Source organism: Gordonia aichiensis NBRC 108223 (assembly GCF_000332975.1).
GTDB lineage: Bacteria > Actinomycetota > Actinomycetes > Mycobacteriales > Mycobacteriaceae > Gordonia > Gordonia aichiensis.
Genome location: NZ_BANR01000006.1, coordinates 115,343 through 172,218, shown reverse-complemented (window position 1 = coordinate 172,218; position 56,876 = coordinate 115,343). Strand labels below are relative to the sequence as shown.

The 56,876-nt window shown below is 66.4% G+C and carries 51 protein-coding genes and 2 riboswitches (1 of these 53 cut by a window edge); of the genes, 22 read left to right on the top strand and 29 right to left on the bottom strand.

The features are described 5' to 3' along the window. On the top strand, positions 1 to 190 hold the end of the coding sequence (locus GOACH_RS09860; RefSeq protein ID WP_245551862.1) for an acetate and sugar kinases/Hsc70/actin family protein. The gene continues 1,292 nt to the left of window position 1, outside the view; only the last 190 of its 1,482 coding nucleotides appear in the window; its start codon lies beyond the left edge, outside the window; the stop codon is at positions 188 to 190. A 73-nt stretch (positions 191 to 263) separates the two neighbouring features. Here the strand turns inward: GOACH_RS09860 and metX are convergent, their stop codons facing one another. Next, complete coding sequence (gene metX / locus GOACH_RS09855) at positions 264 to 1,412, bottom strand: homoserine O-acetyltransferase MetX (protein ID WP_005174065.1); 1,149 nt, start codon at positions 1,410 to 1,412, stop codon at positions 264 to 266. 28 nt (positions 1,413 to 1,440) lie between these two features. Beyond that, entirely contained in the window at positions 1,441 to 2,763 is a 1,323-nt protein-coding gene (locus tag GOACH_RS09850; protein WP_005174063.1) for a bifunctional o-acetylhomoserine/o-acetylserine sulfhydrylase, read from the bottom strand. A 63-nt stretch (positions 2,764 to 2,826) separates the two neighbouring features. Further along, positions 2,827 to 2,948: riboswitch (SAM riboswitch) on the bottom strand. Positions 2,949 to 3,255: 307 nt separating this feature from the next. Between GOACH_RS09850 and GOACH_RS09845 the strand changes: the two genes are divergently transcribed. Together GOACH_RS09845 and GOACH_RS09840 are read left to right on the top strand one after the other, a co-directional pair. Then, positions 3,256 to 5,067 (top strand): cutinase family protein, encoded by a 1,812-nt coding sequence (locus GOACH_RS09845; RefSeq protein WP_040518309.1) that lies wholly within the window; start codon positions 3,256 to 3,258, stop codon positions 5,065 to 5,067. 103 nt (positions 5,068 to 5,170) lie between these two features. Beyond that, entirely contained in the window at positions 5,171 to 6,394 is a 1,224-nt protein-coding gene (locus tag GOACH_RS09840) for an MFS transporter (protein ID WP_052003963.1), read from the top strand. Between the two features lie 11 nt (positions 6,395 to 6,405). Here GOACH_RS09840 and bfr read toward each other — a convergent pair whose 3' ends face one another. Together bfr and GOACH_RS23315 are read right to left on the bottom strand one after the other, a co-directional pair. Further along, positions 6,406 to 6,891 (bottom strand): bacterioferritin, encoded by a 486-nt coding sequence (gene bfr / locus GOACH_RS09835; RefSeq protein ID WP_005174057.1) that lies wholly within the window; start codon positions 6,889 to 6,891, stop codon positions 6,406 to 6,408. A 95-nt stretch (positions 6,892 to 6,986) separates the two neighbouring features. Beyond that, the gene (locus tag GOACH_RS23315; protein WP_083835901.1) at positions 6,987 to 7,178 is read right to left on the bottom strand and encodes a (2Fe-2S)-binding protein; all 192 of its coding nucleotides are present in this window, start codon (positions 7,176 to 7,178) and stop codon (positions 6,987 to 6,989) included. Between the two features lie 234 nt (positions 7,179 to 7,412). On the opposite strand from GOACH_RS23315, the gene GOACH_RS09830 reads away from it, so the two are divergent. From GOACH_RS09830 to GOACH_RS09820, 3 genes are all read left to right on the top strand, one after another. Then, complete coding sequence (locus tag GOACH_RS09830) at positions 7,413 to 8,258, top strand: exodeoxyribonuclease III (RefSeq protein ID WP_040518218.1); 846 nt, start codon at positions 7,413 to 7,415, stop codon at positions 8,256 to 8,258. Between the two features lie 44 nt (positions 8,259 to 8,302). Further along, positions 8,303 to 9,355 carry a tryptophan--tRNA ligase gene (gene trpS / locus GOACH_RS09825; RefSeq protein WP_040518306.1) on the top strand — a complete coding sequence of 351 codons (1,053 nt, stop codon included), beginning with the start codon at positions 8,303 to 8,305 and terminating at the stop codon, positions 9,353 to 9,355. Positions 9,356 to 9,425: 70 nt separating this feature from the next. After that, a complete protein-coding gene (locus GOACH_RS09820; RefSeq protein WP_005174052.1) occupies positions 9,426 to 10,484 on the top strand; it encodes a YhjD/YihY/BrkB family envelope integrity protein in 1,059 nt (352 codons plus the stop codon). 39 nt (positions 10,485 to 10,523) lie between these two features. Here the strand turns inward: GOACH_RS09820 and GOACH_RS09815 are convergent, their stop codons facing one another. The 3 genes from GOACH_RS09815 to GOACH_RS09805 all read right to left on the bottom strand — a co-directional run bounded on the left by GOACH_RS09815 (position 10,524) and on the right by GOACH_RS09805 (position 13,757). Continuing rightward, positions 10,524 to 11,858, bottom strand: coding sequence for a D-alanyl-D-alanine carboxypeptidase family protein (locus GOACH_RS09815; RefSeq protein ID WP_005174051.1), 1,335 nt, complete (start codon positions 11,856 to 11,858; stop codon positions 10,524 to 10,526). 76 nt (positions 11,859 to 11,934) lie between these two features. Continuing rightward, positions 11,935 to 13,308, bottom strand: a complete 1,374-nt coding sequence (locus GOACH_RS09810; protein ID WP_005174050.1) for an aspartate aminotransferase family protein — start codon at positions 13,306 to 13,308, stop codon at positions 11,935 to 11,937. Further along, positions 13,305 to 13,757 carry an Lrp/AsnC family transcriptional regulator gene (locus GOACH_RS09805; RefSeq protein ID WP_005174049.1) on the bottom strand — a complete coding sequence of 151 codons (453 nt, stop codon included), beginning with the start codon at positions 13,755 to 13,757 and terminating at the stop codon, positions 13,305 to 13,307. The genes GOACH_RS09810 and GOACH_RS09805 overlap by 4 nt, the downstream gene beginning before the upstream one ends. 116 nt (positions 13,758 to 13,873) lie before the next feature. Here GOACH_RS09805 and GOACH_RS09800 point away from each other — a divergent pair, with 116 nt between their 5' ends. Both GOACH_RS09800 and GOACH_RS09795 read left to right on the top strand, forming a co-directional pair. Next, positions 13,874 to 15,382 carry a gamma-aminobutyraldehyde dehydrogenase gene (locus tag GOACH_RS09800; protein ID WP_005174048.1) on the top strand — a complete coding sequence of 503 codons (1,509 nt, stop codon included), beginning with the start codon at positions 13,874 to 13,876 and terminating at the stop codon, positions 15,380 to 15,382. Then, positions 15,379 to 16,800, top strand: a complete 1,422-nt coding sequence (locus GOACH_RS09795) for an NAD(P)/FAD-dependent oxidoreductase (protein WP_005174046.1) — start codon at positions 15,379 to 15,381, stop codon at positions 16,798 to 16,800. The genes GOACH_RS09800 and GOACH_RS09795 overlap by 4 nt, the downstream gene beginning before the upstream one ends. 91 nt (positions 16,801 to 16,891) lie before the next feature. On the opposite strand, the gene GOACH_RS09790 is transcribed toward GOACH_RS09795, so the two are convergent. The 8 genes from GOACH_RS09790 to sdhC form a co-directional block, all read right to left on the bottom strand. Then, positions 16,892 to 17,692: a type 1 glutamine amidotransferase gene (locus tag GOACH_RS09790; protein ID WP_005174044.1), complete on the bottom strand. Its 801-nt coding sequence runs from the start codon at positions 17,690 to 17,692 to the stop codon at positions 16,892 to 16,894. After that, on the bottom strand, positions 17,689 to 18,570 hold the full coding sequence (locus GOACH_RS09785) for a universal stress protein (RefSeq protein ID WP_005174043.1): 882 nt from the start codon (positions 18,568 to 18,570) through the stop codon (positions 17,689 to 17,691). Before GOACH_RS09785 ends, GOACH_RS09790 begins: the two co-directional genes overlap by 4 nt. Further along, positions 18,560 to 20,065, bottom strand: a complete 1,506-nt coding sequence (locus GOACH_RS09780; protein ID WP_040518297.1) for an APC family permease — start codon at positions 20,063 to 20,065, stop codon at positions 18,560 to 18,562. The genes GOACH_RS09785 and GOACH_RS09780 overlap by 11 nt, the downstream gene beginning before the upstream one ends. Positions 20,066 to 20,452: 387 nt before the next feature. Beyond that, positions 20,453 to 20,890, bottom strand: a complete 438-nt coding sequence (locus tag GOACH_RS09775; protein ID WP_005174041.1) for a hypothetical protein — start codon at positions 20,888 to 20,890, stop codon at positions 20,453 to 20,455. 176 nt (positions 20,891 to 21,066) lie between these two features. Then, entirely contained in the window at positions 21,067 to 21,849 is a 783-nt protein-coding gene (locus GOACH_RS09770) for a succinate dehydrogenase iron-sulfur subunit (protein WP_005174040.1), read from the bottom strand. Then, entirely contained in the window at positions 21,849 to 23,609 is a 1,761-nt protein-coding gene (gene sdhA, locus GOACH_RS09765) for a succinate dehydrogenase flavoprotein subunit (RefSeq protein WP_005174038.1), read from the bottom strand. Before sdhA ends, GOACH_RS09770 begins: the two co-directional genes overlap by 1 nt. A gap of 14 nt (positions 23,610 to 23,623) precedes the next feature. Further along, positions 23,624 to 24,082 carry a succinate dehydrogenase hydrophobic membrane anchor subunit gene (locus GOACH_RS09760; protein WP_005174037.1) on the bottom strand — a complete coding sequence of 153 codons (459 nt, stop codon included), beginning with the start codon at positions 24,080 to 24,082 and terminating at the stop codon, positions 23,624 to 23,626. Between the two features lie 12 nt (positions 24,083 to 24,094). Next, positions 24,095 to 24,502 (bottom strand): succinate dehydrogenase, cytochrome b556 subunit, encoded by a 408-nt coding sequence (gene sdhC, locus GOACH_RS09755; RefSeq protein WP_005174036.1) that lies wholly within the window; start codon positions 24,500 to 24,502, stop codon positions 24,095 to 24,097. A gap of 220 nt (positions 24,503 to 24,722) precedes the next feature. On the opposite strand from sdhC, the gene GOACH_RS09750 reads away from it, so the two are divergent. Genes GOACH_RS09750 through GOACH_RS09740 form a run of 3 tightly spaced genes read left to right on the top strand, consistent with a single transcriptional unit; the run spans position 24,723 to position 27,663 of the window. Then, positions 24,723 to 25,124, top strand: coding sequence for a cytidine deaminase (locus GOACH_RS09750; RefSeq protein ID WP_040518293.1), 402 nt, complete (start codon positions 24,723 to 24,725; stop codon positions 25,122 to 25,124). Beyond that, entirely contained in the window at positions 25,121 to 26,428 is a 1,308-nt protein-coding gene (locus tag GOACH_RS09745) for a thymidine phosphorylase (RefSeq protein ID WP_005174034.1), read from the top strand. The genes GOACH_RS09750 and GOACH_RS09745 overlap by 4 nt, the downstream gene beginning before the upstream one ends. Continuing rightward, entirely contained in the window at positions 26,428 to 27,663 is a 1,236-nt protein-coding gene (locus GOACH_RS09740; RefSeq protein WP_245551861.1) for an adenosine deaminase, read from the top strand. The genes GOACH_RS09745 and GOACH_RS09740 overlap by 1 nt, the downstream gene beginning before the upstream one ends. A 36-nt stretch (positions 27,664 to 27,699) precedes the next feature. Here the strand turns inward: GOACH_RS09740 and GOACH_RS09735 are convergent, their stop codons facing one another. The 3 genes from GOACH_RS09735 to GOACH_RS09725 are packed head-to-tail and all read right to left on the bottom strand — an operon-like array spanning position 27,700 to position 30,335. Then, on the bottom strand, positions 27,700 to 28,989 hold the full coding sequence (locus GOACH_RS09735; protein ID WP_005174030.1) for a SatS C-terminal domain-containing protein: 1,290 nt from the start codon (positions 28,987 to 28,989) through the stop codon (positions 27,700 to 27,702). A gap of 57 nt (positions 28,990 to 29,046) precedes the next feature. Continuing rightward, positions 29,047 to 30,000, bottom strand: a complete 954-nt coding sequence (locus GOACH_RS09730; protein WP_005174029.1) for a C40 family peptidase — start codon at positions 29,998 to 30,000, stop codon at positions 29,047 to 29,049. Then, on the bottom strand, positions 29,997 to 30,335 hold the full coding sequence (locus GOACH_RS09725; protein WP_005174028.1) for a type VII secretion target: 339 nt from the start codon (positions 30,333 to 30,335) through the stop codon (positions 29,997 to 29,999). Before GOACH_RS09725 ends, GOACH_RS09730 begins: the two co-directional genes overlap by 4 nt. 103 nt (positions 30,336 to 30,438) lie before the next feature. On the opposite strand from GOACH_RS09725, the gene upp reads away from it, so the two are divergent. Next, complete coding sequence (upp, locus tag GOACH_RS09720; protein ID WP_040518288.1) at positions 30,439 to 31,062, top strand: uracil phosphoribosyltransferase; 624 nt, start codon at positions 30,439 to 30,441, stop codon at positions 31,060 to 31,062. Between the two features lie 76 nt (positions 31,063 to 31,138). On the opposite strand, the gene GOACH_RS09715 is transcribed toward upp, so the two are convergent. From GOACH_RS09715 to GOACH_RS09700, 4 genes are read right to left on the bottom strand one after another with little or no spacing between them, the layout of a single operon-like run. Then, positions 31,139 to 31,936: an ABC transporter ATP-binding protein gene (locus GOACH_RS09715; protein ID WP_005174026.1), complete on the bottom strand. Its 798-nt coding sequence runs from the start codon at positions 31,934 to 31,936 to the stop codon at positions 31,139 to 31,141. Between the two features lie 47 nt (positions 31,937 to 31,983). Continuing rightward, positions 31,984 to 32,649, bottom strand: coding sequence for a hypothetical protein (locus GOACH_RS09710; protein ID WP_005174025.1), 666 nt, complete (start codon positions 32,647 to 32,649; stop codon positions 31,984 to 31,986). Positions 32,650 to 32,677: 28 nt separating this feature from the next. After that, the gene (locus GOACH_RS09705; protein WP_005174024.1) at positions 32,678 to 34,465 is read right to left on the bottom strand and encodes a phospho-sugar mutase; all 1,788 of its coding nucleotides are present in this window, start codon (positions 34,463 to 34,465) and stop codon (positions 32,678 to 32,680) included. After that, positions 34,462 to 35,286: a purine-nucleoside phosphorylase gene (locus GOACH_RS09700; protein ID WP_005174022.1), complete on the bottom strand. Its 825-nt coding sequence runs from the start codon at positions 35,284 to 35,286 to the stop codon at positions 34,462 to 34,464. The genes GOACH_RS09705 and GOACH_RS09700 overlap by 4 nt, the downstream gene beginning before the upstream one ends. An 82-nt stretch (positions 35,287 to 35,368) precedes the next feature. Here GOACH_RS09700 and GOACH_RS09695 point away from each other — a divergent pair, with 82 nt between their 5' ends. After that, positions 35,369 to 36,097: an enoyl-CoA hydratase/isomerase family protein gene (locus GOACH_RS09695; protein WP_005174019.1), complete on the top strand. Its 729-nt coding sequence runs from the start codon at positions 35,369 to 35,371 to the stop codon at positions 36,095 to 36,097. Further along, positions 36,094 to 37,260: an amidohydrolase gene (locus GOACH_RS09690; RefSeq protein WP_005174017.1), complete on the top strand. Its 1,167-nt coding sequence runs from the start codon at positions 36,094 to 36,096 to the stop codon at positions 37,258 to 37,260. The genes GOACH_RS09695 and GOACH_RS09690 overlap by 4 nt, the downstream gene beginning before the upstream one ends. 32 nt (positions 37,261 to 37,292) lie before the next feature. Here the strand turns inward: GOACH_RS09690 and GOACH_RS09685 are convergent, their stop codons facing one another. Continuing rightward, positions 37,293 to 37,775 (bottom strand): gamma-glutamylcyclotransferase family protein, encoded by a 483-nt coding sequence (locus GOACH_RS09685; protein WP_040518212.1) that lies wholly within the window; start codon positions 37,773 to 37,775, stop codon positions 37,293 to 37,295. A gap of 165 nt (positions 37,776 to 37,940) precedes the next feature. Between GOACH_RS09685 and GOACH_RS09680 the strand changes: the two genes are divergently transcribed. The 5 genes from GOACH_RS09680 to GOACH_RS09660 all read left to right on the top strand — a co-directional run bounded on the left by GOACH_RS09680 (position 37,941) and on the right by GOACH_RS09660 (position 43,645). Beyond that, the gene (locus GOACH_RS09680; RefSeq protein ID WP_005174013.1) at positions 37,941 to 39,344 is read left to right on the top strand and encodes an NAD(P)H-quinone dehydrogenase; all 1,404 of its coding nucleotides are present in this window, start codon (positions 37,941 to 37,943) and stop codon (positions 39,342 to 39,344) included. 128 nt (positions 39,345 to 39,472) lie between these two features. After that, positions 39,473 to 40,879, top strand: coding sequence for a hypothetical protein (locus tag GOACH_RS09675; RefSeq protein ID WP_005174011.1), 1,407 nt, complete (start codon positions 39,473 to 39,475; stop codon positions 40,877 to 40,879). Then, positions 40,876 to 41,322, top strand: coding sequence for a hypothetical protein (locus GOACH_RS09670; RefSeq protein ID WP_005174006.1), 447 nt, complete (start codon positions 40,876 to 40,878; stop codon positions 41,320 to 41,322). Before GOACH_RS09675 ends, GOACH_RS09670 begins: the two co-directional genes overlap by 4 nt. A gap of 75 nt (positions 41,323 to 41,397) precedes the next feature. After that, positions 41,398 to 43,140 (top strand): glycerol-3-phosphate dehydrogenase, encoded by a 1,743-nt coding sequence (gene glpD / locus GOACH_RS09665; RefSeq protein ID WP_005174004.1) that lies wholly within the window; start codon positions 41,398 to 41,400, stop codon positions 43,138 to 43,140. 82 nt (positions 43,141 to 43,222) lie between these two features. Further along, positions 43,223 to 43,645 carry a pyridoxamine 5'-phosphate oxidase family protein gene (locus tag GOACH_RS09660; RefSeq protein WP_005174003.1) on the top strand — a complete coding sequence of 141 codons (423 nt, stop codon included), beginning with the start codon at positions 43,223 to 43,225 and terminating at the stop codon, positions 43,643 to 43,645. An 86-nt stretch (positions 43,646 to 43,731) separates the two neighbouring features. Here GOACH_RS09660 and GOACH_RS09655 read toward each other — a convergent pair whose 3' ends face one another. Next, positions 43,732 to 44,544, bottom strand: a complete 813-nt coding sequence (locus GOACH_RS09655; RefSeq protein WP_040518284.1) for a DNA-formamidopyrimidine glycosylase family protein — start codon at positions 44,542 to 44,544, stop codon at positions 43,732 to 43,734. Continuing rightward, positions 44,537 to 49,201 (bottom strand): ATP-dependent helicase, encoded by a 4,665-nt coding sequence (locus GOACH_RS09650; RefSeq protein ID WP_005174001.1) that lies wholly within the window; start codon positions 49,199 to 49,201, stop codon positions 44,537 to 44,539. The genes GOACH_RS09655 and GOACH_RS09650 overlap by 8 nt, the downstream gene beginning before the upstream one ends. Positions 49,202 to 49,256: 55 nt before the next feature. Further along, positions 49,257 to 49,384: riboswitch (cobalamin riboswitch) on the top strand. Positions 49,385 to 49,420: 36 nt separating this feature from the next. Between GOACH_RS09650 and GOACH_RS09645 the strand changes: the two genes are divergently transcribed. Both GOACH_RS09645 and GOACH_RS09640 read left to right on the top strand, forming a co-directional pair. Continuing rightward, complete coding sequence (locus tag GOACH_RS09645; protein ID WP_005174000.1) at positions 49,421 to 49,645, top strand: CbtB domain-containing protein; 225 nt, start codon at positions 49,421 to 49,423, stop codon at positions 49,643 to 49,645. Positions 49,646 to 49,669: 24 nt separating this feature from the next. Continuing rightward, positions 49,670 to 50,485 carry a CbtA family protein gene (locus GOACH_RS09640; RefSeq protein ID WP_005173999.1) on the top strand — a complete coding sequence of 272 codons (816 nt, stop codon included), beginning with the start codon at positions 49,670 to 49,672 and terminating at the stop codon, positions 50,483 to 50,485. An 87-nt stretch (positions 50,486 to 50,572) separates the two neighbouring features. Here the strand turns inward: GOACH_RS09640 and GOACH_RS09635 are convergent, their stop codons facing one another. Next, entirely contained in the window at positions 50,573 to 51,250 is a 678-nt protein-coding gene (locus GOACH_RS09635) for a (2Fe-2S)-binding protein (protein ID WP_040518282.1), read from the bottom strand. A gap of 213 nt (positions 51,251 to 51,463) precedes the next feature. Between GOACH_RS09635 and GOACH_RS09630 the strand changes: the two genes are divergently transcribed. Next, on the top strand, positions 51,464 to 52,687 hold the full coding sequence (locus GOACH_RS09630; protein ID WP_040518209.1) for an acyl-CoA dehydrogenase family protein: 1,224 nt from the start codon (positions 51,464 to 51,466) through the stop codon (positions 52,685 to 52,687). Between the two features lie 6 nt (positions 52,688 to 52,693). Here GOACH_RS09630 and madC read toward each other — a convergent pair whose 3' ends face one another. From madC to mdo, 3 genes are all read right to left on the bottom strand, one after another. Further along, complete coding sequence (gene madC / locus GOACH_RS09625; protein ID WP_052003973.1) at positions 52,694 to 54,232, bottom strand: MadC family VWA domain-containing protein; 1,539 nt, start codon at positions 54,230 to 54,232, stop codon at positions 52,694 to 52,696. A gap of 4 nt (positions 54,233 to 54,236) precedes the next feature. Further along, on the bottom strand, positions 54,237 to 55,364 hold the full coding sequence (locus GOACH_RS09620; protein ID WP_005173994.1) for a MadB family AAA-type ATPase: 1,128 nt from the start codon (positions 55,362 to 55,364) through the stop codon (positions 54,237 to 54,239). Positions 55,365 to 55,540: 176 nt separating this feature from the next. Further along, complete coding sequence (gene mdo / locus GOACH_RS09615) at positions 55,541 to 56,812, bottom strand: NDMA-dependent methanol dehydrogenase (protein WP_005173993.1); 1,272 nt, start codon at positions 56,810 to 56,812, stop codon at positions 55,541 to 55,543. Between the last annotated feature and the right edge of the window lie 64 nt (positions 56,813 to 56,876).

Sequence of the window (56,876 nt, the reverse complement as noted above, 5' to 3'; positions counted from 1 at the left end):
GCCGCCGGAGTTCCTCGCTCCGTCGGGAACGCCGGGCACGCGTACCCCGACCCCCGAGCAGCCGGGACCGAGTGAGTCGAATGGCGGTGCGTCCCAGCCGAATGACCAGGGTGCGGCGTCGAGCCAACCGGCTGCGCCCACGACAACCACCACGACGACTGTCCCAGGCGGGCTGCTCCCGCCGCCCTGAGTCGCACTAGAATCACTCGCGACCTACGGTCGCCAGGCGTGTCATGACACGTGGGTGAGAGGCGCCTCGAAGCTCAGCGGCGTGCCAGGTCGACGGTGCGCTTGAGCAGGTCGCCGATGGCGTCGAATTCGGTGAGGAATCCGTCGTGGCCGGTATCGGATCGGACCACTTGCAGACCCCCGACGCAGTTGCCGAGCTCCTCGGCGAGTTCGACCTGTAACCGCAACGGGTAGAGACGATCCGAGTCGATACCACCGACGATGACCGGTACCTCACAGGCGTTGAGTGCGGCCTGTACGCCGCCCCGATTGCGGCCGACGTCGTGGTGGTTGAGCACCTCGCTCAGGACGACATAGCTACCGGGGTCGAAGCGCTCGACCAACTTGCCCGCCTGGTGGTCGAGGTAGCTCTGAACGGCATAGCGTCCGCCGGTGAGCGGATTCTCCTCGCCCTGAGGATGATTCGCGAAGCGCTCGTCGAGTTCCGGTTCGCTCCGATAAGTCAGATGCGCGATCCGACGCGCGATTCCCAATCCCGCGGTCGGCGAGTGACCGGTGTCGTGATAGTCGCCGCCATGCCATGCAGGATCGGACGTGATGGCCGCGATCTGCGTTGTCTGCGTACCGATCTGGTCTGCCGTCGCACGGGCGCCGACAGCGAGTACGAGCGCGCTCCTCACTCGCTCGGGATACTCGATGATCCACTCGAGAGCCCGGGCCCCGCCCATCGACCCGCCGACGACCGCACCGATGCTCTCGATGCCGAGATGGTCCATCAGCGCGACTTCTGCCCGGACCTGATCGAGCACGGTGATCTGCGGGAAACGTGAACCCCACGGCCGCCCCGACGGATCCAGCGATGCAGGCCCTGTAGAACCGCGGCATCCGCCCAGCACATTGGCGGAGATGACACACCATTCATCGGTGTCGACGGCAGCACCGGGACCGATCAGCCCGTCCCACCAGCCGGGGGAGGGGTGCTCCTCGTCGGCGGCGCCGGTGACGTGCGAATCGCCGGTCAGCGCGTGCAACGTGAGAATGACGTTGTCGCGCGTGGGCGACAACCGCCCCCACCGTTGAAACGCGAGGGTCACGTCGTCGAGTTGCGCACCGTTGTCGAGCGAGATCGACCCGAGACGGGCGCTGAGCATCTGGCCGTCCGGGGCATTCTCCCAGTCGGGCCGCTGCTCTGTTTCCGTCTGCGGGTCGATACTCACCGACACAGGTGTCCTCGCTCCTTGCTATGAGTTGCTACTTGGCTGCTTCGAAACCCCGGTCGAGATCGGCGAGGATGTCGTCGATTCCTTCGATGCCGACCGCGAGTCGGACGAGGCCGGGTGTGACACCCGCGGCCAGTTGCTCCTCAGGGGTCAACTGGCTGTGGGTGGTCGATGCCGGGTGGATCACCAGCGAGCGCACATCACCGATGTTGGCGACGTGGCTGTGCAGGGTGAGCGCCTCGACGAACCGCTTGCCCGCGTCGACACCGCCGGTGATCTCGAAACCGATGACAGCGCCCTGTCCCTTCGGTGCGAGCTCCTGGCCGCGCTTATACCAGGGCGACGACGACAGGCCTGCGTAGGAGACCGTTTCGACCTGCGAGTGATCGTTGAGGTACTCGGCAACCCGCTGGGCATTCGCGACGTGCCGCTCGACACGCAGGCTCAGCGTCTCGAGGCCCTGCGCGAGCAGAAACGCATTGAACGGTGAGATCGCGGCACCCGTGTCGCGGAGCAACTGCACGCGCGCCTTGAGCGCGTACGCAGGAGCGCCGAGGTCGGCGAACACCGCGCCGTGGTAGCTCGGATCGGGCGTCGTGAAGCCGGGGTAGAGGTCTGTGCCGTCGCGCTGGACACGCCAGTCGAAGGTGCCACCGTCGACGATGACGCCGCCGATCGCGGTTCCGTGTCCGCCGATGTACTTGGTGGCCGAGTGCACCACGATGTCGGCTCCGTGCGCGAGCGGGTTGAGCAGGTACGGGGTGGCGACGGTGTTGTCGACGATGAGCGGTACGCCGTTGCGATGGGCGACCTCCGAGATACCCGCGATGTCGAGGATCTCGTTGTTCGGGTTGGAGATCGACTCCCCGTAGAACGCACGGGTGTTCTCGCGCGTTGCCGCCTGCCACGAGTCGAGATCCTCCGGATCCTCGACGAATGTCACCTCGATACCGAGCTTGGGCAGCGTGTAGTGGAAGAGGTTGTACGTCCCGCCGTACAGGCGAGGACTCGACACGACGTGTCCGCCGTTCTCGACGATGTTCAGGATCGCGTAGGTCTCGGCAGCCTGGCCGGACGCGACGAGCAGTGCCGCCACGCCGCCCTCGAGCGCGGCCAGCCGCTGCTCGACGACATCCTGCGTCGGATTCATCAGGCGGGTGTAGATGTTGCCGGGTTCGGCCAGGCCGAACAGGTTGGCGGCGTGTGCGGTGTCGTTGAACGTGTACGACGTGGTCTGGTAGATCGGCAGCGCTCGAGCATTGGTGGCCGCATCGGCCGCCTGGCCGGCGTGGATCTGCTTGGTCTCGAAACTCCAGTTGTCGGCTGGGTTCTGGTCGACGTCGACGTCAGACATGAGAATAGGTATCACTTTCTACGGTCGGCAGGGCTCAACGACCCTGTTGGGGTCCGACCTTCGGACCCGCGCTTGCCGGGGACTGGCGCTCGCTGTCCCACAACCCGGTCATCACCCGGAGCACCCCACCGCGGTTGGAGGGTTGCCGATCAGCAAGCCGGGGCTGTGCGCTGATACTCATGACCTGGCGTCAAGGATATAACACGGCCGAAACCCTGTGAGAACCCTCCGGCGCAGCCTGGTTCTTGGGGTGGACAACCGGCTCGGAATGCGTGCTCGCGCGCTGATGCACCGAGGGTTCGGCCGCGCTCTCGTGTAGTCCGATCGGTTGAATTCGTCGTCGTACCGCCCGGCTCGGCCATTCGGTTGGCGATTTCGACAGCTGTCCGTGTCGTCGCACTTCTACGATTCGAGCAGTCGTAGGGACACCCGGCCGGTTTCCGACGCCGCGCAGCGGTCGGCAACGAGCCGGGCGGAGTGATGGAGACGGTGATGAGTACTCGTGCTGGTATCCGTCGATCGATCGCGGCGGCGAGCAGCCTGGGCATCGCGGCAATCGCAGCGGTGCTGCTTGCCATCGGGCAGACCTCCGGCGCCGGTGTGGCGCGGGCCGAGACCGAGACCGACTGCGGTGATGGGGCGCTCGTCCTCGTCGGGGGCACCTGGGACCCCGACGCTCATCTTCTCGACGGCGTGACGCGCCAGACTCAATACGCGGGCTACACGGTCAAGCGCGTCGAGTACCCCGCGTCGATCTGGCCGCTGGGTTCCTTCGGATTCGACAACAGTCAGGCGCAGGGCGTCGCAGCGACACTGTCGACCGTCCAGAGTTACCAGGCCTCATGCGAAGGCAAGCCCGTCGTGATCGCCGGATACTCGCAGGGCGCGGGGATCGCCGGCGATGTACTCACCGACATCGGTACCCACACGACACCCGGCTATGACATCTCCTCGGAGGGGGTGTCGGGTCTGCTGTATTCCGATCCGCGACAGGCCGGGAATCTGTACGGGCAAGGCATCGAACTCGTGATGATCGGAGTGATCCCCGGTCTGACCATGGCAGGCGGGCGCAGCGTCGACGACTTCGGTGGCGTTCCGGTGACCACCGTGTGCTTCAGCGGTGACCCCATCTGCGATCTGCCCGACCCGCTGCACGACCCGATCGGCGCGCTCGACGGCCTCGCCGGCTACTGGGTCAAGCACGGCTTGTATCCGCTGTACATGTACTTGCCGACGACGAACGGGGCGTCGTGGGATGCGTGGGGTGTCAAGCCCCTCGAGTGCGTGGGCGACGGGCAGGTCAACACCTGCATGCTGGTCGTTCCGTCATCGGCCTGGGTACTCACCCAGCAGTTCGTGGATGACCTCGGTCTCGACTGGACCGTGCCCGACCTCGTGAGCAAGCGGTGGAGGCTGCCGGACATCCTCGGCATCACGCTCGGCGATTTCCAGCCGCCGATCAGGTGGGCCATGGGGTGGTTGCCGCAGCTGCCCGAACTGGGGTACGGAGGAGTCCTGACCGACGTCGACACCTTCGGGGACATGGCACGCGGGTTGTTCACCTGGAATCCCGCGCTGTGGGGACAGGGTGTTGACGCGCTGACGGTCAGTGCCAGGAGCATCGCGCTGATGCCCGTGAACTTCGCCAAGTACTGGGCGTACACACTCGTCGGCCGGGACACCGCGGCGATCCCCGGCCCTGCCTTTCGGCCGTCGTTGGTCGCTTTCGAGGAGTGGCTCGCATCGTTGCGCTCACCAGCGCTTCACCAGAGCGGAACCGTCGCCGCGTTGTCGGCTTCGGATCAGCTGGTCGGCGCCGGGAACGGGCTCGGCGCGGCGCAGTCGGTCGACGGTGAGCCTCGACGCGTCTCCGATGGCGAGCAGTCGTCCGAGTCCCCCCACGCAGCCGGCATGACGGAGTCCGCCGACGGGCAGAAGGTCGGTGATGCGACGGAATCCGGTGGGGGCGGGAGCCGTGCAGATGCCGCCGGCGGTAGCGACGGAGGCACCAGCGACGGCACGAACAGTGCAGTGACGCAGGCCCCGTCGTCGGACGCGGCCACCGGCCAGGGTTCATCGGGGACGCCGTCTGTCGAGGGCCCCGGGGCCGGCGCGACGGAGCCAGATTCGTCGACTCAGGCGCCGACGACCGAGACGTCAGCACCGGAGTCGTCGGTCTCGGGGTCGTCGGTCTCAGGGTCATCGGAATCGGAGTCGCCGACATCGCAGACGGTCTCATCGGGTGCGCCGACGACCGAGCGAGTGAAGGCGGAACCGGCATCCAAGGAGACGCCCGCCGCGTGACGCGTGCTCCGCGACTCGACAGAGTCCGGTCTCGAAGACGCGTGTGAACGATCTCACCGTCGGTAACGGAATCCCGCTGACCGGCGCGCTCGTTGGTTCGTGAATGTCTTCATCCACCCGCCACTCGGGCACCACACGTAGGTTCGCCATGCTGGCGATGGCCCTCGGCGGCTTCGGGATCGGCACCACGGAGTTCGTCGCGATGGGCTTGTTGCCGAACATCGCGTCGTCGGTGCACGTGTCCGAGCCGACGGCCGGCTATGTGGTGTCGGCGTACGCGCTCGGTGTGGTGGTCGGTGCGCCGCTCATTGCCGCACTGACCGCACGGATGTCCCGCCGCACGCTGCTGATCGGATTGATGGTCGCGTTCACTGTCGGCAACGCGGCCACGGTGTTGGCCCCGAACTTCGGGACGCTCATCGTCGCGCGATTCGTGGCGGGACTTCCACATGGCGCCTACTTCGGGGTCGCGGCCCTTGTCGCGGCGCATCTGGCCGGGCCACGACAACGTGCGAAGGCGGTGGGCCTCGTGCTCCTCGGACTGTCGGTCGCGAACGTGCTCGGTGTTCCGATGGCCACCTGGCTCGGCGAAAGTCTGGGCTGGAGAGCGGCTTTCGTGGTCGTGGTGATCATCGGCGTCATCACCATCGGCGCGCTGTTCCTCACGCTGCCCGCACTCGACGACATGACCGTCACCAATCCGATGACCGAACTCGGCGCACTCACACGCGTCCAGGTGTGGTTGACGTTGGCCATCGGCGTCGTCGGCTTCGGCGGCATGTTCGCGTTCTACACCTACCTCAACACCGCATTGACCAGCATGTCGGGCATCTCGGTCGGCTGGGTCCCGGTGGTGCTCATGGTCTTCGGGGTCGGCATGGTGGTGGGCAATCTCGTCGGTGGTGCGGCGGCGGACTCGAGCGTGCCGCGGGCGATCCTCGTCGGTCTCGTCGCGACCGCCATTGTGCTCGGGTTGTTCGCAGCGCTGGTCACCTCGCCGTGGGCCGCCGTGCCGCTGACGTTTCTCGTCGGGGTCGGTGCGACAGCGATGGTGCCCGCACTGCAGACGCGGCTCATGGACGTGGCCGACGATGCTCAGACACTTGCGGCGGCGCTGAACCATTCCGCTCTTAACATCGCGAACGCACTGGGCGCGTGGCTGGGCGGCGTCGTGATCGCGGCTGGGTTGGGCTACCGCGCGCCGTCGGTAGTCGGGGCTGGACTCGCGCTCGCCGGCATCGTCGCCCTGGGGCTCGCGTTGGCTGTTGCCCGACGCCAGACGACACCGACCCCGACACCTGTGGGCGTCGGGGTCGGGTCGGAGTGAGGAGAGCTGCCTCAGCCGACGTCGGGAGGCGTGGCGATGGCTTTCGACAGGTAGAGCGGTTCGCCGAGCTTGTCGAGTAGTTCGAGTTGCGTCTCGAGGTAGTCGATGTGGTGCTCCTCGTCCTTGAGGATCTCCTCGAACAGCTTGGCCGTCGTGATGTCCTGCTTCTCGCGGCACAAGACGATGCCGGGCTTGAGGCGCTCGACGACCTCGAGCTCGATCGCCAGGTCGGACTCGAACTGCTCCCGCAACGTCTGGCCGATGCGCAGCGGCAGCAGCTTCTGGTAGTTGGGTAGGCCCTCGAGGAAGAGGATGCGATCGGTGAGGATCTCCGCGTGGGTCATCTCCTCGATCGATTCGGCCCTCGTCTTCGAGGCGAGTTCGGTCAGGCCCCAGTTCGCCTGCATCTTGGAGTGCAGGAAGTACTGGTTGATGGCGGTGAGTTCACTGGTCAATTGCTCGTTGAGTAGAGCGATGACCTCATCGTCTCCACGCATGGCATACCTCCGGTTCGGACTGATTGTGACAGTGAACCTAGCACGCCAAAGGGCCCCGTGGACACTATCCCCACGGGGCGTTTCTGCAGGTCAGGCTAGGCTGCGCTAGTAGTGGCAACCCTTCCTGCGCATCGCGAACTGACGATCTGGGTAAGGCGTTCGATGCACGTTCCGCAGCCCTCGCCTGCGCCGCAGCGCTCGCTGACGGCGTCGGGAGTATCGGCCCCGGCGTCGCAGTGTTCGTGGACCTCGTCCACGGTGACGGCCCGACAAATACACACGAACATCTCGCACCTCGCATTCTGTTAGGCAAGGGTTACATAAAAGCAGGGGAACCGCAAGGGTTGCCTTACCTTCTGGATTCATTCAGGACTACGACGGCCGAGTGTGGGCGGGCGGTGTCGCGGGGTGTGGGCGGGCGGTGTCGCGGGGTGTGGGCGGGCGGTGTCGCGGGGTGTGGGCGGGCGGTGTCGCGGGGTGTGGGCGGGCGGTGTCACAGGGTCGCCGTACGCTGGTGCACCGTGCCAACTGCGATCACCACAGTGAATGTGAACGGCGTCCGCGCGGCCACCAAGGTGCGTTCGGAGAACAACCGGGGGTTCGTCCCCTGGCTGCGGTCGGCGGGGGCCGACATCGTGCTTCTCCAGGAGATCCGCGCCAGCGAGGAGCAGGCCAAGGAGGCCCTCGAACCGCTGCTCGACGACGGGTGGCATCTGTCGATGTCCGAGTCAGTCGTCAAGGGTCACGCAGGTGTCGGCGTGTTGAGCAGGATGGAACCGACCGCAGTGCGTGTCGGCTTCGGTAGCGACGAATTCGACTCCACTGGAAGGTATCTCGAAGCCGACCTGGAGACCGGGGTCGGGGCCGTCACGGTTGCGAGCCTCTATCTACCCAAGGGGGCCGCGGCTCCGACAGAATCGTCGTCGGAGAAGGACGCGCAGAAGTACGCCGAGAAGAAGCGCTTCCTCGACGGTTTCGGTGCCCACCTCGGTTCGCTGGCTCGCAAGAGACGACCCGTGGTGGTCGGTGGCGACTGGAACATCGCGCACGCCGAGCACGACATCAAGAACTGGAAGGGCAACCCGCGCAGTCCTGGATTCCTCCCGCATGAGCGGGAGTGGGTCGGCGGATTGCTCGAATCGGGATGGGTGGACGTGATGCGGGAGTTGCACCCTGACGTCGACGGGCCTTACTCGTGGTGGTCGTGGCGTGGCAAGGCCTTCGACAACGACGCCGGCTGGCGGATCGACTATCACCTCGCCAACAAGGCGATGGCCACGCGGGTGACCAAGGCCTTCGTCGACCGCGCCGACGCCTACGACCGACGGTGGTCCGACCACGCGCCGGTCACCATCATCGTCGACTGACGCCTGAAGAAAATCGGGTGCGTCCGTCTGAGAGACTGGACACCATGAGCGACGTCGAGAAGTCACCCACGTCGGGTACGCGGCGGCGGGTGTTGTCGGGCATCCAACCCACCAGCGATTCCTTCCACCTCGGCAATTACCTTGGCGCGGTGCGTCAGTGGGTGAATCTGCAGGACGAGTTCGACGCCTTCTACTTCATTCCGGACATGCACGCGTTGACCGTGCAGTTCGACCCGTCGGTGCTCGCCGGGCGCACCCGGATGTCGGTGGCACAGTTGTTGGCCGTCGGCGTCGATCCCGCACGGTCGACCGTCTACGTGCAGTCGCACGTCCCTGAGATCGCGCAGCTGACCTGGGTTCTCAACTGCATCACCGGATTCGGCGAGGCGAGCAGGATGACGCAGTTCAAGGACAAGGCCGCCAAGCAGGGCGTCGAGTCGTCGAGTGTCGGGTTGTTCACCTACCCGATCCTGATGGCAGCCGACATCCTCGCGTTCCAGGTCGACCAGGTTCCTGTCGGCGAGGACCAGCGACAGCACCTCGAGCTGACGCGCGATCTCGCCCAGCGGTTCAACAAGCGCTTCGGCAAGGCGTTCACCGTGCCGCAGGCCTACATCGTCAAGGAGTTCGCGAAGATCTACGACCTGCAGAACCCGACGGCGAAGATGAGCAAGTCGGCGGAGACCGACAAGGGACTGATCAATCTGCTCGACGACCCGAAGCGGTCGGCCAAGAAGATCCGGTCGGCTGTGACCGACACGGGCAGCGAGGTGGCCTTCGACCCCGAGAACAAACCCGGCGTCTCGAATCTGCTCACCATTCAGTCGGCGTTGTCGGGCGTCGGGATCGCTGATCTCGTCGCCAAGTACGAGGGTAAGGGGTACGGCGACCTCAAGGTCGAGACCGCCGACGTCCTCAGCGACTTCGTCACGCCACTTCGTGGACGAGTCGACGAGTACCTCGCCGACCCCGGCTACCTCGACGGCATCCTCGCCGATGGTGCGGCTCGGGCACGTTCGGTGGCGTCGACGACGCTGCGCGACGTCTACGACAAGGTCGGGTTCCTCGCGCCGCGCGTGTCAGAAACCAAATCCTGACCAGTCGCCGCCCTTTCCGGTAGACACGGAGATCAGGCATCCACATCGACCGAGCGGAGACGAGGGCCCCATGGCTTCGGTGATCGATTCGGGCAAGGCGCTTGTCGCCCGCGGCAAGGACGAGTTCGAGTCGGCCAGGCAGCGGTGGGGCTGGCTCGACCACATCCTGCGGACTCTCGAGCGGTACAACGACCGTCGCGGCAACCTCTACGCAGCGAGTATCACCTTCACCGGCATCCTCTCGATCGTGCCGATCATCATGGTGGCCTTCTCGGTCGGCGGCTTCGTGCTTGCCGCGCATCCGGACTGGCTCGACAGCATCAAGGACGAGATCGTGAAGTCGATGCCCGGCGAGCTCGGTACGACGGTCGAAAGCGCTATCGACTCGGCCATCCAGTCGCGCGCGACCGTCGGCATCATCGGTCTCGTCGGCGCCGCGTTGACCGGTATCGGGTGGATTTCCGGGGTGCGTATCGGGATGACCGAGATGTTCGGCGGACGTATCGAACGCAGCGCGGTGAAGTCCAAACTCAGCGATCTGGTGATCTTCGTGCTGCTCGGCATCGCGTTCCTGATCACGCTCGGGCTCACAACGCTGGGCAACAGCGGCCTCATCAACAAGATCCTCGAGTGGACACACGTCGACGGTTTCACCGGCTCCACGGTGGTCGTCCGGGTCCTGGCAATTGCCGTGTCACTTGGTGCGACGTGGCTACTCTTCGTCTTCGTGTTCGCTCGACTTCCGATGAACCGGCTGCCTTTTCGCAACGTCGTGAAAGCCGCACTGTTGACCGCCGTCATCTTCGAGATCCTCAAATCGGTGGCCGGGATCTACCTGAAGTCGGTACTGAGCAGTCCGGCAGGCGCCGCGTTCGGTCCCTTGCTCGGCATCATGGTGTTCGGATACCTCGCCTCGCGAATCGTTCTCTACGCCACGGCATGGTGTGCCACCGACTCCGTGAACGAGGCATTCCAGGTGGTCGATCCTACCGAACAGCCCGAGCCTCCCACGGTCGTGGTGCATCCGGTATACGAGGTCAATCCGGTTCCCAAGCCGGGCGTGCTCGGAGCAGCGGCGGCGGTCGGTGCCGCCGTGGCGCTGATGGCCCGGCACAAGGACCGCGACTGAGCGCCACGACAGCGGCGCTGTGGGTGGTCGATCGTCAGATCACCGTCGTCGGAAGAGTCGCAAAGCCACCAACAACAAGAGAAGCGCCACCAGCAGTCCGACCAGCCCGACGAGGATGCGGACCGACCAGGGCGACGCCGAGTCCTGTTGTGTCGCACGATGCTGCGCCGAGGTCTCAGCGGTGGTGACGTCGGAGCCCGCGTTGGGCTCGATTCGCGTGCCGCCGCCTGTCGAGGCTGGGTCGTCGGGGGACGCGAGCTCGCCCACCTTCACGTCGCGTGGAGCGCGTGCGCCGTACGTGACGAGTGAGCGCGCCTGATCCCAGTAATTGTCGTCGGCGGTCGACAGACCGTACATCTGCACGATGAGCACGGTTCTACCGTCACGCTTGACCGCGCCGACGAATGTCTTCTGCGCGTCATCGGTATAGCCGGTCTTGCCGCCCAGTGCGCCCGGATCACCATCGAGGAGAAGTTGATTCGACGTCTGCATCAGGTACCCGGGGTGGTCGACGTCGCCCGGGACGTCGGCTCGCTTCGGATACCCGGGAAAGGGATGCCTCGGCATCGCGATGATCTCGCGAAAAGTCGAGTTCTGCATCGCGGCACGGAAGATCAGCGCCAGATCGTATGGTGACGTCGACATTCCGGCCGCGTCGAGACCGGATGGTGTCGTCGCGCGGGTGTCGTCGGCGTTGAGGCTGTGGGCGAGGTCGTTCATCTTGTGCAGCGTGGTCTCGACGCCGCCGAGCTCGCGGGCGATGACATGCGCGCAATCGTTTCCGGAGACCATGAGCAGCCCGATCATCATGTCGCGCATGGTGTATCGACCGCCCGGCCCCATGCCGCATGCGTCTCCCTCTACGCTCCAGTCCTCCGGTGTGGCGGTCACCGGCTTGTCGAGCGGGAGCCCCGCACGCAGCGCGGTCAGCGCCAGCAGAACTTTGATGGTCGACGCCGGCCGATAGCGGCCGTGCGGATCCTTGGCCGCTATCACCGCACCGCTGTCGAGATCGGCGACGAGCCACGCGGCAGAGGTCAGCCGACCGGGGACGGGACCGGCTGAAGGGTCGGCAACGACACCGCAGGCGCCGAGCTTCTCCCCACCGACCGGCGGGGAATGCACCGGCAGTGGCGTGGGAGTTGTCGAACCCGGTGCGACGACCTCCGATTCGTCGACCGGGGCAGGCGGCGTGGCCCGCTGCGGGCAGTGATCGGTGTTCGGTGTCGTCATCGCAGGCGGTGCCACCGGAGCGGCATTCAGCGGAGCGTCGGATATCCCCGCGACGACGCCGACCGTGACGAGCGACGCGAGAATGCCGCGTGCCGCGAGTCGGCGGAGAGGGCGGCGAGCGGGCGCTGCGAAGGAGTGCATCGCTGAGCAGGTTACCGGCAGCGACATGCTGCCGGTAACCTGCATTCGAATGATCCCGCGGCGTCGGGGCCTGCGGTCAGAGCAGTGCGTACGCCTCGGTCAGCACTCCACGCAGAATCTGTTCGATCTCGTCGAACTCGGCCTGCCCACAGATCAGCGGCGGCGCGAGCTGGATGACGGGGTCGCCGCGGTCGTCGGCGCGACAGTAGAGACCGGCGTCGAACAGTGCGGTCGACAGGAATCCGCGCAGGATGCGTTCGGACTCGGCCTCGGTGAAGGTCTCCTTGGTGGTTTTGTCCTTGACCAACTCGATGCCGTAGAAGAACCCTTCGCCGCGCACATCGCCGACGATCGGGAGGTCGTAGAGCTTCTCCAGTGTCGAGCGGAATGCAGGTGCGGTGGACTTCACGTGGTCGTTGAGACCCTCGCGTTCGAAGATGTCGAGATTGGCCAACGCCACGGCCGACGACACGGGGTGTCCACCGAAGGTGTAGCCGTGCGCAAACGTCGTCGTGTTGTCGTTGAATGGCTCGAAGAGCCTCTCGCTGGCGATCATCGCGCCGATGGGGGAGTAGCCGGACGTCATTCCCTTGGCGCACGTGATGATGTCGGGTGTGTAGCCGAAGTCCTGGCAGGCGAACATCGAACCGATCCGGCCGAAGGCGCAGATCACCTCGTCGGACACCAGCAGCACGTCGTACTCATCGCAGATCTCGCGCACGCGTTCGAAGTAGCCGGGGGGCGGAGGGAAGCAGCCGCCCGCGTTCTGGACGGGCTCGAGGAAGACTGCGGCTACGGTATCGGGACCCTCGAACTCAATGGCCTCGGCGATGCGGTCGGCAGCCCAGCGGCCGAACTTCTTCGGGTCCGCTGCCAGCTCCTCGTCGGGGGCGCGATAGATGTTGGTGTTCGGTGCGCGGAACCCGCCGGGGGTCAGCGGTTCGAACATCTTCTTGAGGTCGGGGATTCCGGTGATCGCCAGGGCTCCCTGCGGGGTGCCGTGGTAGGCGATCGAACGCGATATCACCTTGTGCTTCATCGGCTTTCCGGTGAGCTTGAAGTACTGCTTGGCCAGCTTCCACGCGCTTTCGACGGCCTCGCCGCCGCCACTGGTGAAGAAGACGCGGTTGAGATCGCCGGGGGCATTCGCCGCGAGCCGTTCGGCGAGTTCGATCGCCGGAGGAGTCGCATAGGACCACAGCGGGAAGAACGCCAGCTCCTTGGCCTGCTTGGCCGCTGCCTCGGCGAGTTCGTCGCGGCCGTGACCGACCTGGACCACGAACAGTCCCGCGAGGCCGTCGAGGTAACTGCGGCCGCGGTCGTCGAAGATTCGCGCGCCCTCGCCCCGGGTGATCACCGGTGGCGTGATCTCGTCGCCATGGCGGGAGAAGTGCCCCCACAGGTGCGCCGCGCTGCGCTGCCCGAGGGATTCTGTTGTGGATGCGGTCATCGTGTACCCCAATTGTATTGCTGTTTCACTAGTTTCAGATAAACGAGGGTCTCGGTCGAGTTCACCTCGGGATGCGTTCGAACCCTGCGATTGATGATGTCGAGGAGGTGATCGTCGTCCTCGCAGACCACCTCGATCATGATGTCGTAGGTCCCCGCGGTCAGCACCACGTAATCGATCTCGGGATGTTCGGCCAACTGACGTGCGAGCCGCTCCGTGTCGCCGGTGCATCGGATTCCGACCATCGCCTGACGCGAGAAGCCGAGCTTCAGGGGATCGGTCACCGCGACGATCTGCAGGAGGCCGCTCTCGCTGAGCTTCTGCACCCGATTGCGGACGGCTGCCTCCGACAGGCCAACGGATTTGCCGATCGCTGCATAGGAACTCCGGCCGTCAGCCTGGAGCTCTTCGATGATCTTCTTCGCGATGGCGTCGAGGTGTGTAGACATAGGTTCGGCCACACCTCGATGGTGGCGGATTCAGCAGATATTGGCAACCGAAACCACGGTTTCGGTACCAATTTGGCCCTTCAAGTCGTGAATCCGTTGTTCACGCAGTATCGTCAGTGGTCGTGTCAACCATCACGACAGTTCCCAGCGGTTGGGTCGACGGTGCACCGTACAGCGGATCGGGCAGCGACCACACTGTGATCGATCCCGCCACCGGCGCGACGGTGGCGCACCTCGCGCTCGCCTCCGCTTCCGACGTTACCTCCGCGGTCGCACATGCCGCGCGCGCACAACACGACTGGGGTGGGGCCACCCCCGCCGAGAGGTCTGGTGTGCTGCACACCTTTGCGCGCCTGCTCGACGCCAATGCCACGTTGCTGGCGAGCGAGGAGGTGTCGCATACCGGCAAGGCGATTCGGCTCGCCACCGAGTTCGACGTTCCCGGCAGCATCGACAACGTCGACTTCTTCGCCGGTGTCGCCCGCAATCTCGACGGTAAGGCGAGTGCGGAGTACTCGGGCGACCACACGTCGTCGATCCGACGCGAACCCGTCGGCGTCGTCGGCTCCATCACCCCGTGGAACTACCCGTTGCAGATGGCGGTGTGGAAAGTGCTGCCCGCGTTGGCCGCCGGCTGCTCGGTGGTGCTCAAACCCGCCGAGATAACCCCGCTCACGACGCTCACGCTGGCACGCCTGGCCACCGAGGCGGGCGTGCCCGACGGCGTCTTCAACGTCGTGGTCGGCACCGGAGCGGAGGTGGGAGCGGCGATCGCCGGGCACCCCGACATCGACATCGTGACCTTCACCGGTTCCACCCAGGTTGGTCGCATGGTGATGTCGCAGGCCGCGACGAACGGTACGCGCGTACAACTCGAGCTGGGGGGCAAGGCCCCGTTCGTCGTGTTCGACGACGCCGATCTCGATGCCGCGATCCAGGGCGTCGTGGCCGGAGCCCTCATCAACGCCGGTCAGGATTGCACGGCAGCCACACGCGCGATCGTCGCGCCGTCGCTCTACGACGACTTCGTGTCGGGCGTCGCCGACGTCATGGCGTCGGTGCGGGTCGGCGATCCCCGCGATCCCGAGACCGACATGGGCTCACTGATCTCCCTCGCGCACCGCGACAAGGTCGCGGGCATGGTGGAGCGCGCTCGCTCCGCCGGAGCGCGTGTGGTGACCGGCGGCGTGCTACCCGACGGTCCGGGTAGCTTCTATCCGCCCACACTCATCGCCGACGTTGCCGAGGACTCCGAGATCTACCGCGACGAGGTTTTCGGTCCGGTGCTGACGGTCTCGAGCTTCACCGACGACGCCGACGCGCTGCGTCGCGCCAACGACACCGTCTACGGGCTCGCGGCGTCGGCCTGGACGCGTGATGTCTATCGTGCGCAGCGGGCAAGCCGTGAGATCAGGGCTGGTTGCGTGTGGATCAACGACCACATCCCGATCATCAGCGAGATGCCCCACGGTGGTGTCGGGGCGTCGGGTTTCGGCAAGGACATGTCGACCTACTCGCTCGACGAATACCTGACCGTCAAGCACGTGATGAGCGACATCACCGGCGTCGCCCGAAAGCCTTGGCACCGAACGGTGTTCACCGACACCGGAGAGGCGCGGTCATGAGTGGAGCATGGGCCACCGAGCCCACGGCGCGCGGCGCAGCAGTGGTCTCCTCGGCTGCGGCGTCGTCGTACTGGCTCGATCGGGAGGAGCGGCCCGCACCGCGTCCGCGTGTCCTCGGTGAGGTGACCACCGATCTCGTCGTCGTCGGCGGTGGTTTCACCGGTCTGTGGACCGCAGTGCAAGCGGCAGAGCGTAATCCGGGCCGTCGTATCGTGCTCGTCGAACGCGACCGCATCGCCGAGCACGCGAGCGGACGCAACGGTGGGTTCTGCTCGGCGAGTCTCACCCACGGGCTGGGAAACGGTATGGAGCGTTTTGCCGACGAGTTGCCCATGCTGTTGCGACTCGGCCACGAGACGCTCGACGAGATCGAAGCAGCGATCCGCAGACACGGTATCTCCGCAGACGCCGAGCGAACCGGCGAACTCGACTTCGCGAACTTCGATTGGCAGGCAGCAGAATTGGCGGACTACGCCGACTCTGCGAGGGAATTGGGGGAAGACCTGCCCCTACTGACGCAGGCGCAGGCACGTGAGCGCGTCGACTCGCCGATGGTGGTGGGCGCGGTATTCGATCCCGATGTGATCATGCTCGACCCGGCCCGGTTGGCCTGGGGCCTCGCCGACGCTGCAGAGCGTCTGGGCGTGCAGATCTTCGAGCAGTCGGAGGTCACCGGCATCAGCAGTGAGGGCGATGCGCTGCGTCTGACAACAGGACTCGGTGAGATCGTCGCTGACCGTGCCGTGCTCGCGACGTCGGCGAGTCCTTCGTTGGTCCGTCGGTTGCGGTTCTACACGGTGCCCGTCTGGGACTACGCGATCATGACCGAGCCGCTGTCAGCCGAACAGCTCGACTCGATCGGCTGGACAGGCCGGGAGGGGCTGGCCGATGCCGGACCACGGTTCCACTATTTCCGGCTGACCGCCGACAACCGGATCCTGTTCGGCGGGTGGGATGCGTTGTATCACTACGGCTCCGACGATTCGCCGCGCCACCAACAGGAGCCGCGCGAGTTCGCATTGCTCGGTGAGCATCTGCTGCAGATGTTTCCGCAACTCGAGGGCATCCGCGCCAGTCATGCGTGGGGTGGGGTGATTGACACCTGCTCGCGGTTCTGCGCGTTCTGGGACCGCTCGTACGGCGGGCGCGTCGTCACCGCGGTGGGGTTCACCGGACTGGGCGTCGGGGCGTCACATTTCGCCGCGGCGACGGCGCTCGACCTCGTGGATGGTGCCGACACCGAACGGACACGCCTGAACATGGTGCGCTCCAAGCCGATCCCGTTTCCGCCGGAACCCTTGCGCGCGTTCGGCATAAACATGACCCGACGCGAGCTGGCGCGAAGTGAGCGTCGTCAGGGTAAGCGCGGCGTGTGGCTGACGGTGATGGACAAGATCGGTCTCGGCTTCGACAGTTGATCGATGCGCGTGGCTGACCGTCGATCGGTCAGCCGATCTGGTAGGTGCCCGTCGCGCGTGCGACGAGCGTGCGGTCGCGCCTTCTCGACTTCTACCCGCGCAGGGGATTTCGCCGTGAGTTCGTGGTTGCCGTGCGGGCGGAGGTACGGGTACGTCCGCGGTCGGCGCTGATGAGCTCGACCCAGCGCGTCATCGCGGCGGCGGCCATCGCCCCGGTGTCGGACTCGATCCCGGCGAGGCCTGCGGAGGCTTCCTCTGGCCCCTGCGGCCCCAGTGCGCCGACGATCTCGTCCCTGTAGTCGGGGTCGGCCATCCACTCGGCGAAGCCTCGCCTGTCGACCTCGAGGTGGAACTGGATTCCGTAGCTCCTGCCGAGCCGGAACGCCTGATGGTGATAGGCGGTGGAGGATGCGAGCAGCGTCGATCCCTCAGGTAGATCGAAGGTGTCGTAGTGCCATTGCATGACGTCGAAGGGGTTGTCGCTCGAACCTTTCCATACGGAATCGGCGAGACCCGGTTCGGTCCACTCGACGCTGCAGATCCCGATCTCGGGGGTGGGTCCCGTCGTGACGGCGGCACCCGCCGCTGCAGCGAGCAGTTGTGATCCCAGGCAGACCCCGAACACCGGGACACCGGCCGCCAGTGCGTGCCGCAGGAACGTGATCTCGGCATCGATCCACGGGTGACGTGTTCCGTCGTTCGCGCCCATGGGGCCGCCCATGGCCACTATTCCGTCGAAGGCGGCAGGGTCGGCGGGGAGAGGATCGCGCCATGCGCGGACCGTGTGCAGATCGGCGCGTGGCGGCAGACCGTCGGCGTAGGTTCCGAGAGACTCGATCTCGGCATGCCGCAGTTCGAGAAGCCGGATCGGTACGGCAGACCGCGTGGTCATGCCGTCGTGCCTCGAGGCACGACGATGACCGGCGCCGTCGTCCACTTCAGGATGCGAGCCGCCGTTGGACCGAGGAAGACGCGATTGTCGCTACCGAGATGGCCTGAGCCGACCGAGATGATGTCGTTGTCGTCCCACGGCAGGTTGTCGAGGGCTTCGTCGAGCGTGTTGCCGTCGGCGACGAGCACGTCGATATCGAGCTCGGCGTCGACGTGATCGCGGGTTTCCTCGAGGAGTTGGCGGGCGACGTTCACCTGGTGCTTGCGCACTGCGAGGCTCTCGTCGTCGGCGTCGGGAATCTCGAGGGACACCAGAGAAAGCAGGCGAAGGTCGATTGATGCGAGCTCGGCGAATCCGATCGAGAAGGGGAGGGGGTCGGAGTCGGAGTGCTTCGTCGGCACTGCCACGGTGAGCATGTCGATGACGACGTTCCTGCGACGCGCGTACCCCCGCGGCGCGAGTCCGACCGGCATGGGGGAAGAGTGCAGCAGTTCGGTGCTCACGGTGCCGAGTGTGTGTCGCGAGAACAGACCGTCGCCGGTTCCGCCGACGATGATCATCGACGCGCCGGACTGCTCGGCGACGTCGATCAGTCCCTCGGTGAACGACTCGTTCACGGTGACGACGGTCCGGACCTCGATGCCGTCGGGAACGTGCGATGCGCCTTGGGAGAGCCACTCGGCCGCCTGGTTCTCCAAGCGCTCCATGTACTGCTCGAGTCCGGGCTGGCCGTCGTAGGGAATCGGCTGGACGACGCAGATCAGGTCGAGCGCGGCTCCGGTCTTGGCGGCGATGGCCGATGCGAGTGCGACGCCGTCGTTACCCGACGGCGTCGCCAGGTAGCCGACGGCGAGACGATTCGGGTTCTCAGTAGACATCTGGGACCTTTACTTCGGTATTGGCGTCGAGTGTCTTACCCCTGAAGAAGTCGCTGTCGCCAGCGCAGCAGGCGAGCATCAACGGGACGCCGAGGACGAGCATTCCGACGCCGAGGATGAACACGCCACCGATCCCGCCCACCGACGTCGAACCGTAGTCGGGATTGATCATGTCGATGGCGCTCTTGACGAACGCCCACGTCATGGCGATGCCGCCGAGCAGTGGGAAGAGTCCTCGCATGAAGAAGTTGCGTGCGGAGTCGAACAGTGTCCTGCGGAAGTACCAGACACACGAGAATGCGGTGATGCCGTAGTAGAAGGCAACCGCGAGGCCGAGCGACGAGATCGAGTCGGCGAGTGTGTTCTGGCTCGCGAACGACAACACGAGGTAGAAGACCAGCGCTGAAGCACCCATGACCGCGGTACCGAAGGCCGGTGTCATGTATCGCGGGTGGATGTAGCCGAAACGCTGGGGCAGCGCCTTGTAGACGGCCATCGACAGGGTGCCCCGAGCGGTGGGCAGAATGGTCGACTGCGTCGACGACAGCGCCGAGATACAGACGACGAGCAACAGTGCCGACGCCATCACGGCGCCCGCGACCGGTTGGCCGAGGATGGTCAGCACGTCGTCGGCGTTGTCGGGGTTGTTGAGACCGATACCTGTGGTGCCGAAACCTGCGAACGACTCCACCGCGTAGGCGACGAGCACGTAGGTGGCGACGAGTATCAAGCAGCAGATCACCGCGGCACGTCCCGGTGTCTTCTCCGGGTCTTTGGTCTCCTCGCCGACGGCGAGGCACGCGTCCCATCCCCAGTAGATGAAGATGCAGAGGATCACCGCCGCCGCGATCGATGACTGACTCAGACCGGTGGGTGACAGCCAGCTCCACTCGGGGCTCACGGCCTGTGGGCCCGCGTGATCTGTTGCCACCTTCACGAGTGCTATGACGCTGGCGAGGATCAGGATGCCGAACTGGATGAACATGAGCACGGATTGGATGCGCTCGCTGATGACGATCCCACGGATGCTGACCCACGTCATCACGATGATGAAGAAGCAGCCGAGGGTGACCTTGGCCCAGAGGCTGTCGGCCAGCGAATCGAGGTGCAGGAAGCGCAGGAGGTAGACCGCCGCGATCTCGGCGACGTTGGCGAGCACGATGATCGCCGACACCGCCAGGCCCCAGCCTCCGATCCAGCCGATCCACGGACCGAACGCCTTCGTCCCCCACGTGAACGTGGTACCGCAGTCCGGTGTGTCGCGTGCGAGTTCCCGATAGGCGAACGCCACCAGCAGCATCGGGATGAACGCGATCACGAACATGGCGGGCGCTTTGGTGTGCACGGCCACCACGACGTAGCCGAGAGTCGCGGCGAGGCTGTAGGCGGGTGCGACGGCGGACAAGCCGATGATCACGTTTCCCAGCAGACCGATCGATCCGGCGCGCAGTCCTTTGTCGCCCGACTGGATCTCGGCGTGAATCTTCTCTGCCATGCCGTCGATCACCCCCTACCTCACGCTGTGGTGGATCAAGACTATGGTTACCGCAGAGTCTGCGCGCGGCGACGGACGAAATCATTGGTCGCGAGCCCCGATTTCTTCGAAATGCGCGGCAAATGACCGATTCGGTGTGCTGAAAACAGTTAGGTTCGCTCAGTTCTCACACCGGTGCTGGCGACGGTTGCGATGTGCGCCCGCGGGCGGTTGCGGGAAGTGGGGGAAGGGGTTTTTCCGCGGGATTTTTGCTCTTCCCCGTGACGATTTTCGGGGAGGGCGCAGGAGCCCGGGGAAAGGTGGCCGGGCGGAGTCGCACGTGGCGCAGCGCACCGCGAGAACTGCTCCGTGACGTCCTCCGTCCTCCGCCCCGGTATCGGCACGGACTCAGCTGGCGCGACGCGGCAGCGGGCGGTCGCACGCGGCAAGGGCATGAGCGCCGCGGGCCGTCGTGTCACGAACTCTGACCTTTCCGACCCAGATCTCGCAACGCGCGAAGCGGCCTGTCGAGCCGAACGCGACGTCGACGTTCTGTGAGCGGGACCGGCTGACGATGGTCAAGGTTGCCGACCACAGTCCGGTCGCGTCGTCGTGGTGGCTGAGCCGGACGTCGGATTGTCTGCGGAGTCGGTTGTCGGCGTCGAACCACACGATCTGTTCGTTCCATTCGCGGTCGGAGCTCACCACGATGGTCACCGTGTCGCCGGTGCCCGGGTACCGGGTCGACGCGGCAGCCGGTGCGGCAACGGTGACAAGCGCTCCGACGGCGAAGAGTGCTCCGACGGCGAGGATCAGCAGGGTGGTGAGGGTTGATCGGGTGGGCATGGCTGGCTCCGTTCGGGGTCGCGTCGGGTCCACGGGTGTGGCCTCGAGAACTTGGACGCGCACGAACGCCGATCGGTTTCATCGGATGTGAGAAAGACGGCGAACCCACCATCTCGTGGAGAGAATGGTGGGTTCGCCGGGGCTGCAGAGAGGGTCTGCGTCGGTGATGCCGGGGATCAGCGCGAGAACATGAGCGCGCGCTTGACCTCCTGGATCGCCTGGGTCACCTGGATGCCGCGTGGGCATGCGTCGGTGCAGTTGAAGGTCGTGCGGCAGCGCCACACGCCGTCGGAGTCGTTGAGGATGTCCATGCGCTCGACGGCGCCCTCGTCGCGGCTGTCGAAGATGAAGCGGTGGGCGTTGACGATCGCAGCCGGGCCGAAGTAGCTGCCCTCATTCCAGAACACCGGGCAGCTCGTGGTGCAGCATGCACACAGGATGCACTTGGTGGTGTCGTCGAATCGGGCGCGGTCCTTCTGGCTCTGGATGCGCTCGCGGGTCGGCTCGTTACCCGTGGTGATGAGGAACGGCTTGATCGCGCGGTAGGCGTCGAAGAAGGGCTCCATGTTGACCACGAGATCCTTCTCCACCGGCAGGCCCTTGATGGGCTCGATGGTGATGGTGATCTCCTTGGACTTGTCCTTGGGTAGGAAGTCCTTCATCAGCATCTTGCAGGCCAGACGGTTCACGCCGTTGACGCGCATGGCATCGGAACCGCAGACGCCGTGAGCGCAGCTGCGCCGGAAGGTCAGGGTTCCGTCGAGGTAGCCCTTCACGTACAGCAGCAGGTTGAGCAGACGATCGGTCGGCAGCGCCGGCACGCGGAAACTCTCCCAGCCCTGGGCGTCGGGCTCCTCCGGGTTGAAACGCATGATCTTCAGCGTGACCATGGTCGCTTCGTCGGGAACTTCTGGCAACGGCGGCTCGTCGGTGTGCGGCGCCTCAATGGTGGCGGTCATCAGTACTTACGCTCCATCGGCTCGTAACGGGTCTGGATGACAGGCTTCCAGTCGAGCTCGATGTCGGAAAGGAGCTTGTCACCCTTCTTGTAGGCGATCGTGTGGCGCATGAAGTTCACGTCATCGCGATTCGGGTAGTCCTCGCGGGCGTGACCGCCGCGCGATTCCTTGCGATTGAGCGCGCCGACGACGGTCACCTCGGCGAGCTCGAGCAGGAAGCCCAACTCGATGGCCTCGAGCAGATCGGAGTTGAAGCGCTTGCCCTTGTCGTGCACGCGGATGTGGTCGTAACGCTCCTTGAGTGCATGGATGTCGGTCAACGCCTGCTTGAGCGTCTCCTCAGTGCGGAACACCGACGCGTTGTCGTCCATCGTCTGCTGCAGTGCGGTGCGGATGTCGGCGACGCGCTCGTGACCGTGCTCGGAGAGGATCGTCTCGAGCCACCCGGTGACCATGTCGGTCGGGTTCTCCGGCAGGTCGGTGAAGTCGTGGCTGTTGGCGTAGTCGGCGGCGGCGATGCCCGAGCGACGACCGAAGACGTTGATGTCGAGCAGTGAGTTGGTGCCGAGACGGTTGGCCCCGTGGACCGACACGCACGCGCATTCGCCTGCGGCGTAGAGGCCATGCACCACGTCGTCGTTGTTGTTGCTGCGTAGAACCTGACCCTCGATGTTGGTCGGGATGCCGCCCATCAGGTAGTGGCAGGTCGGGTAGACCGGCACCCACTCCTTGACGGGGTCGACGCCGAGGTAGGTGCGGGCGAACTCGGTGATGTCGGGGAGCTTCTCGTTGAGCACGTCCTCGCCGAGGTGGGTCACGTCGATGTAGACGTAGTCCTTGTTCGGTCCGGCGCCGCGTCCCTCGAGCACCTCGAGCACCATCGACCGCGCGACGATGTCTCGTGGGGCGAGGTCTTTGATGGTGGGGGCGTAGCGCTCCATGAAGCGTTCGCCATCGGCGTTGCGCAGGATGCCGCCCTCGCCGCGCACCGCCTCGGAGATGAGGATGCCGAGGCCTGCGAGACCTGTCGGGTGGAACTGGTGGAACTCCATGTCCTCGACGGGCAGACCCTTGCGGAACACGATGCCGACGCCGTCGCCGGTCAGGGTGTGTGCATTCGACGTCGTCTTGTACATGCGGCCAGAACCGCCGGTGGCGAAGATGATCGACTTCGCGTGGAAGACGTGTAGTTCGCCGGTCGCGAGCTCGTAGGCGACGATTCCGGTGGCCACCGGTTCGCCCTTCTCGTTCTCGCTCAGGCACAGGTCGAGCGCGTAGAACTCGTTGAAGAACTCGACGTCGTGCTTGACGCAGTTCTGGTACAGGGTCTGCAGGATCATGTGGCCGGTGCGGTCGGCCGCGTAGCAGGCGCGACGCACGGGCGACTTACCGTGATCACGCGTGTGACCACCGAAACGTCGTTGGTCGATCTTGCCCTCGGGCGTGCGGTTGAACGGCAGGCCCATCTTCTCCAGGTCGAGAACGGCGTCGATGGCCTCCTTGGCCATGATCTCCACCGCGTCCTGGTCGGCGAGGTAGTCGCCACCCTTGACCGTGTCAAACGTGTGCCACTCCCAGTTGTCCTCCTCGACGTTGGCGAGGGCCGCGCACATGCCGCCCTGCGCCGCGCCGGTGTGGCTGCGCGTGGGATAGAGCTTTGTCAACACTGCGGTGCGGGCGCGGGGCGCTGCTTCGATCGCTGCGCGCATACCGGCGCCGCCTGCACCGACGATGATGACGTCGTAACGGTGTTCCTGCATCTTCAGTGGTCTCCTTAGTTGGCGCTGTTCACGTCGAAGGTGAGCAGCGCGTAGGTACCCAGCACCAGCACGAGGATCATCGAGACCCCGAGCAGCACGTTGAGCCAGAAGCGCGTCGAGTCCTTGCGTGAGTAGTCGGCGATCACCGTGCGCACGCCGTTGCCGCCGTGCAACTGGGCCAGCCACAGCATGGTGAGGTCCCAGATCTGCCAGAAGGGCTCACGCCAGCGAGCGGCAACGAACGAGGCGTCGATGCGGTGCACGCCGTTGTCCCAGGCCAGCATGATGAACATGTGGCCGATGGTCAGGATGATCAGTGCGAGACCCGAGAAGCGCATGAACAGCCATGCCCATTTCTCGAAGTTTCCACCTCTTGGCTTGCGCGGTGATCGCGGATTGTCGAGGCTGGCGGGGCGGTCGTACTGGGTGCCCAACGTCCTGGCGACGTTCTGCGACGTAGGAGATGTGGTCATTGTCGTATCTCCTTAGAACGAGTACTCGATGAGGATCTGCAGGAGCCGGACGGCCGCAGCGGCGAAAACCACCACGAAGAGTCCGAGGATCACCCACAGCATCTGACGCTGGTACTTGGGGCCCTTCGACCAGAAGTCGATCAGGATGATGCGCAGGCCGTTGAGCGCGTGATAGAGCACGCACGCCACGAGCGCGATCTCCATGAGACCGATGATCGGTGTCTTGTAGGTGTTGATGATCTCCGAGTACTTGTTCGGATCGATACGGATGACCGCCGTATCGAGCACATGCACGAACAAGAAGAAGAAGATCGTGACGCCGGTGATGCGGTGCAGCACCCAGGACCACATGCCTGGATCGCCGCGGTACAGCGAACGTTTGCGCACCGGCTCCGGTGCGACCTCGGTCTCGGAACTCATCGGGGAATTGGCCTCCAACATCGTCGATGGACGCGGTGGCACCGGCTGGGTGTCACCTTGGACCCATGCAAGAGACTCTAAACCTATGCTGAGTGAGTCGTTAAATTGCCCGAACCGATCTGCGGGACAACGCATTACGAATTAGGTTTGCCTTACCAAGCCCGTGTGGGTATTCCGCATCACACAGAGTCCCATCCCGACGGTCTGCGAGGAGAGTGCATTGACCCACGCCATCGAGTGGAAACTGTTGCGGGACAGTGCAGCTGACATGATCCCGCGCGCTTATGCCCCGTATTCTGCGTTCCCGGTCGGCGCATCGGGACTCACAGATGACGGCCGGATCGTGGTCGGTTGCAATGTGGAGAATGTCTCATATGGGCTCGGTATCTGCGCCGAGGTCGGCCTCGTCGCGGCGATGGTTGCCTCGGGTGGCGGTCGGCTCCGCGCAGTCAGTGTGTGCGATGCCACCGGGTCCGTGCTGATGCCGTGCGGGCGGTGTCGCCAGGTCCTCTACGAGCACGGCGGCGGCGAGTTGCTCGTCGATCACCGGTCAGGTCCGACGACGCTTGCGGCTCTGCTTCCCGATGCCTTCGGCCCCGACGATCTCGACGCCGTCCGGTGAGCGCAGGTATACACGCAACGTCTGTCATCGCCACCAAACGTGACGGCGCGCCACTGACGACGGAGCAGATCGAGTGGGTCATCGACGCATACACGCGCGGCGACGTCGTTCCCGAGCAGATGTCGGCGTTGCTGATGGCTATCGTGTTGCGCGGAATGGAGCGGCGCGAGATCGACGACTGGACTCGGGCGATGATCGCCAGCGGAACGCGGATGAACTTCTCTGGGCTGCGGCGCGGGGGAGAGGTGCTTGCGACCGTCGACAAGCATTCGACCGGCGGGGTCGGCGACAAGATCACCCTGCCGTTGGCGCCGGTGGTCGCCTCGTTCGGAGTCGCGGTCCCGCAGTTGTCGGGCCGCGGCCTCGGACACACCGGCGGCACACTCGACAAGCTCGAGTCGATTCCGGGTTGGCGGGCCGACCTGTCGACCAGGCAGATCCGCGACCAACTCGAACGCGTCGGCGCCGTCATCTGCGCCGCGGGGGCCGACCTCGCGCCCGCCGACCGCAAGCTCTATGCGCTCCGCGATGTGACCGGCACGGTGGAATCGGTCCCGCTGATCGCGAGCTCGATCATGAGCAAGAAGATCGCCGAGGGCACCGACGCCCTCGTTCTTGACGTGAAGGTCGGCTCCGGCGCGTTCCTGCCCGACGAGGCCCTCGCGCGGCAACTCGCCGAGACCATGGTGTCACTCGGCGTCGACGCGGGTGTACGGACGACGGCGCTGCTCACCGACATGGACAATCCGCTCGGTCGCACCGCGGGCAACGCGCTCGAGGTGGCGGAATCGCTCGAAGTTCTGGCCGGCGGCGGTCCGGCCGACGTCGTCGAACTGACGCTTGCACTCGCCCGCGAGATGCTCGACGCCGCCGGTCTTCCGGACGCCGACCCGGCCACAGCACTGGCCGACGGGAGTGCGATGGATCGGTGGCGGGCGATGATCGTCGCACAGGGCGGCGATCCGGACGTCCCGCTGCCCCGTGCGGCGCACACAGACGAGGTGGCCGCACCGGAGTCGGGTTTCGTGCACCGGATCGACGCGCGCGCCGTCGGCGATGCCGCATGGCTACTCGGCGCGGGGCGCTCCCGGCCGGGCGAGCCCGTGCAGGCGGAGGCCGGAGTGGTGCTGCACGCCAAGCCGGGGGACCGGGTATGTGCCGGCTCGCCGCTGTACACGCTCTGCACGCAGACGCCGGAACGATTCGACGCCGCGCGGGCAGCACTGGAAGGGGCGACCGTGATCGCGCCTGATCCACCACCCGATACCCGGCCCATCGTGCTCGATCGCGTTAGGTTCGAGTGATGACGCCAGCGACGGACAGTGAAGCGACAAGAGACGGGGAAGCGACGAGAGACGGGGAAGCGACGAGAGACGGGATCGAGGCCGACCGGCGAGTGGTCACCGACCCGGGCCTGCCCGGAGCGGGCGGCCAGCCGCTCGATCTGAGTACCCTCGCGCTCGCGCCGAAGGTCTTGCTCCATGATCACCTCGACGGTGGGCTGCGGCCGTCGACCGTACTCGACCTCGCTCGCGAGGTCGGCTATGACGACCTCCCCGCAGACAATGCCGAGGGCCTTGCCCGGTGGTTCCGTGAGGCGGCCGACAGCGGCTCGCTCGAGCGCTACCTGGAGACGTTCGCGCACACCGTCGCGGTGATGCAGACGGCTCCGGCGCTCGAACGGGTGGCCCGCGAGTGCGTCGAGGATCTCGCCGCCGACGGAGTCGTGTACGCCGAGATCCGTTACGCACCCGAACAGCACCTCGAGCGCGGACTCACACTCGACGAGGTCGTCGAGGCGGTGCTGCGTGGCTTCGCCGAGGGCGAGGCGGTCGCGGCTGCGGGTGGACGCCCGATCACCGTGCGTTGTCTCGTGACGGCAATGCGTCACGCTGCACGTGCACGTGAGATCGCCGAGCTCGCCGTGCGTTACCGCGACGAGGGAGTTGTCGGGTTCGACATCGCGGGCGCGGAGGCAGGCAACCCGCCAACCCGGCATCTCGACGCATTCGAGTACATGCGTGCCAACAGTGCGCCCTTCACCATCCACGCGGGTGAGGCGTTCGGGTTGCCGTCCATCCACGAGGCGATCGCGTTCTGCGGCACCGATCGACTCGGCCACGGGGTACGGGTCATCGACGATATCGCTTTGCCGGACGGCGTCGACCTCGCAGCGTCGTCGTTCGCGGGCGCAGAACTCGGAGAGATCGCGAACGTGGTGCGCGACAAGAGAATCCCGCTTGAACTGTGTCCGAGTTCCAACGTTCAGACCGGTGCGGTCGCGTCGATGGCCGACCACCCGTTCAACGCGCTGGCGCGCCTCCGGTTCCGGGTCACGGTCAACACCGACAACCGGCTGATGAGCGACACGACGATGAGCAAGGAGTTCTATCGACTTGCGCAGCAGTTCGGCTACGGCTGGGCCGATTTCGAGCGCTTCACGGTCAACGCGATGAAGTCGGCATTCATCCACTTCGACGAGCGGCTCGCCTTCATCGACGAGGTGATCAAACCGGGGTACGCGGTCCTCATCGGATGATCGGCGCGAGCGGTAGGTCCCGCGCCGTACCGTAGGTCAGCGCTTGATCTCCAGACGATCCTCGAAGTCGTGCTCGAGCGCGCGCCAGGCCTCCGCCTCGTTGTCGAACGGGGCGCTCGGGGCCATCCGCTTCGGGTCGGGGTTGATCGCGTAATCGACGAACCACCCGAGCGGCGTGGTGCTGGCCAGCGCCTCCGACACAGCGTTGTCGTCGGCGTAATCGGCTGCGTCGGAGAACAATTCGACCGCCAGGTCGAGTTGGTTGCGGTCGATGCGACGAGGCCCGTCGAGGATGTCCTCGGCCAGACCTGGCAGCACGTATACGTTGTCATCGATGACGTCGAACTCGAGAGCGCCGTCGGTGGCCTCGGTACGGACGTCGGTGAAGGTCGAGACGTCGGTGAGGTCGTGGTCGTTGTTCTCGGCCAGGAACTTCGACAGCGTCCGCGGTGAGGTGAAGACGAAGATCCTCCCCCTCGCGCCGAGGAAAACCGGGTCGTCGCCGAGATAACAGCGCAGCGAGAGGTACTCGCCGGTGCCGGTGACGATCTTGATCGGGTCGATCCCCACACCCGCCCAGAAATCGTCGTCGTCGATCTCATCGTCGTCCTCGTCCTCTTCCGAGGAGTCGGCGATCACGGCCGGGGCGACAGTCGGTTCGACATCGGAGTCGGATTCGTCGAGCAGGTCGATGTCGTCGTCGGGTTCGTCCTCGTCCTCCGCTGATGCCGCGGCCTCGAGCTCATCGGCGGCGGTGGTGACCGCCGCGGCGTCGACGTCGGGAGTCGTGATCACGTCGTCAACGGAGTCGAGTACGTCGTCCCAGTGCTTGGCGATGAGGCGTCCGATACGGACCCACAGGTCGATGCCGTCGCGGCCCTCGAAATTCCGGGTGCCCGTGGTGACGGCACCGAGAATCGGGTTGCCATTGAAGAACTTCGTGACGGTGATCAGTTCGCAGACCTCGCCGAGGATGCGCACGATCTCCAGTGCGTCCTCGAGTTCTGCGATCACCTCCGGCGTCGGATCCTCTGCGGCGAGCTCGGGTACACCGACGAGGTCGTAGGTGTGCCGGTCGTCGGGGATCAACTCGTCTGCCGAGAGTTGTTTGACGGTGTCCCACGCCGGATGTTCGACAAGGTCGTTGTCGGAGTCGGTGCGAACGAAGCCGACGAGCTCGGCGACGCCGGGGAAGACGTACAGGTCCTCGTCGAGCCCGAGGAACGCCTCCCACTCGTCGTCGCCCTCACGCCAGCGGGGTGCCCACAGGGTGAAGCCGTTTCCGTTGGTGAGTCCGAGTTCGATGGGAACGATGTCTCCGGCCATGAGGCAACAGCGTAGCGATGATCACTGTGAACTCGATACCTGGCCCGTCCGCGAGAATCAGTTCGGCCGGAAGAAGCCCTGGAATCCCTGGCCCGCGTTGGTGGTCCGCAGCGGCGAGACGCTGACCGGGTCGCCCGCCTCGACGAGCTGGTCGTTGCCGATGTACATCGCGACATGTCCGTCCCAGACGGCGAGGTCGCCGGGCATCAACTGTGATTGTGTGACGGGAACACCTGCGGTGTCCTGCTCCTGCGCGAGCCGGGGGAGCTCAACTCCTGCCTGCCGGTAGGCCCACTGGGTGAACCCGCTGCAATCGAAGCCGTCCGGAGTGGTGCCGCCCCAGACATAGGGCACTCCCTGCTGGCTGAGCGCCGCGCGGACGGCGGTGGCCGCGCGTTCGTTCGGTGCGTAGGCGACGGAGCCATCCGGGAGCGTGACCGCCACACCTGTGCCCGCCGGTGTCGTCGTCGTGTCATGCGCCGTCTGGCGTCCGTCGAGTTGTTCTGGGGCCTCGTGACGACCGAGCTCGGCCATTGCCCGGGTGTCGTCGGCGAGATCGGCCTGCGTCCGGGTCACGATCGACAGTCCTCTCTGCACATGATCGACGGCGACCGGGACGATCGCCAGCAGGCCGGCGGGTGTCGACAGCGCCGGCCCCAGTGCTGTGGCTGCGCGTTCGAACGAATCGACCAGCTCGCGCAATTGCCGTGCGGCGAGTTCGACCCGAGCGGCTGCGTTCTCCACGAGTACGGCGATCTGCCGCCCGTCGTCGTCGATGGCGGTCGAGACACGCGACGAGCGGTCATCGGCCTCTACCGCGGCCGTCGAACCCGCGCCGTGCCACTCGGTCTGCACGACCGACGTCGCCGCCGTCGTGGCCCGACGGGCCTCGGCGAGATCGGGTTGGGCTGTTCGGATCGCGGCCGCGGGATTGTCGGCCGGAAGCACCCCGGTGCCGAGCGCGGAGATGAGTATGCGTAGGGGAGCGATGAGAATGTCGACGGTGATCATGGCAGCCGCAGCCCCATGTCAGAGGCGCATGCGGTGTCGGCATCGGAGTAGGCGTCGGCTGCGGTCGACGTGTGCGTACCGATCCGGCCGTGGGTGACCGCCTGGGCTTCGAGTCGGTTGGCTCGGGCCTGCATGGTCGTCGACAGTGCCGCGAGGAAGTCGGCGCCGATCACCCCGAAGGTGGGTGTCAGTGCGGTGAGGGCGACACGAGAGGTTGCCGCGTGTGCGGCGACGCGGTCTTCCGCGGCGCGCTGCGTTTCGGCGTAGACATCGAGCGCGTCGGTCTCCAGTCGGGTGTGGGATGCGGCGGTGTCGCGCGGTGTGAGGTCGGTCATGCGAATTCAGACGGTGGCGCACGGCGATCGGTTCCATCCGATCGCGCGCACCAGCGTGCGGGACAATCGGCGACGCCGCTGGACGCGTCCTAGAGTGATCCGCATGCAGGTACAGATCGTCGATCATCCGCTCGCCGCGGCCCGGCTGACCACGTTGCGCGACAAGACAACCACCAACGCCGGATTTCGTGCGGCACTATCGAGTCTGACGCAGATGCTGGTGTATGAAGCGTTGAAGTCGGCGAAGTCCGCGGTGGTCGAGATCGAGACCCCATTGCAGCCCTACACCGGCTCACGGCTGGAATGTGCGCCACTGCTCGTCCCGGTCCTGCGTGCCGGCCTCGGCATGGTCGAGCAGGCGGTCGCGATGGTGCCTGAGGCACACGTCGGCTTCGTGGGGATCGCTCGGGACGAAGAGACCGCGCAGCCCGTGCCGTACCTCGAATCGCTGCCGGACGATCTGTCCGGACTCCCGGTGTTCGTGCTGGATCCGATGCTCGCCACCGGTGGTTCGATGCTGCACACGATCGAACTGCTGGTCGCGCGCAACGCCACCGACATCACCGCGGTCTGTGTCGTGGCGGCTCCGGAAGGTGTTGCCGCACTGGAGAATTCGGGACATCCGGTGCGGCTTGTTGTCGCGTCCGTCGACGATGGGCTCGACGAAGCCGCCTACATCGTGCCGGGGCTCGGCGACGCCGGTGATCGTCAGTTCGGGCCGCGCTGAGGGCATTGCGACCTCTGGGACTCCGTTACCTCTGGAACTCTGGCTGAGATCCCGATCCGTCAGGTCGTCCGGCGGGTCAGGCTGCGGTGGCCGACCAGCGCCCGTCGTGGCGTCGGACGGTGACCGGATGATCGAAGCAGGAGCTGATCTCGGCTGAGGTGAGCGTCTTCTCGACGGGCCCGGAGGCGGTCACCTCGCCGTCGCGGAGCAGCATGGCGTGCGTCGTCGAACTGGGGAGATCCTCGAGGTGATGCGTGACCAGCACGCTGGCGAGGTCGTCGACCTCCGTGCGCAGGCGGTCGATCGCCGACAGCAGCCGCTCACGCGCGGCGAGGTCGAGACCCGTTGCGGGCTCGTCGAGAAGCAGTAGGGCGGGACGCGGCATGAGTGCGCGTGCGATGAGCGTGCGGCCCCGCTCTCCCTGGCTCATGAACGGCCACTCCGAGTCGCGGCGGGCACTCATGCCCAACAGCTCGAGCAGGTCGTCGGCCTGGCGGTGCTCGGCGTCGGTATAGACGTGGCGGCGATCGAGTTCGGGCGTGTTCGTCAGGCCGGTCAACACGACGTCGTGCGCGGTGATCGGGACGTCGATGCGCCAGCGCGGGTCGACGTGCCCGATATGGGTTCGCAGTTCGCGCATGTCGACCCGACCGAGGCGTCGGCCGAGCACATCGACGGTCCCGGTGGTCGGGTGACTGCGCGCGCCCAGAATGGCCATCAGCGTCGACTTGCCGGCGCCGTTGGGTCCGAGCAGCGCCCAGTGCTCACCCGGTGACACCGAGAGAGTCACGTCGTGCAGTAGTTTTCGCCCGCCACGAACGACGTCGACGGCGGAGGCGTTGAGAACCTGGGTGTCGGGGACTGCGGTCACCAATCAGTTGTAATCCAGCGACCATCGCGGCCACTCAGCCGGGGTGTGCGTCAGGAAGCGCTCCAGTACGCGATCGTCGGTTCGGAGGCGATGGTCTCGCCGTTCTTCTGGATGTCGAGTTGGCCGGGGCCGACGACATATGTCACGTTGCCGTTGGTGGCGCTGAAGGTGTTGCCGCTGCGGGTCGGGTAGCCGACCTCGATGGAGTCCCCGTCGGCAAGCCCCTTGTAGTACCAGCGCCCGGTCTGCGCGCCCACCTGGCAGATGACGATCTGCGACCGATTGGTCTCGGCGATCATCACAGCCGGGTCGTCGGCTGCGTTGCACCGCGGCCCTGACGTGAAACCCTGCCAATCGGTTCCTGAGATGTCCGGAGTGGCGTGCGGGGCGCTCTGCCCGCCGCCGTTCTGCGTTCCGGTGTCCTGGCTGTGGTTGTTCTGGGGGTCGTCGGCCTGGGTCTCGGGAGCGCTGGTGGCGTTTCCGGCGCCGCCGGAACCAGACGTGCCGCTCGCGGGGCCTGCGTCCCCGTGTGCACCGGTCGTCGGCGTGAGGGAACTCGACGCGGCCGCGTCTGAGGAGTTGTCGTCGAGGCGCGGCAGCAGGAGCAATGCCGCCAGTACGACGCCGATCACGAGCAGCACCCCGGTCACTATCGCGATGATCACGGCGGGCGACGACCACGGCGACCGCTGCGGGGGCAGCTGGGGGTAGGTCATGCGGGGAGTTCCTTCCGTCGGTGACCCGTCACCCGACCTCCGGCGTCGGTGGGGCATCGCTGTACTCGACGAGTTCGGCCACGACGCGCGTCGTCATGGCGTCGAGGTGGCGAACCGCTGCACGGGTATCTGAACCGTATGTCGTTCGTGACGTCGAATGTGTTGCCGACACCCCCGAATCGGGCGGTGTGGTCATTTCGATGTAGTACTTCAGTTTTGGTTCCGTCCCTGATGGGCGCGCCATCACCCGCACCGACGTCCCGTCATCCGCGACGCCGCTCAGCGCGATCGCGTCGGTACGGAGGCCGTCGTCGCGTCGGGAGTAGTCGAGGGCGGTCACCTCGATGCCCGCCAGGGTGGTCGGTGGTGTGGTGCGCAATCGGGTCATCAGAGCAGCGATCAGCGTGGTGTCGTCGACGCGCACGGCGTGCTGGCGCGTCAGATGGACGCCGTGTTCTTCGTACAGAGACAGCAAGAGGTCTGGCAGTCCGACTCCGTCACGGCCACAGCTGTCTGCCAGCACGGCCAGTGCCACCGCCGCGCTGATGCCGTCCTTGTCGCGCACCGCGTCGGGGTCGACACAGTGTCCGATCGCCTCCTCGTAGGCGTAGCGCAACGGTTCGCCCGCGCGTACGAGCCATTTGAAGCCGGTCAGGGTCGTGACGTGGCGGGCGCCGAGACCACGGGCGATCTTCTGCAGGAGACTGCTCGACACGAGCGTGCTGGCCACGACCGGAGGTTGCGCGGTGAGCGAGCGGGCCTCCTTGTCATGTGCGGAGAGGTTGTCGTGCTCGACGAGGTCGCCGCGAGCCGACACGTCGTCAGCAGCGGAAAGCAGGAACCAGCCCAGCAGGGAGCCTGTTTCGTCACCGGTCAGCATGCGCCAGGCGCCGTCGACCCGCGTGCCGACGGCACATCGGTCGGCGTCGGGATCGAGTGCGATCGCGATGTCGGCGTCGACATCTCCTGCGAGTGCGAGGAGCAGATCACTCGCGCCCGATTCCTCAGGGTTGGGGAACGCGACTGTGGGGAAGTCGGGGTCGGGCTCGAACTGCTCGTCGACGACGTGGACGTCGGTGAAACCGGCGCGTGCCAGGGCGTCGAGGACGATGGCGCCGCCGACGCCGTGCATCGGTGTCAGCGCGATGCGCACCGAGGCGTCGGGAACCGTTGCGAATCGCGTGCCGACGCGATCGAGGTAGCGGGGAACGATCTCGTCGGCGCGAGGATCGTGTTCGACGGGCTGCCGGGGAATGTCGGCCGCGCCGGCCGACGCCGCGATGAGTTCTTCGATCTCACGATCGGCGGGCGGGACTATCTGTGCGCCGCCTGCGAGGTACACCTTGTACCCGTTGTCGCCGGCCGGGTTGTGCGACGCCGTGATCTGCACTCCTGCGACGGCGTCGAGGTCGCGACAGGCGAAGGCCACCAGCGGCGTCGGGCCGGGCGCGGGGACCATGATCACCCTGAAACCTGCCGCCGCCAGCACCTCGGCTGTGGCTGCGGCGAACTCTTCGGAGCCGTGGCGTGCGTCGCGACCGACGACGACCGAACCGCCCCCGTGTCCGTGTCGGGTGAGCCACGTGGCCAGGCCTGCGGTGGCGCGGATGACCACCGCGACATTCATCCCGTTGGGCCCAGCACGCACCGGCCCGCGTAGGCCGGCGGTGCCGAAGCGCAACGAGCCGGAGAAACGCGCGGCGAGGTCGGCACCCTGCGCAGCGGCCAGTTCTGCGCGGGCCGCTGGGTCGGGGTCGGCGGCGATCCATGCGGCGACCCGAGCGGCGTCGACCCCGTCGGTCAGGCCGTTGTTCACGCCGCCGGACCCGACGTCCCGAGTTCTTCGATGATCGCTGCGAGCAACGTGCCCATCCGTCGGGCCGACGAACGCCCGACCTCGAGGACCTCGCTGTGGCTCAGCGGCTCACCGGTGATCCCCGCCGCGAGATTGGTGACCAGCGACATGCCGAGCACCTCCATCGCTGCCGATCGGCCGGCGATCGTCTCGTGCACCGTCGACATGCCGACCAGATCGGCTCCGATGGTGCGCAGCATGCGGATCTCGGCGGGAGTCTCGTAGTGCGGTCCCGGAAGACCGGCATACACGCCCTCTGCCAGGGATGGCTCGATCCCGCGGGCGACGTCGCGCAATCGCGGAGAGTACGCATCGACGAGATCGACGAAGTGTGCACCGACCAGCGGCGAGCGTGCGGTGAGGTTGAGATGGTCGGAGATCAGAACGGGCTGGCCGACCGACATGTCGTCGCGTAGACCGCCTGCAGCATTGGTCAGCACGAGCGTGCGCGCCCCGGCTGCCGCGGCGGTGCGCACCGGATGCACCACGCGGGCGAGGTCGTGACCCTCGTATGCGTGAATCCTGCCCAGCATCAACAGAACTCGACACTCACCGATGCGTACCGAATGGACGACGCCCCCGTGTCCTGCCGCCGTCGGCGGGAGGAAGCCCGGTATTCGCGCCATCGGGACCGAGGCGATCGGTGCGCCGAACGCGTCTGCCGCCGGGGCCCAGCCGGACCCGAGGACGACCGCGACGTCGTGCGTGGAGGCGTCGGTCTCGGCTGCGATGATCGCTGCGGCAGAGACGGCCGCGGCGTCGGCGTCGACGGTGGGATCCATGACGATCACCCTAAGGGCACCCTGCGTGTCGCACCGGAGTACACCGTGCGTGTCGCGCATGACCAGGCGATAAGGTCAACCCATGCCGTACCTGTCTGATCCAGCCCAGACTGATCCAGCTCAGTCCGAGAACTCCGATATCGCTTACCTGTACCTCGGGTCGCCGGGCGTCGAGCTCGACGGAACCAATCCCGAGAACCGTTTCAGCCCTGCGTGGCTCGATGCGACAGAGAAACTCCTCGACGAGATCGCGGCGGGGCCTGCGAAGGGCCTCGTGATCACTGCCACGGGAAAGTTCTTCACCAACGGCCTCGACACCGACCACGTTGCTGCGCACGCATCGGAACTGCCCGCGTACCTCGACCGGGTGCATGCGCTGTACGCCAAGGTCTTGACGCTTCCGCAGGCGACGGTCGCGGCGGTCAACGGCCACGCGTTCGGTGCGGGAGCGATGCTCGCTCTCTGCGCCGATTATGTGGTCATGCGCACTGAACGCGGCTTCTGGTCGCTGCCCGAGGCCGCGCTGAGCATGCCCTTCCCGCGCGGTATGGCCGGCCTGCTCACCACTCGGCTCCCTGATCGCACCGCGACCGAAGCCATGCTGACCAGTCGCCGGTACGGCGCTGAGGATGCGGTCGCGGCAGGCATCGTCGACGAGGCCGTGGCGGTGGACGATCTGCTCGCGCGTGCAAGTGCGGTGGCCGACGAGCGGAAAGCGGTCGCGGGACCGAATCTGTCCACCGTCAAGCGGGCGCTCCGTCTGCACCTGCTCGAAGACCTCGTGGCACCGACCCCCGCCTCTCTGCTGTGAACGCGGGCACGTCGGTCATCGACGACTGGTGGGCGGCTCACGGCGCCGACGTCGTCGGCTGGCGGCGTGCCATCCACCAGCAGCCGGAACTGTCGCGGCAGGAGGTCAAGACCACCGAGATGGTCATGGCGCTGCTCGGTGAGGCGGGCCTGAACCCCACGCGACTTCCGCTTGGCACCGGGGTGGTCTGCGACCTCGGGCCGACGACGGGTCAGCGGATCGCCTTGCGCGCCGACATGGACGCCTTGCCGATCACCGAGCACACCGGGTTGCCGTTCTCGTCGACGGTGGAAGGCGTCTCGCACTCGTGTGGTCATGACGCGCACACCGCGATACTGCTCGGGGTGGCGCGATTGCTCGCATCGGTGCCGTCGCTACCGGTCGGTGTGCGGCTCATCTTCCAACCCGCCGAGGAGGTCATGCCCGGCGGCGCTCTCGACGCCGTTGCCGCCGGTGTGACCGACGGTGTCAGTCGGATCTTTGCGCTGCACTGCGATCCCAGGCTTCCCGTCGGCTCGGTGGGCCTACGCGCGGGTGCGCTCACGTCCGCGGCGGATCACATTGAGCTGCAACTACATTCACCGGGAGGGCACACCTCGCGGCCCCATCTCACCGGCGACATCGTGTACGCGATGGGCACGGTGATCACCGGGCTCCCCGGCGTATTATCGCGCCGGATCGACCCACGCTCGGGAACGGTCATGGCGTGGGGTGCGGCGCATGCGGGCAACGCGCCCAATGCGATACCGCAGGAAGGCATGTTGCGCGGCACCGTCCGCACCGGTGATCACGCCACCTGGGGTGAGCTCGAACCGCTGGTGCGCAGCGTCGTCGGCCAACTGCTCGGCCCGCTCGGGGTCTCTTACGACCTGTCCTACTTCCGGGGCGTGCCTCCGGTGGTCAACGACGAGACGGCGATCGCCACGCTCGCCGCTTCCGTGGCGGCATTGGGTCCGCAGGCCATTGCCGACACCCCGCAATCGCCAGGGGGAGAAGACTTCTCGTGGTATCTCGAGCACGTACCGGGCGCGATGGGCAGGCTGGGCGTCTGGGATGGGATCGGACCCCAGATGGACCTGCATCAGCCCAACTTCGACCTCGACGAACGAGCACTCGAGGTCGGTGTGCGCACCCTCGCGGGCGTCGTACTCGGCGGCGCCTGAGTCGAATGCGCGGGCCTGACGGTCCGACGGCGTCAGGACTCGATCGGACCGGGCCCCGGGCCGACGTTGCGTGCCTCGCGCAATCTGATGTCCTGCACGTAATCTGCTGGGGCTCCGGCGCTCTCGGCGGCGTCGGCCATCACGCCGAGGTAGCGGGCCGACGGAAGACCGCCTTCGTAGGCGTCCATCACGTAGAGCCACGCGAGGACCGGGCCGTCAGCGGTGTCGACCCGGGCGCGGATCTTGCGGTGGATACCGAGTTCTGACCCCTCCCAGCGGTCAAGCGTCGCCTCGTCCTCGTCGGGGACGTCGTAGAGGACGACGAAGACCTTGGCCTCGGGATCGTCGCGATCCTCGGTGACCGTCGCCAGCGAACCCTCCCAGCCGATGTCGGCACCGGCGAACGTGAGTCGCCAGCCGCGCAACCAACCGGTCCCCGCCATCGGGGAGTGCGGTGCGCGCTCGGTCATCTGGTCCGGACTCATGTTGGACCCGTACGCGGCATATATCGGCACGTCGGGAAACTCTAGATGGTCACGGCTCGTCACGAAAGCGGACGGTGAGCTACGCGACGTGCCCGGTGGCGGCGGCGATGGCCGGGTGGGACTACGTTGGAGGTGTTGACCGGCACTGTCTCGTGTCGCGCCCGATGGCCCTCTCGTCGAACAGGAGTGTGCTCTGTGACCAGGATCGTGATCATCGGCGGAGGCCCCGCCGGGTACGAGGCTGCGTTGGTCGCAGCGGCCTACGGCGCCGACGTCACCCTCATCGACTCCGACGGTATCGGCGGCGCGTGCGTGCTGTGGGACTGCGTGCCGTCGAAGACGTTCATCGCATCGACCGGTATTCGCACCGAGGTCCGCCGCGCCGTCGACCTCGGCATCAATCTGCGCACCGACGATGCGCTGGTGACGCTGCCGCAGATCCACCAGCGGGTGCGCGACCTCGCCTTCGCGCAGTCTGCCGACATCCGTAACAGGCTCCTCAGCGAGGGTGTGACACTCGTGTCGGGCTACGCATCGCTGGAAGAGACCCACCCGGGGATCGCCTCGCATCGGGTCGTGGCAACGCTGGCGGACGGCACCACCGAGCACTACGACGGCGATGTGGTCCTGATCGCCACCGGCGCCTCACCGCGTGTTCTTCCCGACGCGGTGCCCGACGGCGACCGCATCCTGACCTGGCGACAGCTCTACGACCTCGACAAGCTCCCCGAGCACCTCGTCGTCGTCGGCTCGGGTGTGACGGGCGCGGAGTTCGTCCACGCCTACACCGAACTCGGCGTGAAGGTGACGCTGGTGTCCAGCCGCGACCGCGTTCTGCCGGGTGAGGATGAGGACGCCGCGTTGGTGCTCGAGGATGCGCTTGCCGAGCGCGGCGTCGAACTGGTCAAACATGCGCGCGCCGACAGGGTCGAGCGCACCGGTGATGCGGTGACGGTCCACCTCTCCGACGGTCGCACGGTCACCGGCTCGCACGTCTTGATGACCGTCGGCTCCGTCCCGAACACCAAGACGATCGGGCTCGATCGGGCGGGGGTCGCCACGGACAAGGGCGGCTACATCACCGTCGATCGGGTGTCGAGGACGTCGGTCCCCGGCATCTACGCCGCAGGCGACTGCACGGGATTGTTCCCGCTCGCGTCCGTCGCGGCCATGCAGGGGCGTATCGCGATGTACCACTCGCTCGGTGAGGGCGTGAGTCCGATCAAGTTGAAAACCGTTGCCTCCGCGATCTTCACGCGGCCGGAGATCGCCACTGTCGGTGTGTCGCAGCAGGCGATCGACGCGGGTGAGTACCCGGCGCGAACCGTCATGCTTCCGCTGTCGACCAATCCACGTGCCAAGATGAGCGGTTTGCGCAGGGGCTTCGTCAAGATCTTCTGCCGCCCTGCGACAGGTGTCGTGATCGGTGGAGTGGTCGTCGCACCGACGGCGTCGGAGTTGATCCTTCCGATCGCGTTGGCCGTGCAGAACAAGCTCACCGTCGGCGATCTCGCATCGACGCTCTCCGTCTACCCGTCGCTGTCGGGTTCGGTGACCGAAGCGGCGCGCCAACTCGTGCGCCACGACGATCTCGACTGAGACCGCGGCGCCAGGCGAGGGAACCGGCTGCGTCGGTTCTGCACAGCCCCGGCCCATCGCCGACCATCCGGCCTGTCGCGGGCGGTAGGGTTGCGCGCAGCCGGGGCGATGATCGAGGGGGCGGTTGCGTGACTTCACCGGGTGGGCGTTCCGACGCGACCATCGACAGCACGAATGCTCACGCACTCACGCCCGGAGGCTCGAACGCCTCGAGCCAGGGCCGAACCGACTGGTCGTCGATGAGCGTCGCCGACATCCTGGCGAAGATCTCGAGCATGACCGAGAGCTCGGCCAGCGGCGATGCGAACGCGATCAAGGCGGCACTCGACGCCGTCGACGGGGTTGTGCAGGCCCTGACGACGTCCTTCGGCGACGATTCCATGCTCGGCTTCGCCTCCGACGGCAGTCGTTCGGCGGGCGCGGCAGTTGCGCGCGAGATTGCGGCAGCCGCAGAATCGGTGCGGCCCGCCATCGACGCTCTCGATGACGCGCAGCGCGTGCTGACCAACACATCTGCGCAGCACGGTCCGGTCAGCGGTATTGCCGCTCGCATGCGTGCACACCCGGAGCATGCCGCGGAACTACGTGCCGAGGTCGCGTCGCTCATGGAACGCGTATACACGTCCCCGATGGTCGACGTGCAGACGTGGCTTCCCGAATTGCCCAGTGCGACTTCGGAATCGCTCAGTGGAAGTACCTTTGGATCGGGTGCGTGGACGGGCACGACCGGCCAGTCGGGCCGTGCTCAGGCGGGAAACCTCGCCGAGTCCGATCAGGGGATCAGCCACTCCGGTACCGGCTACGGTGGTGCTCCGTCGGCCCCGTCGACGGGCACGTCGACCTCTGCGCGACGCAGCGGTGGCGACGGTCCGGGCGGGCCGCAGGGTGTTACCGCGGCGTCGGCGGACCAGGGCTCGGACAGCGGCCCCGATGCGATGTCGCGCGGTGGTGTGGGCAGCGCGGACGCCTCCGGGGTCCATCGCGTCGGCACGCTGGGCACCGAGGAGCAGGGCAACCGGACAGCGAACGACGGGTCGGCCTCCCGTAAACCGGGGTCACTCAGCACCGGCGGTGCCGGGTCGTCCGGGACGCGCGGTGACCTCGGCGAGGGCTCGGTCGGTTTCCTGGCGCCGTCGGTCGGGGCGCCGCTCCTCTCGGGCTCGGGCGCCGGGCCCTCGATGTCGGGTCCGTCGCCCAACCAGATACCTCCCGCCGCCATGCGACCCGGTCCACAGTCGGCGATCCCGCCCGCGGGCGGGGGCGGCGGGCGTGATCGCGGTGACAACAAGCACCCCTCGGCGCGCTACCTCAACACCCGCGAGCACGGCGAGGAGATCGTCGGCGATCTTCCGCTGGTCGGTCCTCCGGTGATCGGCGACTGGGTTCCGCAGTCGATGCCACCGTGTGACCCAGGAGCCGACACGAGCGCGGCAGATCCGGAGGTTGGAATCCGACACTCCGATGGGGACTCCACGCAGCGATCACGCGTCGACGACAGAGACAGGGGCGATAGGGCCAGGAGCGGCAGCCGATGAGCGCCGACGCCGCACTCGGCCGGATCGGTCGCGTCCCTGGAGATCTCCGGATCCTCACCGACCGTGTCGCCGACGACGTCGTCGACGATTGTCTGGGACGTCTCGCACTCGTCGTCGTCGACGTCACAGACATCGGCGCCACCGACGTGGTCGGCGATGCGCTGGCGCAGTGGCAGTCGGCGCGGCGGGTCTCGATCGACACGCGTCGGCGGCTCGAGGCGGCACTCGTGCAGCGCGACATCGACGGACTCGCGGCGCATCGCGCATCGGATCTGCACTCCCAGCGTGAGAACTTTCGCGCTGCTCGCGGATTGGCCTGTCTGGCAATAGTATTCGGCACCGTAGGTGGCCCGCGATACCGCCTACGTGAGGCGGCTTATGAGGCGTCGGTCGCTCTGGGAGGAAGTGCCGGTGTCGTTGGAGTGCTGGTCGAGTTCACCTGATCGGTTCGGCTGCCGGCGCGGCGCACTGCGTGAATGTCCGGTGTATGTCCGATGTCTCCATTACGCTCGGCTGTCATGGAGACGGAGTTCGATCCGGACCGACCAGCTGACCTGGGGCCGCTCTATCGCGAGCAGGCGTGGCGTCGGCTGAGTGCTGAACAGTTCGACGTGGTCGTCATCGGTGGTGGTGTCGTCGGTGTCGGGGCTGCTCTCGATGCAGCGACGCGCGGTCTGCGGGTCGCCCTCGTCGAGGCACGCGACATCGCGTCGGGCACGTCGAGCAGGTCGTCGAAGATGTTCCACGGCGGGCTCCGCTATCTCGAACAACTCGAGTTCGGGTTGGTGCGCGAAGCCCTGCACGAGCGCGAGTTGTCGCTCAGTCTGCTCGCTCCGCACCTGGTCAAACCGTTGCCCTTCCTGTATCCGCTCACCCATCGCGTCTGGGAACGCCCCTACGTCGCTGCAGGCATCTTTCTCTACGACACGATGGGCGGTGCCAAGTCGGTGCCGGGCCAGCACCACGTCACGCGATCCGGTGCGCTGCGGGTGGCGCCCGCACTCAAGCGCGATTCCTTGATCGGCGGTATCCGTTACTACGACACCGTCGTCGACGACGCCCGCCACAGCCTCACCGTCGCACGCACTGCCGCCAACTACGGTGCGGTGATTCGTACGTCCACGCAGGTCGTCGGATTCCTCCGCGACGCCGACCGGATCATGGGTGTCCGTGTACGCGACACCGAGAATGCGGAGACCGCCGAAATCAGAGCGCATTGCGTCATCAACGCAGCAGGCGTGTGGACCGACGAGGTCCGGGCTCTGTCCAAGCAGCGCGGACGATTCTCGGTGCGTGCGTCGAAGGGCGTCCACATCGTGGTGCCCCGCGACCGCATCGTCAGCGAGACCGCCATCATCCTGCGCACCGCGACATCGGTCCTCTTCGTGATCCCGTGGGAGACGCATTGGATCATCGGTACCACCGATACCGACTGGCACCTCGACCTCGCGCACCCGGCCGCCACCCGAAAGGACATCGACTATCTCCTGGAGACAGTCAACGAGGTGCTCGTGACGCCGTTGAGTCACGACGACATCGAGGGTGTGTATGCAGGGCTGCGGCCGCTGCTTGCGGGCGAGGACGAGGCGACGTCGAAGCTCTCCCGAGAACATGCCGTGGCCGTTGTCGCACCAGGACTGGTATCGATCGCCGGAGGGAAGTACACGACGTACCGGGTGATGGCTGCCGACGCTGTCGACGCCTGTGTCGACTTCATCCCGACCCGGGTGGCGCCGTCGATCACCGAGAGGGTCCCGCTGATCGGTGCGGACGGCTACTTCGCGTTGATCAACCAATGCGAGTCGCTCGGCGAGAAGTACGGGTTACACCCCTACCGCGTCCGCAGGCTGCTCAACCGGTACGGCTCGCTGATCGACGAGGTCTTGTCCTACGCCGCCGACGATCCTTCGCTGTTGCGGCCGCTGGACGCCGCTCCGCAGTATCTGCGGGTCGAGGTCGTCTATGCGGCGATCGACGAGGCCGCGCTGCATCTCGAGGACGTCCTGGCCCGCCGAACGCGGATCTCGATCGAGTACGCGCACCGCGGCGTCGACTGCGCACAGGAGGTCGCCGACCTGATTGCGCCGATACTCGGGTGGGACCGCGACAAGGTCGACTTCGAGGTCAGCACCTACCGGGCGCGCGTCGAGGCCGAGGTCGCCTCGCAACAGCAGCCCGACGACGAATCGGCCGATGCATTGCGCGCTGCGGCCCCGGAGTCGCGCGTCGACATTCTGGAACCGGTCCCGGTGCCAGAGTGATCAGCGCCTTCGAGAGGACCAAATGCTCTTAGCGGCGTAACGTCGGCGGCGCGACAATAGACGCACGAGCAGAGGAGAAGTCATGGTGGACAATCCCATTCAGGAGCTTTCCGCGGACGAGGCATGGGCGCTGCTCGCAACCTCGGATGTCGGTCGGATCGCATTGAGCGTCGGCGGTCAGCCTGACATCTTCCCGATCAATTATTTTGCCGGCGACGGTCGTGTCCTCATGCGTACCGCCGAGGGCACCAAGCTCGCCGAACTCGCGGTCAACGGGAAAGTCGCCTTCGAGGCCGATGCGTACGACGCCGACGGTGGCTGGAGCGTCGTGGTGAAGGGGAGCGCCCGTGTGTTGAGCACGGGTGCCGAGATCGCGAAGGCCGACGAAGCCCCGCTGCGACCGCTGATCCCGACGCTGAAGTACAACTACATCGAGATCGTGCCGGACGAGATCAGCGCGCGTCGCTTCGAGTTCGGTCCGGAGCCGGAGCGCTACCCGGTCTGAGCGGCTCCGGTCAGTCGGCCCCGGCTACGCTGCTGAGTGCGCCGGTCAGTTACCGCGCAGACTTGTCTCCGCGAGTTGCCCATCCCTCAACTCTGGCAGTGGGGGCAGTAGTAGACGACGCGATCGTCACCTGTCGATTCGCGGCGGTCGGACCAGAATTCGCGGGCGATGAGCGTCCCGCAGCGGCGACAGGGCGCGCCGATTCTGCCGTACACCCAGGTGCGGGCGTTGTGGGCGGTCCGCCCGGTTGTCGTTCTTGCTGTTCGTAACCGATTGGCCCACAACATCTTCCGGCAGAGTTCGACGAGTGGCGGCACGTCCACGTCTGCGACGGGCCTGTCCGGTCGGATGCCACGCAGAAAGCATGCTTCGCAGCGGTAGACGTTGCCGACTCCCGCCATGAGGCGTTGATCGAGGAGTGCTTCTCCGATCTTGGCCGATGGCTGGGCTTCGATGTTGGCGACGGCTAGTGCGGCGTCGAAGTCGTCGGCGAGCAGGTCGGGGCCGAGGTAGTCGAGATCGGCCTTTGCGCGGGGAAGCAGTTCGAGCACTCCGAGGTCGAATCCGACGGCTTCATATCCGTTCGCCCGCAGGATGATTCGCGCCTGATGTGCCGGTCGCCGCCACCTGGTGCCGATGCGGTGCACGTGCCATACGCCCTCCATTTTGAGATGGCTGTGGATACTCACCCCCTCAGGCGCCGACGTCGCGCTTCCGGCGACAGGAGCCACATCGATCAGCAGGTGCTTACCGCGCGAGCGGACGCCGGTGACGACTCCGCCGGTCAGATCGGTGGTGGCCAGTGACGGGATGCGGAAGTCGGTACGTTCCAACGTGTTGCCTTCGAGTGCACGGCGCAACCGGTCGGCGGCCTGATAGACCGTGTCGCCCTCAGGCATGGTGTCCATAGCGGATTCGTAGTCCGCGCGGTGTTGTCGCGAAGCCTGCACCGACGAGGACCGGCTGCAGATCGGAGCGCAGCGCGTTGACGCCGTCGATGGAATCGATGGTCAGCCGTGCGACGCGTCCGGCCCGCACCACCCCGGTGAGGGAGGCTGCCATGGCGTCGAGCGATGCGGTGTCGTCACTGAAGGTCAGGACAGTCTTCCCGCCGCGCTCGACGAAAGCCACGAGTTGTCCATCGACCAGGCATACCAGGGCTCCCGGCTTGCGGCCCGGTCGGTGGCCTCCGGCGCCCGCTGCAGTGTCCGGCCAGGGTAGTGCTGCTCCGTAGGGATTGGCAGGGTCGGTGGCAGCAAGTACGACAGCGGTGTCGGGTGCACGGTGAGTGCCCGGGACGTCGTCGGTAAGAGCGTGTCGTCGCAGTTGGTCGATCGTGGAGGTTCCGGCGAACTGCGCCCCGCCGAGGCCGTCGACGAAGTAACCGCGGCGCACCTGGCCGGTGTCTTCGAAGACGTTGAGCGCCTTGTAGATCCGGGCGAACCCGCCCACGATGTCCTCGGCCATCACGCTGCCGCGGGTGACCACCCCGTACCGTGCCAGCAGCAATTCGCACAACGCCTGCGTGGCGACCGTCGTCTCGAGCAGCGAACCCGGCGTCGCGAACCAACGCCCGGTCGCCGTGGAGGGGGTCGTCGACGCACCGGTCTGCGACAACAGATGCCGGGTACTGAGTCGACCGGGGCGGAGCCGGGGTGCCTGCCCGCGGGAACGGTGCGCGGGTGTCGCCCGGCTCGACGACGAGGTTCGGCGTGGAGCGAGAACCGCCCGAACGGGCGCGAACGAATCGTTGCTGACGTGCCCGGCCCAGACGAGATCCCACAGCGCGTCCTCGATCTGCTGCCGTGTGACGGTCATGGATTCCGTCGTCGACGTCGCGTCGAGCAACTGCGCGAACCGTAGGCCACCTCCCGATGAGAATGCCTCGAGCAGGCCGGTGTGCACAGCGGTGGTATCGATCTCGACGTCGGCGGGTAGGAACAGGGGAGCGAGGTCGGCGGGAAAGAAACTGATCCAGCCGTCCGACGATCCGATGCGGCCGTGTCCGGTCCACATGAAGTCGCCGCTGGAGAGCAATTCGTCGAGCATCGCCGGCTGATAGTCGCTGATCCGGGCAGGCAGGATCAACGACTCTGCCGCCGACGCGGGGATGAGGTGGCCCGCCAACTGATCGAGGACGATTGCCAGGCCGTCGACTCCCGTGAGTCGCTCTCCATCGGTCACGTGTTGCCACGCGCCGAGGAATCGGGAGAGGGTGGGGCCGTCGACAGGCGCGATCTCGGCGCGGCTGGCCGCCAGTGACCCGCGTCGGATCGCGGAGAGGACCTCGCTGTGGCACCACTGCGTCGTCCACGCCGGTGAGCCGTCGGGGTTGTCGGCTGTCGCGGGCAGGAAGTCGCCCTCCACGACCTTGCGGTCGGCGGCGAGCCGGATCAGAGTGTCGCGCACCACCGCCGGGGCCATGCCGATCGACTCGGCGGCCTCGTCGACGGTGAACGGGCCGTGTGTGCGGGCGTAGCGGTGGACGAGGTCGCCGACCGGATCGGCGACCGACTCGGTGAAAGCGGCCGGAACCCCGAGCGGCGCGGGGACGCCCAGTCCGTCGCGCAAGCGCGCGGTGTCTTCGATGGCGGCCCAGAGGGGCACCCCGCGGATGGCGACCGAGATGATCGAGCCCTGGCGGTGCAGCGAGTTGAGCACATCGAGCGCGGGCGGGCCGTCGTCGCCGCGCCGATAGCGCAGCGCCACCTCGTCGGTGGTGAGCGGGCCGAGCCAGCGCAGCAGGTCGACGACGTCCTCGGCATCGCGTGCCTTGCGGTGGTCGTCGAGTCGCTGGAGACGCGCGGTGACCTCGGCGATGACACCGGGGTCGAGCAGTTCGCGGAGATCGACTCGGCCCAGAAGCTGGGCGAGAAGCGCGGTGTCGAGCGAGAGCGCCGCGGCACGCCGTTCCGCGAGCGGGGCGTCGTCGTTGTACATGAACGCGCCGACGTAGCCGAACAGCAACGACGCCGCGAACGGCGACGGGCTCGGCGTCTCTACCTCGGTCAGCCGCACCCGGCGCGAGCGTATGCGCGTGAGGAGATCGGTGAGCGAGGGGAGGTCGTAGACATCCTGCAGGCATTCGCGGACGGTCTCGAGGATGATCGGGAAATCGGGAAACTGCGATGCGACGGAGAGTAATTGGGCGCTGCGCTGACGTTGCTGCCATAGCGGGGCACGTCTGCCGGGATCACGTCGGGGCAGGAGCAGCGCACGTGCCGCGCATTCACGGAAACGTGATGCGAACATCGAGGAATCGGCCAGTGCGTCGGTGACCATCTGCTCGATCTCGTCGGGATCGATGACGAATACGTCGGCGCCGGGCGGGTTGTCGTCGGTGTCGGGAAGGCGCACGATGATGCCGTCGTCGGACGCGGTGACCGCTCCGTCGAGTCCGAGGGTTGCCTGCAGGCGTGCCGAGATCGCCGACGCCCAGGGTGCGTGCACACGTAAGCCGTACGGGGAGTGCAGGATCAGCCGCCAGTCGCCGAGTTCGTCGCGGAATCGCTCGACGACGAGTGTGCGGTCGGTGGGGACGTGGCCGGTGGCCTCGCGCTGCTCGGAGATGATCGATGCCAGGTTGTCGCGGGCGTAGCCGCTCAGGCCGAGTTCCGTTGCTCGGCGGTCGAGTTCGGCTTCGTCGGTGAGGGAGCCGACGAACTTGCCGATGGCGGCACCGAGTTCGGCAGGACGTCCCTGGGCGTCACCAATCCAGAACGGGAGTCTGCCCGGCTGGCCGAAGGCGGGCGACACGAGGACGCGGTCGTGCGTGATGTCCTCGATCCGCCAACTCGTCGCACCGAGCGCGAAGACGTCGCCGACCCGGGACTCGTACACCATCTCCTCGTCGAGTTCGCCGACCCTGGTGGACTTCTCGCCCACCATGAAGACACCGAACAGCCCGCGGTCGGGGATGGTGCCGCCGGAGGTGACCGCCAGTCGCTGTGCGCCGCGTCGTCCGGTCAGCGTTCCCGCTTCACGGTCCCAGGTGACCCGTGGACGCAGTTCGGCAAACTCGTCCGACGGGAACCGGCCGGAGATCAGATCCAACGTCGCCTCGTAGACCGACCGCCCGAGTTCGCGGTACGGCGCGGCGCGACGGACCACGTCGTACCATTCGTCGACATCGAGGATGTCGACGGAGGCGGCCGCAATCGTCTGCTGCGCAAGCACATCCAGCGGATTGCGCGGCACCTGCAGTTCCTCGATCGCGCCCTCGCGCATGCGGGAGACCGCGACCGTGCAGCCGATCAGGTCGGTGCGGTGTTTGGGGAACAGCACGCCCTGGCTGATCTCGCCGACCTGGTGACCGGCGCGGCCGATCCGTTGAAGTCCGCTGGCCACCGACGGCGGCGTCTCCACCTGGATCACCAGATCCACCGCGCCCATGTCGATGCCGAGTTCGAGGGAACTGGTCGCGACCACGCAGCGCAGCCGTCCGCTCTTGAGATCGTCCTCGATCTCGGCGCGCTGTTCCTTGCTGACCGATCCGTGGTGGGCGCGGGCCAGCACGGTTGCGGCCCCGGTGCTCGCTCCCGACGCCATCACTAGCGCGGGTGCACCCCCGCCCACCCGCTCATTACGCGGCGGTTCGCGGCCGGGCGCCGTGCGCTGTTCGTGGATCTCGTTGAGCCGTGCGGTGAGACGTTCGGCGAGGCGTCGGGAATTGGCGAAGACGATCGTCGTGCGGTTGGTCTCGATGAGGTCGACGATCGAGGCCTCCACGTAGGGCCACAGCGAACCCGCGGTGGGCGAGAACGCGTCGTCGAGGTCGTCGAGGTCGTCGCCGTCGGGAGCATCCGGCGGGGGTGGGATGTTCGCCATGTCGGGGACCGGGACGTCGACGCGCAGGTCGAACGTCTTCGCTGCCTTCGGTCGCACGACGGTGCACGGGCGCGATCCGGAGAGGAACTGCGCGACGAGTTCGGGGGGACGGACCGTCGCGGACAGTCCGATGCGCTGCGCGGGGGAGTCGAGCAGTTCGTCGAGTCGCTCGAGCGAGAGCGCCAGATGGGTGCCGCGTTTGGTGCCGGCGACGGCATGTACCTCGTCGACGATGACGGTCTCGACGGTGGTCAACGATTCCCGCACCGACGACGTCAGCATCAGGTAGAGCGACTCGGGAGTCGTGATGAGGATGTCGGGTGGTGTCTTGGCAAGGAGTCGACGCTGCGCCGCCGGGGTGTCGCCTGAGCGGACGCCCACGGTGATCGCGGGCTCGGGCACCCCGAGCTCCTGCGAGGCCCGTGTGATTCCCGCCAGAGGTGCGCGGAGGTTGCGTTCGACGTCGACCGCAAGCGCCTTGAGCGGCGAGATGTAGAGGACACGGGTGCCCTTGGACCGCTCGGGACGAGCGGCGAGCGTGTCGAGCGCCCACAGAAACGCCGACAACGTTTTTCCCGAGCCGGTCGGGGCGATGACCAGTGTGTTCTCGCCGTCGGCGATCGCCTTCCATGCGCCCTCCTGGGCGGGAGTCGGCGCGGGGAAGGCGCCGCTGAACCACCGACGTGTCGGGTCGGTGAAGCGGTTCAGGATGGGAGTCGAACGAGCCACCCCTCCATTGTTCCGTACGGGTCCGACACGCTGGTTCGTCGACGACAATCTGGTATAGGGTCAGATCCACGCTGATTGTCAGGAATCCGGTGAGAGTCCGGAACGGTCGCGCCACTGTGAGTCCGAAGGGCATGTTCCTTCGGTGACGAGTCAGGACGTGACGGTCAGCTTGGTTCCAGAACACGTCAGGGACGCGTCATCCCCGAAAGGAATTGCCCCATGGTTGCCTCGACACGAGCAGCACGAAAGCCTGCGGCCCTCGCCGTACCGAACCTCTCCGCGGCGTCGGCCGCGCTGTGGCTCACCGCGACCGTGCTCGTCGCCGCTCTCGCCTACTACTTCATCGGATACGACCAGGGCGCCTGGTCGGTGTTCGGCAGCGACACGCACATCCACGAGTTCGTCCACGACTCCCGTCACTTCCTCGGCTTCCCCTGCCACTGATCTGACCCGGGAGACAACAGAACAATGGAGAAGAAGTTCATCGGCGCAGGCCTGCTCTCCGGCCTGATCGCTGGTATTTTCGCGTACGTTTTCGCCAGGATCTTCATCGAGCCGGAGGTCGCCAAGGCGATCGACTACGAAGAAGGCCGTGGCCACGCCGAGGAGATGTTGACCGGCGAGCACGGACACGAGCACGAGGTGTTCACCCGCTCGGTGCAGGAGAACATCGGAGCGGGCGTCGGCACCGTGGTCTTCGCGGTGGCGATGGGTGCGTTCTTCGCCGTCGCGTTCACCATCCTCTGGACCTACCTCGGTCGTCGCTATCCCGCTACCGATCCCCGCTGGGCAGCGGCAGGTGTCGGCGCGCTGGGATTCGTCACCTTCTTCGGCGTGCCCTTCTTCGCGTACCCGGCAAACCCGCCCGCTGTCGGCAACGACGACACGATCGCCGACCGATCGAGCGCGTATCTGACGATGACGGTGCTGTCGCTCGTCTTCATGATCGCTGCCGTGGTGTTCGCGCTCTGGCTGCGGCCGCGAATCGGCGGACTGCTCGGTGCCATCGCGGGCGCGGTGGGGTATCTCGTCGCGGTCACTGTCGCGATCGCCCTGCTGCCGAGCTTCGACGAGGTGCCGACCCCGGTCACCAACGACGCGGGCCAGATCGTCTACCCGGGCTTCCCGGCCGACGTTATCGGCGACTTCCGGGTCTACGCGATTGCGAACCAGGTGATCTTGTGGACGGTCCTGACCGTCGTGTTCGCGCTCGTGCTGGGCTTGCTGTCACGCTCGCGAGCGAACCAGGGCGTCGACGACACGGAAACTCAGACCGTCGCCTGACCTTCCTCCGTTCCCACACGCGGCTCGAGTTGGCAGACGCGGCTGGTGTACCAGCCGCGTTCACCAGTTCGGGCCGCGTGTGGCTTATCAGGCCAGCACGCAGTCGCCGCACACCGCGGTGCGGTCGCCCGACACCTGGTAGATCAGGCAGCAGCTTCGGCGTCTGAAGGCAGGCCCGGCCCGCAGCTGCCCACCCTCGATGTCGGGGTGTGCGAGAAACCGGTCCGCGTGCAGTAGTGCGGCGTCCGCGAGGTCTGGGACAGCCATCCCGATCATCCGTGCCGCGGAGTTGATCGCCGACGCGACGTTTCCTCCGAGCACTCGCATGCTGAGCGGATACCGCCGGGCGAACCATGCGCTCAGTTCGCCGACGGCACCGAGATCCACGTCGACGGCACCGGGTTTCGTGTCGACGGCACCGAGCAACACGACTGAGAGCGGAAACGGTCCGCCGAGCTCGTCGCGCCACCAGACGTGGTCGGGCTTCAGCGAGACGGTTGTCCCGGACACCGCGGCACCCAGTGAGGGTGCGATGAGCCGCGCCACCAGGCCGAGATGCGTCACCGAGGCCGCGGCCCGTTCGTGGACGGTGCCGGTGGCGCCCACACCCAATGCGCGCCGCACCCGCTCGACCCGGTCGGTGAGCACCGTGTCGTCAAGCAGGGCGGCCGTCATCGTCAACCAGCCCTCCTCGACATGATCGTCCGCGTCGTGGATCTCGACCTCGAAGAAGGGGCCGAAAGCGGCGTGGATTGACTCGGTCATGGTCTCTGCGTAGCGCACGACGGCGAATGGTGTCCATTCACGCGGCGGGTCAGCGGTCGGCACTCGTGTCACTAGCCGGTAGCCGTCGATTGCGTGAGTGCAGTTCACGCGGGTACCGGTTGGGCAGAATCCGGGTATGTGTGGACCGGGGAGAACGCGGCGTGCCAAGCTGTACTGAAACGTGTTCTAGTTCTCGCTGATGGGTAGGTGGCAATGTTCGAGTGGTCCGAAGAAGACCTTATGGTCCGCGACGCGGTGCGGTCGTTCGTCGACAAGGAGATCCGGCCGCACTCCGACGAACTCGAGAGCGGGCAGTTGCCGCCGTACGACATCTTGCGGAAGCTGATGACCTCCTTCGGCGTCGACGCGATGGCGCGCGAGGGGCTCGAGAAGGAACTCGACGCCGAGGCCGCGGGTGAGTCCAAGCCCAAGGGGTCCGGGGGCGGCGGAATGATGAACTCGATGGCGCTCATCCTCAACATGGAACTGGCCGCAGCGAGTCTCGGCATGGTGGTCTCGATGGGGGTCAGCGTCGGACTCACGGTGTCGACGATCCGCTCGAAAGGCACGCTCGCGCAGAAGAAGCGGTGGCTGCCGGAGCTGGTGACACTGGAGAAGGTCGGTGCCTGGGCAATCACCGAGCCGGACTCGGGCTCGGACGCACTCGGCGGCATGAAGACGACGGTCCGCCGTGACGGCGACGGCTACGTGCTCAACGGGCAGAAGACGTTCATCACCAACGGCCCGTATGCCGACACCATCGTCGTGTTCGCGAAACTCGACGAGGGTGACGGCACACCGATGCGCGACCGCAAGGTGCTGACCTTCGTGCTCGACAAGGGCATGGAGGGACTCACGCAGGGCAAGCCGTTCAAGAAGATGGGCATCATGAGCAGCCCGACCGGTGAGCTCTTCTTCGACAACGTGCGTCTCGGGCGTGACCGGCTGCTCGGTGAGACCGAGGACACCGGGTCGAGCAGCCGGGGCGACGACGGTGTGAAGGCGGGGTTCACCGCCGAACGTATCGGGATCGCGGCGCTGTCGATGGGCATCATCAACGAGGCTCAGCGGCTGTCGATCGAGTACGCCAAGTCGAGGACACTCTGGGGCCAGGAAATCGGTCGCTTCCAGCTCATCCAGCTCAAGCTCGCCGAGATGGAGATCGCGCGGATCAACGTGCAGAACATGCTGTTCAACGCGCTCGAACGCGCGAAGGCGGGCAAGCCGTTGTCGTTGGCCGAGGCGTCGGCGATGAAGCTCTACTCGTCGCGGGCGGCGACGGAGGTCGCGATGGAGGCGGTGCAGTTGTTCGGCGGAAACGGCTATATGGCCGAATATCGCGTGGAACAGCTTGCGCGCGATGCCAAGTCGCTGATGATTTACGCGGGTAGCAACGAGATCCAGGTGACTCATGTGGCAAAGGGGCTGCTTGCCTGAGGGTTGTCAGGCCAGCGCACTTCCGAGTTCGTCGGCCTTCTCGATGAGTTCTGTTCCGTCGCGGGCGCTTACCGCGCCGGTGCAGTGCTGCGCGTAATCACCGAGAGCGCAGCCCGTTTGGGTCCAGTATCGGCGCGGCTCCGGGGTGACCCATGCCATCCGGTGGACCCGCCGAGCCAATTCGGCGAACAGGTCGACGCGGGGATCGAAGCCGTTGCTGCGCGCGTCGCCGACGACGAGGACCGACGTGCGCGCGGTGATGAGACCGCTATGACTCTCGAGCAACTCGGCGAGCATGCGGCCGTAATCACTCGTCGCAGACAGGTCGAGGTCGTCGGTGGCCAAAACGGCCGCGAGTGCGCCGTCGGCGGCGGCTGTTCTCAGCGCGGTCGTGACCAGCACCGGTCTGTCCACAAAAGCCACGACCTCGCATCGGTCACCGAACGCGTAGAGCGTCTGTGCGAGTCGCAGTATGAAACCCGCGACCGGTCGCACCGACAACGAGACGTCGACGAGGATGAGCAGTCGCACCGGGCCCGGCGAGCGAACCCTGCGCCACAGCGTGAGGGGGACCCCGTCGGTGCGGACCGCCGAACGCATCGTGCGACGCATGTCGAGCGCTCCACGATCAGCTGTGCGCGCCACCGTACGTGGCGCACCCCGAAGACGTTGGATGAGTCGGTGACACGCTCGGTCGATCTGTGCCTGATCGCTCCCGTGTAGGGGCGCGGAATCGAGTACGGCGTCTGCTGCTACGCCGACAAGGCGTTCGGAGAGTGCTGAGATGAACTGGGACAGTGCATGTTCGAGTTCCGCACGTTGCTCGTCGCTGAGGTCCTTCGCGCCGTCGTCGCCGTAGACGCTGCGTGCGTCGGCGGAGTCGAGAGCGGCGAGAATCGCAGCCGCGTCGGCCATCGTGATCGACGTTCCGCTCACGCGCGCCGTCGACCCCACCAGTTCACCGGCTTGGGCAGCTGCCGCTCCGTCGATCTCGACCGTGTAGGTGATTCCGCCTGCGACGCTGTCGCTTTCGGCGTCCACGGTCAACTGTTCTGTCCCCGCCGACACCGAGAAATCGTTCTCTTCGCGATGTGCGCTCTCCCCGTGGCGTTCACGCGCGTCGGGATCGTCGGCCATCAGGTCGCCGATCTCGTCGGTGTGCTCGTCGGCGCCGATGCGCCGTGCCGCTCCGTCGAAGTCGTCGTCCCAGGCGACGTCCTCGGGTAGCTCTGCCGCCGCGCCGCGGGGACGTGGGAGGTCGGCGGCGTCATCTGCCTTCTGTGCGCCGACGAACACGAGGTCGAAGGCGGTGTCGAAGCCGTCGCCCTCGTGCGCATACTTCACGCTGACCGCGCGGAGTGCCGCCCGTAGCCGGTCGAGGTCGTCGGCCCCCACGAGTGTCAGCGTCCGTCTGATCTCGATGACCTCGGCGGGGGAGACGGTGACGTGATGACGGCGGAGCGCGTGTCCGAACACCACCGCAATCGCGTCCAGTACGTGATCGCGGGTCGCGGTGGCACTGCGCACTCGAGAAGGGGTCGCCATGTTCTCAGCGTCGACCGGCACTACGTGCACGACCTGATCCGAACGCGGTCGCGGTCACAGATCCTCGCGGACTCGAGCCGTCGGCTGCTATGGGGGTCGGGGTATCGACGCCGGATGCGGACGACGCCGGGGCACCCATCGCGGCTCGCGCGGTATCGAGGTCACTGCCGAACTTCACCAGCAGCGAGAGCAGGGCGCGGTCGGTGGACGCCTGATCGTGTGGCGGGTCCGCAGCGTGCGCGGCGGTCGTCGTGCGTAGATACGCCGCCGCCCGTGCGGCGTCGATGACCTCGGCGATGGAGGGACTTTTGCGCAACGGTAACTCTCGCAGGCGGCGCGCAAGGTCGACGACGTCGGCGATCACCGCCGGCTCGACCTCCGGTGCGCGGACCGCGACGATGCGTCGTTCGCGTTCGACGTCGGGGTAATCGACCTGGAAGTGCAGGCAGCGTCGCTTGAGTGCGGGGGAGAGCTCGCGAGTGTCGTTGGAGGTGAGGATCACCCACGGTGACGACCGCGCGGTGAAGGTGCCCAGTTCCGGCACGGTCACCTGACGCTCGGCGAGCACCTCGAGCATGACCGCTTCCATCGCCTCGTCGGTGCGGTCGACCTCGTCGACGAGCAATACCGTCGGTGAGGCCGCGGTGATTGCGGCGAGCAGCGGCCTGGCGACGAGGAAGTCCTCGGTGTAGACGCCGACGTCGGCGCGGGTCAGCGCCGCGGATGCGGCGGACAGTGTCGGCTGGGCGGCGAGCTCGGTGCCGATCCGGTCGCGCAGCATCTGCACGTGCAGGAGTTGGCGGGCGTAATCCCATTCGTAGAGTGCGCGTGACTCGTCGAGTCCCTCATAGCACTGCAGGCGGATCAACTCCCGACCCGACGCCGCAGCAAGAGATTTGGCCAACTCGGTCTTTCCGACGCCCGCGGGTCCCTCCAGTAGAAGTGGCCGGTCGAGCAGTGTGGCGAGGTGGACGACCACCGCGAGGTCGTCATCGATGAGGTAGCCCTGGGCGTCGAGACTCCCGATCAGCTCCTCCACGGTGTCGAATCCGTGTGAGAAGGGCGATGATTCGGCTTCCGGCAGTAAGGTGCTCGACAATGGGGCGTTGGACAGTTCGGACACGTCCGGCATGGCTCCTCGTGACATCAGTGCTCGCGGGTGTGGTGTGAACTCGGGGGTGCGGATCGGTCCAGGTGAAGGGTCAGGTCGCGACCTCACCCGGACCGATCCGCATGCTCGGGAGGTGCTCAGTCTCCCGAGGGTCTCCTGACGGCGCCCATCAGTACGTGCCCGTCAGCAAGCGCCCGTCAGTACGTGCCGGTCATCGCGTGGCTCACCATCGGGATGAGTGATTCGACGGAGCATTCGCGTGGATTCGCCGGGGTGCACCAGTCATCCATCATGTGCTCGGCGATCGCCCGGATCTGCTTGTCCGAGGTGTCCATGGTCTCTCCGCGGCCCTCGTACTTGCCTGTGTTCATCCGGTTCTTCTCGTAACTGTTGACGGTGACCTGGCCGAAGTTGTCCGGGATGCCGAGATCCTTGGACAGTCGGATGGCTTCTTCGACAGCGGCATCGGCGGCCTGGACGGTCGACATGTTGGTGGTGTCGATGCCCAACAGGGCGGCCATGTCGGCGTAGCGCTCGTAGCGGCTGGGCAGGTTGTACTCCCACACACGCGGTAGGGCGATGGCGTTGTTCAGACCGTGGTGGCTGTCGTAGAACGCGCTGACGGCGTGCGACAACGAGTGGATGAGACCGAGGCCGCCGGAGTTGAATGCCTGTGCCGCAATGTATTGCGCGTTCATCATGCCGGTGCGGGCCTCGAGGTTGCGCGGCTCGTACACCGCGGTGCGCAGATGGTCGCGGATCAGTTCGATCGCGTACTTGGCATTGCCCAATGACGGTGCGAAGTCCAGCCGCGACACGTATGGCTCGGACGCGTGCGCGAGCACATCGAAGCCGCAGAACGCGGTGAAGTGCTCGGGGCAGCTGTAGTAGAGCAGCGGATCGTCCATGGCGAGGTCGACGAGGCACGTGTCGTCGAAGGCCACCCACTTGTGCGGCTTGTTCATGTCCGAGGTGTCGGTGATGACGTAGGCCCACGACGTCTCCGAACCCGTTCCCGCGGTGGTGGATACAGCGATGTGCTTGGGATTCTCCTTGTTGGTGGCCTTCGAGAAGCCCTCGAACTCGTTGATGTTGCGGCCGTCGTGGGCGATGACCATGCGGGCGCCCTTGGCTGCGTCGTGGCTCGAGCCGCCGCCCACGGAGATGATGCCGTCGCACTTCTCCGACTGATACAGCGCGGCCGCGTCCATGCAGTTGTAGTCCTTGGGGTTCGACTCCACTTTGTCGTAGAGCACGACGTCGACACCCTGGTACTCGATCTTTCCCTTGAGTTCCTCGATGATGCCCGACCCGCGCAGACCGGTCGTCATGAGTAGCACGCGTGTCATGCCGAGGTCTTTGGCCTCGACGCCGAGCATGTCGTGTGCGCCGACGCCGAGCTTGGCGTTGGGGAACGGGTGGAAGTCCTTGATCGGGAAGTCCCAGATCTGGTTGAGCTCGATGGCCATGTGGCGATCTCCTAATGACGTGACGGTGTGTCGTGTTCCACTGTGTGGTCGACGTCACGCGGAT

Bases quoted from the DNA above. Each gene is read 5' to 3' on its own strand.
- GOACH_RS09730 (WP_005174029.1), bottom strand. From the start codon at position 30,000: ATGATCACCGTCGACATTCTCATCGCTCCCCTACGCATACTCATCTCC.
- GOACH_RS09735 (WP_005174030.1), bottom strand. From the start codon at position 28,989: ATGGCCGGAGACATCGTTCCCATCGAACTCGGACTCACCAACGGAAAC.
- sdhC (WP_005174036.1), bottom strand. From the start codon at position 24,502: ATGAGTTCCGAGACCGAGGTCGCACCGGAGCCGGTGCGCAAACGTTCG.
- trpS (WP_040518306.1), top strand. From the start codon at position 8,303: ATGAGCGACGTCGAGAAGTCACCCACGTCGGGTACGCGGCGGCGGGTG.
- GOACH_RS09695 (WP_005174019.1), top strand. From the start codon at position 35,369: ATGCCGTACCTGTCTGATCCAGCCCAGACTGATCCAGCTCAGTCCGAG.
- GOACH_RS09845 (WP_040518309.1), top strand. From the start codon at position 3,256: ATGAGTACTCGTGCTGGTATCCGTCGATCGATCGCGGCGGCGAGCAGC.
- GOACH_RS09660 (WP_005174003.1), top strand. From the start codon at position 43,223: ATGGTGGACAATCCCATTCAGGAGCTTTCCGCGGACGAGGCATGGGCG.
- GOACH_RS09840 (WP_052003963.1), top strand. From the start codon at position 5,171: ATGTCTTCATCCACCCGCCACTCGGGCACCACACGTAGGTTCGCCATG.
- GOACH_RS09620 (WP_005173994.1), bottom strand. From the start codon at position 55,364: ATGCCGGACGTGTCCGAACTGTCCAACGCCCCATTGTCGAGCACCTTA.
- GOACH_RS09655 (WP_040518284.1), bottom strand. From the start codon at position 44,544: ATGCCTGAGGGCGACACGGTCTATCAGGCCGCCGACCGGTTGCGCCGT.
- GOACH_RS09805 (WP_005174049.1), bottom strand. From the start codon at position 13,757: ATGTCTACACACCTCGACGCCATCGCGAAGAAGATCATCGAAGAGCTC.
- GOACH_RS09820 (WP_005174052.1), top strand. From the start codon at position 9,426: ATGGCTTCGGTGATCGATTCGGGCAAGGCGCTTGTCGCCCGCGGCAAG.
- GOACH_RS09780 (WP_040518297.1), bottom strand. From the start codon at position 20,065: ATGGCAGAGAAGATTCACGCCGAGATCCAGTCGGGCGACAAAGGACTG.
- madC (WP_052003973.1), bottom strand. From the start codon at position 54,232: ATGGCGACCCCTTCTCGAGTGCGCAGTGCCACCGCGACCCGCGATCAC.
- GOACH_RS09850 (WP_005174063.1), bottom strand. From the start codon at position 2,763: ATGTCTGACGTCGACGTCGACCAGAACCCAGCCGACAACTGGAGTTTC.
- GOACH_RS09630 (WP_040518209.1), top strand. From the start codon at position 51,464: ATGTTCGAGTGGTCCGAAGAAGACCTTATGGTCCGCGACGCGGTGCGG.
- GOACH_RS09635 (WP_040518282.1), bottom strand. From the start codon at position 51,250: ATGACCGAGTCAATCCACGCCGCTTTCGGCCCCTTCTTCGAGGTCGAG.
- GOACH_RS09740 (WP_245551861.1), top strand. From the start codon at position 26,428: ATGACGCCAGCGACGGACAGTGAAGCGACAAGAGACGGGGAAGCGACG.
- GOACH_RS09795 (WP_005174046.1), top strand. From the start codon at position 15,379: ATGAGTGGAGCATGGGCCACCGAGCCCACGGCGCGCGGCGCAGCAGTG.
- GOACH_RS23315 (WP_083835901.1), bottom strand. From the start codon at position 7,178: ATGTTCGTGTGTATTTGTCGGGCCGTCACCGTGGACGAGGTCCACGAA.
- GOACH_RS09640 (WP_005173999.1), top strand. From the start codon at position 49,670: ATGGAGAAGAAGTTCATCGGCGCAGGCCTGCTCTCCGGCCTGATCGCT.
- bfr (WP_005174057.1), bottom strand. From the start codon at position 6,891: ATGCGTGGAGACGATGAGGTCATCGCTCTACTCAACGAGCAATTGACC.
- GOACH_RS09770 (WP_005174040.1), bottom strand. From the start codon at position 21,849: ATGACCGCCACCATTGAGGCGCCGCACACCGACGAGCCGCCGTTGCCA.
- mdo (WP_005173993.1), bottom strand. From the start codon at position 56,812: ATGGCCATCGAGCTCAACCAGATCTGGGACTTCCCGATCAAGGACTTC.
- GOACH_RS09810 (WP_005174050.1), bottom strand. From the start codon at position 13,308: ATGACCGCATCCACAACAGAATCCCTCGGGCAGCGCAGCGCGGCGCAC.
- GOACH_RS09790 (WP_005174044.1), bottom strand. From the start codon at position 17,692: ATGACCACGCGGTCTGCCGTACCGATCCGGCTTCTCGAACTGCGGCAT.
- GOACH_RS09670 (WP_005174006.1), top strand. From the start codon at position 40,876: ATGAGCGCCGACGCCGCACTCGGCCGGATCGGTCGCGTCCCTGGAGAT.
- GOACH_RS09710 (WP_005174025.1), bottom strand. From the start codon at position 32,649: ATGACCTACCCCCAGCTGCCCCCGCAGCGGTCGCCGTGGTCGTCGCCC.
- GOACH_RS09700 (WP_005174022.1), bottom strand. From the start codon at position 35,286: ATGGATCCCACCGTCGACGCCGACGCCGCGGCCGTCTCTGCCGCAGCG.
- GOACH_RS09815 (WP_005174051.1), bottom strand. From the start codon at position 11,858: ATGCACTCCTTCGCAGCGCCCGCTCGCCGCCCTCTCCGCCGACTCGCG.
- GOACH_RS09775 (WP_005174041.1), bottom strand. From the start codon at position 20,890: ATGCCCACCCGATCAACCCTCACCACCCTGCTGATCCTCGCCGTCGGA.
- sdhA (WP_005174038.1), bottom strand. From the start codon at position 23,609: ATGCAGGAACACCGTTACGACGTCATCATCGTCGGTGCAGGCGGCGCC.
- upp (WP_040518288.1), top strand. From the start codon at position 30,439: ATGCAGGTACAGATCGTCGATCATCCGCTCGCCGCGGCCCGGCTGACC.
- GOACH_RS09785 (WP_005174043.1), bottom strand. From the start codon at position 18,570: ATGTCTACTGAGAACCCGAATCGTCTCGCCGTCGGCTACCTGGCGACG.
- GOACH_RS09760 (WP_005174037.1), bottom strand. From the start codon at position 24,082: ATGACCACATCTCCTACGTCGCAGAACGTCGCCAGGACGTTGGGCACC.
- glpD (WP_005174004.1), top strand. From the start codon at position 41,398: ATGGAGACGGAGTTCGATCCGGACCGACCAGCTGACCTGGGGCCGCTC.
- GOACH_RS09645 (WP_005174000.1), top strand. From the start codon at position 49,421: ATGGTTGCCTCGACACGAGCAGCACGAAAGCCTGCGGCCCTCGCCGTA.
- GOACH_RS09725 (WP_005174028.1), bottom strand. From the start codon at position 30,335: ATGACCGACCTCACACCGCGCGACACCGCCGCATCCCACACCCGACTG.